The following is a 57,671-nucleotide window of genomic DNA, read 5'->3' as shown; positions in this document are numbered from 1 at the left end:
CCCGAAGCGGGCCGCGCCCACCGCGACGGCGACCTGCACATCCACGACCTCGACGTCTTCGCCGGGTACTGCGCCGGCTGGTCGCTGCGCATGGTGCTCGAACAGGGCTTCAACGGCGTCGCGGGCAAGATCTCCTCCGCCCCGCCGAAGCACTTCTCCAGCGCCCTCGGGCAGCTCGTCAACTTCCTCGGCACCCTGCAGAACGAGTGGGCGGGCGCGCAGGCGTTCAGTTCCTTCGACACCTACCTCGCCCCCTACGTGCGCCTCGACGGGCTCGACTACGAGCAGGTGCACCAGGCGATGCAGGAGTTCATCTTCAATCTCAACGTCCCCTCCCGCTGGGGAACCCAGACCCCCTTCACCAACCTCACGTTCGACTGGGTCTGCCCCGACGACCTCGCCGACCAGCACCCACTCGTCGGCGGCACCGTGCAGGCGTTCTCTTATGGCGACCTCGCGGCCGAGATGGCCCTCATCAATCGGGCCTTCATCGAGGTGATGACCTCCGGCGACGCCGACGGCCGCGCCTTCACCTTCCCCATCCCCACCTACAACATCACGCGCGACTTCGACTGGGACGGCCCTCACGTCGACGCGCTCTTCGCGATGACCGCGAAGTACGGCCTCCCCTACTTCCAGAACTTCGTGAACTCCGACCTCGACCCGCACATGATCCGCTCGATGTGCTGCCGGCTCCAGCTCGACCTCACCGAACTGCTCAAGCGCGGCAACGGCTTGTTCGGCTCCGCTGAGCAGACGGGCTCGATCGGCGTCGTGACGATCAACTGCGCCCGACTCGGCTTCGTCCACTCGAGCGACGAGGCCGCCGCCATCGCCCGCCTCGACGAACTGCTCGAGATCGCCCGCGACAGCCTCGTGGCCAAACGCGCCGTCGTCGCACAGCACCTCGAGAACGGCCTGTTCCCCTACACGAAGCGCTACCTCGGCACGTTCGACAACCACTTCTCGACGATCGGCGTCAACGGCATCAACGAGTACGTGCGCAACCTCACCCGCGACACCGACGACATCACGACGGATGCCGGTGCCGCTTTCGCGGTGCGCCTCCTCGACCACGTCCGGGGCCGCATGGTCGAGTTCCAGGAGTCGACCGGCCACATGTTCAACCTGGAAGCGACCCCCGCCGAGGGCACCACCTACCGATTCGCCAAGGAGGACATCGCCCGGTTCGGAGCCGACGGCATCCTGCACGCCGGCACGGATGCGCAGCCGTACTACACCAACTCGTCCCAGCTTCCCGTCGGCTTCACCGCAGACCCCTTCCTCGCGATGGAGATGCAGGAGCCGCTTCAGGCGAAGTACACGGGCGGCACGGTGCTGCACCTCTACCTCGGCGAAGCGATGTCGTCGGCGACGGCGTGCAAACAGTTCGTCCGCCGGGCGCTGGAACGGTTCCGCCTGCCGTACATCACCGTCACCCCGACGTTCTCGATCTGCCCCCGGCACGGCTACCGGTCGGGCGAGCACCCGCAGTGCCCCGAATGCGGAGCGGTGTGCGAAGTGTGGACGCGCGTCATGGGTTACTTCCGGCCGATCGCTTCGTTCAACATCGGCAAGAGGGGCGAAGCTGAAGAACGACGCTACTTCGTCGCCGACGCCGTCGAGGAGGACTCATGGAGCGACAGCCTGCACCTTACGACCTGAGGATCGCCGGCCTCACGCCGTTCTCGACCGTGGACTGGCCCGACATGCTCGTGGCCACCGTCTTCCTGCAGGGCTGCCCGTGGGACTGCTTCTACTGCCACAACCCCGCCCTCATCGACCCGCGCGCCGAGACGGTGCTGGAGTGGAGCGACGTCACCGACCTCCTGTGCGATCGCATGGGGCTGCTCGACGGCGTCGTCTTCAGCGGCGGCGAACCGACGATGCAGCGCGGCCTCGTACCGGCGATGCAGATCGCCCGTGCACTCGGCTTCCGTGTGGGACTCCACACCGGCGGCGCCTACCCGTCGCTCCTGGCACGGGCGCTGCCGTTCGTCGACTGGGTCGGCCTCGACATCAAAGCGGCCAAGGAGGACTACGCGGGGGTGACGGGGCGCGGGCCCAGCGGCGATCATGCGTGGCGCTCACTGGAGCTCGTGCTCGCGCACAATCTCCTGCGTGCCGGCACGCGGCATCCGCTCGACTACGAGGTGCGCACGACCGTTCACCCGGCCGCGATCGACGACGCCGGACTGACCGAGCTCGGATGCCGGTTGGCCGACGCGGGCGTCGAGTCGTGGGCGGTACAGCGGTTCCGAGACGCGGGGGTGCGCAGTCCGCTCCCCCGCGTCAGCGAGACCGCGGCGCAACTGCACCTCGACGAACTGCCGGCGGAGAGGTTCGCGTCTTTCGAGATCCGCTGAGCCGCTCCGTTTTGTCTCGTCGCTTCGCTCCTCGCTCAACGACCGAGGCCCCCTCCCGCCGCCGCCGCCGGTCGTTGAGCGAGCGCAGCGAGACGAAACGCCGCCCTCCAACGGTCGTTGAGCGAGCGCAGCGAGACGAAACGCCACCCGCCACCACCGGTCGTTGAGCGAGCGCAGCGAGACGAAACGCCCCCGGCCGCCCGGTCACGTCAGCGCTGGCGACGCTCCCGCACGCGCATGTTGGTGACGATCGGCGTACCCACGAAACCGAACAGCTCGCGCAGACGCCGCTGGATGAACCGGCGGTAGCCCGGGTCGAGGAACCCGGTCGTGAACAGCACGAACGTCGGCGGCCGCGTCGAGGCCTGCGTGCCGAACAGGATGCGCGGCTGCTTGCCACCGCGCAGCGGGTGCGGGTGCTCGGCCACGAGTTCGGCGAGGAAGGCGTTGAACTTGCCCGTCGGAATCCGCTGATCCCACGACTCGAGGGCCGTCTCGAGCGCCGGCACCAGTTTGTCGAGGTGCCGTCCCGTACGCGCCGACAGGTTGACGCGCGGAGCCCACGTGACGTGCGCGAGGTCCTGCTCGATCTCCCGCTCCAGGTAGCGACGCCGGTCGGCGTTGTCCATGTCGGGGTCGTTCAGGCGATCCCACTTGTTGAACGCCAGCACGAGCGCACGGCCCGACTCCAGCACGAGGTCGATGATGTTGAGGTCCTGCACGCTGATCGAGTCGGTCACGTCGAGGACGACGACGGCGACCTCCGCCTTCTCGAGAGCGGCCGACGTGCGCAGCGACGCGTAGAAGTCCGCGCCCTGCTGCAGGTGCACACGACGACGGATGCCGGCCGTGTCCACCAGGCGCCACAGCTTGCCGCCGAGTTCGACGATCTCGTCGACGGGGTCACGGGTGGTGCCCGCGAGGTCGTTGACGACGACGCGTTCTTCACCGGCGGCCTTGTTCAGCAGCGACGACTTCCCGACGTTCGGGCGACCCAGGATCGCGACGCGACGCGGGCCACCGAGCTCGTTCTTCGCGACGGCGGAGACCTCGGGCAGCACCTTCATGATCTCGTCGAGGAGATCGGCCACACCGCGGCCGTGGATCGCGGAGACCGGGTGCGGCTCGCCGAGGCCGAGGTTCCACAGCGCGGCGGCCTCCGGCTCCTGGCGGGCGTCGTCGATCTTGTTGGCCACGAGGAAGACGGGCTTGCCCGACTTGCGCAGCAGGCGGACGACCTGCTCGTCGGTGGAGGTGGCACCGACCATCGCGTCGACCACGAACATCACGACGTCGGACAGGTCGATGGCGACCTCGGCCTGCGCCGCGACCGACCGGTCGATGCCCTTCGCGTCGGGCTCCCACCCACCGGTGTCGACGAGGGTGAACTTGCGGTCCATCCACTCGGCCTTGTAGGTCACGCGGTCGCGCGTGACGCCGGGAGTGTCCTCCACGACCGCTTCACGACGACCGAGGATGCGGTTCACCAGCGCGGACTTGCCGACGTTCGGTCGCCCGACGATCGCGACGACGGGAAGTGCCGGAAGCACCTCCACGATCTCGCCGCCGGCGGTGAAGCCGGCCAGGAGCGCGTCGTCCTCGTCGTCGAGCTCGTACTCGGCGAGCGACGCCCGAAGCGCGGCGGCGCGCTGCTCGGCGAGTTCCTCGTCGAGGTTCGCGAGCTTCTCCTCGAGCTGGTCGGGACCGCCCTCGTACTCTTCGTCCACTGCGGCCATCAGCGCGCTCCCGTTCCCTCGCCGACGACGGCCAGCACGGCCTCGACGGTCTGTGCGAAGTCCAGCTCGGTCGAATCGACGACCGTCACCCCCGGAGCGGCCGTCAAGAAGTCGACCACCTTCGAATCGGCCGCGTCACGCTGATGCAGTGCCGCGGCGACCGCGGCGGCATCCTGCGTGGTCACCTCTGCGCTGCGCCGCGCGGCTCGCACCTCGGGCGCCGCGGTCAAGAGGATGCGCACGGGCGCATCGGGGAACACCACCGTCGTGATGTCGCGACCCTCGACGATCACGCCGGGCACGTCGGCCTCGGCGACCAGCGAGCGGAACAGGGCGTTGACCGACTCACGGACGGCGGGAACGCGCGCGACGCCGCTGACGGCTCCGGAGACCCGCGGATCACGGATCGCCTCGGTCACCAAGGCGTCGCCCACCCGCACCCAGTAGTCGTCGGGGTCGAGGGAGATGGCGAAGTCGAAGTCGGCCACCGCCGCGAGCACCGCATCGGCATCCGCCGTGTCGGCACCGCGGTTCAGGACGTGCCAGGCCAGCGCACGGTAGGCGGCGCCGGTGTCGAGGTAGCCGAAGCCGAGGCGGCGGGCGACGTCCTTCGACACGCTCGACTTGCCGCTGCCCGCCGGCCCGTCGATCGCGACGGCGCGCACTTCGGCGCCGTCGATGGTCGGGGTGTCAGTCATTCGAGAGGCTCGCAATCTTCCAGCCGCGCGCTTCCAGACCGTCGACCGCGTGGCGAAGCACCGCGGGATCGACGCTGATATCGGCGAGGCCGAACTGGGCACCCGGAGAATGCTCCAGGCGCAGGTCTTCCACGTTCACGTCGAGCTCACCGAGCTCGCCGAAGAGTCGTCCGAGCTGGCCCGGTGTGTCGTCGACCATGACGACCAGCTGCTCGAAGCGGCGGTTCTGCCCGTGCTTGCCCGGCAGACGCTCCACGCCGTCGTTGCCGCGGCGGATCGTCTCGGCGACCGCACGCCGGGCGCCCGGCTCCTCCGGAGACCGCAGGGCCGCCGCGACCGCCGACAGGTCGTCGGCGAGCGCCTCCAACACGTCGACGACGGGGGCGGCGTTCGCGCCGAGGATCTGCACCCACAGCTCCGGGCCCGACGCGGCGATGCGGGTCGTGTCGCGCACACCCTGCCCGGCGAGGCGGAGCGACCCGTCGGGAGCGTCGACGAAACGCCCGGCGAGAAGGGATGCCACGAGCTGCGGAACGTGCGAGACGAGCGCGACGGCCCGGTCGTGCTCCTCGGGGGTCATCTCGATCGGCGTGGCCCCGAGGTCGAGCGCGAGACCTTCCACGAGGGCGAGATCCGCCGCCGATGTCTCCTCGTCACGGCAGACGACCCACGGGCGACCGATGAAGATGTCGGCCCGCGCCGAGATCGCGCCGCCGCGCTCCCGTCCCGCCATCGGATGCGACCCGATGTAGTGCGTGAGGTCGACGCCGCGGGCACGCAGGGTGCGCAGCGGCTCGAGCTTGACGCTCGCCACATCGGTGACGACGGCATCGGGAAACGAGGCCAGCTCACGCTCGACCACATCGGCGGTCACGTCGGGCGGCACGGCGACGACGATGAGCGACGGGCGGTCGCCGTCGGTGGCGGGCCGCCCGGCACCGTAGTCGACCGCCAGCCGCAGCTGCGCGGGCGACGCGTCGGCGAGGACCACGTCGACGCCGAGAGACCGCAGAGCGTGACCGATGCTCGACCCGAGCAGACCGGCGCCGACGACGCGGACGGTCCCCGACGTGCGCGCCGCGCGAGCGCGCGCAGCAACGGAGGTCGAGTCGGTCACGGCAAATCCATCTCAGGTGGCGTCGGCATCGGCCGAAGGAGCGGCCTGGCGCGCGAGAGTGAGCAGCGCGCCGCGTTCCATCGTAGTCAACTCGCGAGCTCGGCCCGCTGGGAGCGTGCCCAGGTGGAGCGGGCCGAACTGTCGGCGAACGAGTTCGATCACCGGGTGACCGACGGCGGCCATCATCCGACGGACGATGCGGTTGCGGCCCGAGTGGAGCGTGAGCTCGACGAGGCTGGTGTCGCTGCTGGCATCCAGGAGCCGCGCCTTGTCGGCGGCGATCGGACCGTCTTCGAGGTCGACGCCGCGTGTGAGCGTTGCGATCGTCTGCGGCGTCACGCGCCCGTCGACCTTCGCGATGTACACCTTCGTGACACCGAACGAGGGATGCGCGAGCACGTGCGCCAGGTCGCCGTCGTTCGTCAGTACGAGGAGTCCGCTCGTCTCGGCATCCAGCCGGCCCACGTTGTACAGGCGCTCGGGCCAGTCCTTCGTGAATCGCCGCAGGTCGGGGCGGCCGTGCTCGTCGTTCATCGACGACACCACACCGGTCGGCTTGTTGAGCACGACATACCGCTTCGTCGCGTCGAGCTGGATCGCCGTACCGTCGACATCGACGAGGTCGACGGCGGGATCGATGCGGCTGCCCAGCTCCGTGACGACGGTGCCGTTCACCCGCACGCGCCCGTCGACGATGTACTGCTCGCACACGCGACGCGACGCGACGCCCGCATTGGCGAGCACCTTCTGGAGTCGGACACCGTCGGTGCGCTCGGGCAGGATGCTGCTCATCGCAGGACCTCGCTCTCAAATCCTTCGGCGCCGTCGTCGAGCAACGGCGAGATGTGCGGCAACTCGTCGAGCGAGTTGATGCCCAGGTTCACGAGCAGGGCATCGGTCGTGCCGTAGTTGATGGCCCCGGTGTCGGGGTCGGTGAACAGCTCCGTGATGAGGCCGCGGGCCACGAGGGTGCGCACGACGGAGTCGACGTTGACGGCACGGATCGACGCGACCTGGCTGCGGGTCACGGGCTGCTTGTAGGCGATGACGGCGAGGGTCTCCAACGCCGCCTGCGACAGCCGCGACGGCGCTTGCGCGTTGACGAACTCGCTCACCAGGTCGTCGTGCTCCTCGCGCACGTACAGACGCCAGCCGCCGCCGACCTCACGGAGCTCGAACCCGCGCCGCGGCCCCGCGCCCTCACCGTCGTAGTCGGCGACGAGAGTCTCGATCGCCTGCCGCACGGCCGGCACGGGGGCACCCACCGCGGCAGCGAGCGCGACCAGGCTGTGCGGCTCGTCGACGACGAGGAGGATCGCCTCCAGCCGCCGGGCCACATCCGCGGGCTCGGACGAGCGCGCGGGCGCCTCGTCGTCGGCACCGCCGGGCACGGCATCCATGACGGGTTCGGTCACATCATCGGTCATAGTCGGCTCCCAGCGAGGCGAGACTCTCTTCGGACCACCGTTCGGCGGTCCAGCGCAGCGTGAGCTCGCCCAGCGGCTCCAACTGCTCGAAAGTGAGGGCGGCGTGACGGTAGAGCTCGAGCACCGCGAGGAACCGCGCCACGACGACACCGGTCTGATCCACGCCGGCGATGAGCTCGCGGAAGTTCAACTGCCCGGCGCCGCGCAGCAGCGTCACGACGACGGCCGCCTGCTCCCGGATCGAGATGAGCGGCGCGTGCAGATGATCGAGCCCCACGTGCGGGATCTCCTTGGGCGCGAAGGCCAGCATCGCGAGGGCGGCGAAGTCCTCCTTCGACAGCGTCCACACCAGTTCCGGCACGGCGCGTCGATACTTCTCGTCGAGGCGGACGGCCCGCACATGCCGTCGGTCCTCCCGCTGCATGCAGCGCTGGAACCAGGCCGACACCTCCTTGAAGGCGCGGTACTGGAGCAGGCGGGCGAAGAGCAGGTCGCGCGCCTCGAGCAGCGCCACCGACTCCGCATCGACGAGTTCGCCCTGCGGCAGAAGCCCGGCGACCTTCATGTCCAGGAGCGTCGCGGCCACGACGAGGAACTCCGACGCCTGCTCGAGCTCCTCCTCGTCCTCCAGCCCCTTGAGGTAGGAGATGAACTCGTCGGTGACCTTGCTGAGCGACACCTCGGTGATGTCGAGCTCGTGCTGCGAGATCAGGCTGAGCAGCAGATCGAACGGACCGTCGAAGTTCGTCAGCGAGACCCGGAAGCCCTCGGCGGCGGCATCGGGATCCACAGGGGCATGGAGCGTCTCGGCGGCCTCGCCCCTCCCGTCGGACGCTGCGACGTCGTCCGTCGCGGTGACCTCGCCGCTCTCGTCAGGCGACGGCGCCACGGGCGACCAGCTCCCGCGCTAGGCGCAGGTAGGCCTGTGCCGCGGCGTGCTCGGGCGCGAACTTCGTGATCGGAACGCCCGAGACGGATGCATCGGGGAACTTGACCGTACGGCCGATGACGGTCTCGAGCACGTCGTCGCCGAACGCCTCGACGACCCGCTCGAGCACCTCGCGCGAGTGCAGCGTCCGCGGGTCGTACATCGTCGCGAGCACACCGTCGAGCGTGATCGACGGGTTCAGCCGGTCACGCACCTTGTCGATCGTCTCGATGAGGAGCGCGACACCGCGCAGCGCGAAGAACTCGCACTCCAACGGGATGAGCACGCCATGGCTCGCGGTGAGCGCGTTGACCGTCAGCAGCCCGAGGGAGGGCTGGCAGTCGACGAGGATGACGTCGTACTCCCCCGCGACCTTCCTCAGGACGCGAGCGAGGATCGTCTCGCGGGCGACCTCGTTGACGAGGTGCACCTCCGCGGCCGAAAGGTCGATGTTGGCGGGAATGACGTCAAGGCCGTCGACCGACGTCGGCACGATGACCTCGTGCGGATCGCGCTTGGTGTCCAGGAGCAGGTCGTAGATCGTCGGCACGTCGTGCGTCTGGAGCCCGAGGCCCGCCGATAGCGCGCCCTGGGGGTCGAAGTCGACGGCGAGGACACGGCGACCGTACTGGGCGAGCGAGGCCGCCAGGTTGATGGTCGTCGTCGTCTTACCGACGCCGCCCTTTTGGTTGCACAGCGAGATGATCCGCGCCGGACCGTGACCGTCGAGCGCCGGCGGAGTCGGGAAGCCGTGGTACGGACGACCGGTCGGCCCCATCGGGGTCTCGTCCGGGGAGGCCTTCTTCGTCCCCCGCGTCATCTCCGCCACCGACACTCCTGCTCTCTGTTGCGTGCCTTCGATTCTCGCACAGCAGCGGCGGCGTCAGTCGATGCCTCGCAGGGTGTCGACATCGACCAGCCCGGCCCGGAGCCGGCCCCCGGAGATGAGCGACGGGATGGCGACCGTGCGGATGTCGTCCTCGACGACCTCGCGGGTGCGGGCGAGGGCTGCGGCGGCCTCGTCCGACGCGGCGAGCGCGGCGAGCTGCGAGATCTCCGGCTGGTCGTAGCCGGCCTCTCGGAGCCAGACCTCGAGCTGCGCGCGCGCCTCAGCGGCGGTGGCGTTGTTCATCCAGAGCTGCCAGTCGAGGCCGTCGTCGTTCTGCTCCGAGAAGAGCTTCTCGAGGATGAACCAGTCGGCCGTCACGCCCTCGGGCTGACCGTCGGTCCGCGCCTCGAAGAGCCGGATCGCGGTGAGGTACGACGCGACGAGCGGCGAGTTCGCGAACCGCGGGCCGTCGTCCGAGGTGATCGGGTAGACGAGGTACGTGACATTGTGGGTGCCGTCGAACCCGGCCTCGCGCATGTTGCGGAACAGCTGTGCGCAGAACCGGCATCCTGGGTCGATGATCTCCAGCGCGACCGGGCGGCCCTCGACGTACCCGCCCACGTAGGTCGCGTCGTCGGACGCGAACTCCGCGGCATCCCATTCGCGGAGGCGGCTGGGAACGGCGCCGATCGTCTCACCCAGCGACGCGAACTCGTTGCCGAACGCGCCGATGACGTCGCCCGCACCCACGGACTCCCAGAAGCCGGGGGGTCCCGCGTCGATCGAGCACATCTCGGCGGCGAGCGAACACGACTGACCGTCCTGCTTGTCGCACGTGCCGTACACGAAGAGGTTCAGCCCGCTGCGCCCGAGGATGAACAGACTCACGACGAAGGAGAGCACCATGATCCAGGCCACGACCTCGATCGCGACGCTCGCCGGACGCACGAGTCGCGGCGCCCGCGTCGCCAGCGGCGCGAGCATCGAGCTCTTCACGTCTTCGCGGAAGGTCGTGTCGCAGGGACGGAAGGTGACCCTCCGCCACACGCAGCCCCACGCGCGCCCGAGGAGCCGACGATATTTCGCCGATACCGCCGACAGCACGAGCACGACGACGAACGCGACGACGCACAGCATCAGAGCCCTCGCATCAGACGACCCACGACCGCGAGGGTGCGGGCGATGTCTTCTTCGGTGTTGTGAGCGCCGAGGCTGAACCGGATGAGGGGGTCGAGGCCGAGACGCTCCTTGAGCCAGTGGTGGTTGCAGAAGTAGCCGCTTCGCACCATGACGCCCGCCTGGGAGAGGAACACGGCGAGCCGGTGGGCGTCCACGCGCGCCGGCACGGCCGACATGACCGGCGCCGCTCCTCCCAGGAGGCGGAGATGGGGCAGCTCGCTGAGTCCGACGTGCAGCGTTCGCGCGAGGTGCGATTCGTGCGCTTCCATCGCGTCCACGCGAGGTTCCAGCCATTCCAGCGCCGCCCCGAAGGCGATGATCTCGCCCCACGCCTGCAGCCCGGGCTCCAGCCGCGTCCTCAGCTCCGGGAGGAGCGTGTGACCCTCCTCCGATACGTCGGACACCTGCCCGCCTCCGATGAAGGAGATGTCCAGGGATGCCACGAGTTCGGCATCGGCGACGATCACCCCCAGCGAGGGCCCGTACATCTTGTGCGCCGAGAAGCACAGCGCGTCGGCCTCCAGGCCCCGCAGGCGCGTCAGAGCGTGGGGCGCCGCCTGAGCGGCGTCGATGATCACGACCCCTCCTCGGCGGTGCACGTCGGTGACGAGCTCCGGAAGTCCCGCCGTGAACGTCCCCGACACGTTGTCCATCGCGGAGACCACGACCACGGCATCCGACAGGTCGCCGTCGCCCGCGACGATGCGGCCATCCTCGCCGCGGTCGACGACGATGCGCGGCACGCCCAGCCGGCGCGCGGCGGTCATGGTCGCCACGAACACCGCGTTGTGCTCGGTGTGGGTCGTCACGATCCGCGCGAAACGCCCCGTCGGCAGTTGCTGCAGCAGCAGGTTGATCCCGTAGGTCGTGTTGAGGGTGAACGCGCAGACGTAGCGTCGCGCCGGCAAGCGCAGCGCGGCGAGCACGCGGCGGCGAGTGGATGCCACGCCGTCTTCCACGCGACGACCCCAGGCGTACTTCACGCGATCACCGCACGCGCCGTAGCCGGTGTAGTACTCGGCGAGCGCGTCGATCACGGGGCGCGGTCGCAGCGTCTGACACGCACTGTCGAGATAGATGTCGTCGGCACCCAGATAGTCGAAGTCGTCCCGCGGCGCCACGACGGCGGCCGCCCGACGACCGAAGAGCGAACGGAGCGGGGCGGTCGCGGCCATGGCCCCATTGTGCGTTCCGACAGGGATGCGTCGAGGGTCGGTTCGCCGTGAAAATCGAGGGCTACAGGCTGCCCAGCACGTCGAGTCGCAGCTGCGCCGAGACGGCGATCAGAAGGTAGTCCAGCAGCACCACCACCGGCAGCCACGACAGCAGCCAGCGGCCCGCGCGCCGCGGCGCGCTCCCCCACACCCCGGCGCGCAGGGTCCACCCCGCGACCGTCCAGAACAGGGGGATCGTGACGAGCCAGACGACCATGCACCACGGGCACAGCGATCCGTACTCGAACACGCTGCGGTAGGCGAGGAGATGCACGAACAGGAACGCCCCTGCCACGAAGACGGCGAAGGTGCGCCAGTACCAGTCCGCGAGTCCGCCTCGCGCGGCGAGCGCGCTCACGCCCGCGAACACCGGCCCCAGGAACAGCACGACGCCGATGAGCGAGTTGCTGAAGCCGAGCAGATTTCCGCCCGGCGAGAGCAGGTTGGGTCCGCAGGTGACGATGGGGCTGATGTCGCAGGAGATGATCGCATCCGCCCCTGTCAGCTGGCCGATGTACTCCAGGTACAGCAGGAACGACACGACCCACCCCGCGAGGCCCGCGGCGATCCAGAAGATCGACCGGGCACGGCCCGGGCGACGAAGGCCTTCGGTGGGGACGGTCACCGTTCCAGTGTCGGCGCCGACGGCATCCGAGGTCCGTCATGTCGGCCGTGACAAATCCGCCGCGTCAGACTTTCAGGCCGGATGCCGGTGCCGTTCAGCGCGCCCGCGGGTGTGCGGTGACGTACACGTCGCGGAGCGCGTCGACGGTCACGTGCGTGTAGATCTGCGTCGTCGCCACCGAAGCGTGTCCCAGCAACTCTTGGACGACACGCACGTCCGCGCCGCCCTGCAGGAGATGCGTCGCGAAGGAGTGTCGGAGGGTGTGCGGCGAGACGTGAGCGGTGAGCGCCGCGCGCTCGGCCGCCTGCTGGATCACGAGCCACGCGCTCTGCCGCGACAGCGGCGCGCCGCGAGCACCGAGGAAGAGCCGCGGCGTCGCCTTCCCCCGCCGCGACAGTTCGGGCCGCGCCCGGGCGAGGTAGGCGTCCACGGCCGCGCGCGCATACGATCCGACGGGCACGATCCGCTCCTTCGACCCCTTGCCGCGCACGCGCAGCACGTCGCCGTGGGCGAGGTCGTCGACGTCGAGCCGGATGATCTCCGACACCCGCGCACCCGTCGCGTACAGGAGCTCCAGCAGCGCCCTGTCCCGCAGGCGTACGACACCGGCTTCCCCCGTCTCGACGGCGACAGCCGTCGCTGACTCCGCATCGGGCGCGTCTCCGCCGGTCGTCGGCGCGGGGCCTGCGCCGTCGAGCAGCGCCTCGACCTGTTCGATGGTCAAGGCTTTCGGCAGCCGCTGCGGGGTCTTCGGCGGGCGGAGCCGACCTGTCGGGTCGTCGACCGCTACGCCCTCGCGGGCCAGGAATCGGTGGAACCCGCGCACGGAGGACTGCAGTCGCGCGAGCGACGTCGCCGCCGGGGGCGGCTGTGCGGACGCGCGATCGGCGGCGAACGCGACCACGAGCGCCGCGGTGACGCCGTCGGTGTCGTCGACGCCCTGCTCGGCGAGCCACGCCAGGTACACCGCGAGGTCGCGGCGATACGCCGAGACCGTGTGATCCGACAGCCCGCGCTCGATCGTCACGTGACGCAGATACGTCTCGACCGCACGGGAGAGCCTCATGGCCGCGTCGTCAGCCCTGCGCGGACCGCCGGGCCCGCTCCGCCGCCGCCATCACCCCGGCCGCCAGGATGCCGTTGCGCATGCGTCCGGCCAGCACCGCGTCGACGGCATCCGTGAGCGGCACCCACTCCAGTCGGATGTCGGCCTCCTCCTGCTCGCGGTCGTGCGCGTGCGGCGCCGGCGACAGACCGCGGGCGAGGAAGATGTGGACGATCTCGTCGTTGCCGCCGGGCGTCGTGAAGATGCTGAGCAGCGGTTCGACCGAGTCGGCGACCAGATCGACCTCTTCGGCGAGTTCCCTGCGCGCCGTGTCGATCGGCGGTTCCCCCGCGATGTCGAGGAGGCCGGCGGGGATCTCCCAGTCGCGATGGCGGATGGGGTGACGGTACTGCTGGATGAGCGCCACGCGTTCCTGATCGTCGATCGCGACGATGGCGACCGCACCAGGGTGCGCGACGTACTGGCGAACCATCTCGCCGTCGCCGTAGCGGACGGTGTCACTGCGGACGTCCCACACCTTCCCGCGATAGACGAGGTCGCTGACCACGACCTCCGCCTCCACCGGTTCGTCGACGAGCGACGTCACCGCCGCGGTTGCACGCGCCTCAGGCATCGGCAGCGGTCACGTAGGGCTCGTCGTCGAACAGCTCGCTCGCGCGGTGCCGCTCGAGCGCCGCCGCGATCAGGCCGCGGAACAACGGGTTCGCCTCCGTCGGCCGCGACCGCAGTTCGGGGTGCGCCTGCGTCGCGATGTAGTACGGGTGCACGTCGCGCGGCAGCTCGACGTACTCGACGAGGTTCCGATCCGGGGACAGTCCGGAGAACGAGAACCCCGCCGTCGCGATCTGCTCGCGGTACTTGTTGTTGACCTCGTAGCGGTGACGGTGCCGCTCCGATGCTCGGGTCGCGCCGTACACCTCCGCCGCGAGCGAGCCCTCGGCAAGCTCCGCCTCGTACAGCCCGAGTCGCATCGTGCCGCCCAGGTCGCCGCCGGCGATGATGTCGACCTGTTCGGCCATCGTCGCGATGACGGGGAACTCGGTGTCCGGGTCGAACTCGCTCGACGACGCGCCCGCCAGTCCAGCGACGTTGCGCGCGTACTCGATCACCATGCACTGCAGTCCCAGGCAGATCCCGAGCGTGGGGATGCCCTGTTCACGCGCGAACTTCAGCGCGCCGAGCTTGCCTTCGATGCCCCGGATGCCGAAGCCGCCGGGCACCACGATCCCGTCGAGCGGGGCGAGCGCCTTCTCCGCGCCCTCGGGGGTCTCGCACAGGTCGGACGGGATCCAGGTCACCTGGACCTTGGTCTCCTGGGCGAACCCCCCGGCCTTGAGCGCCTCGGTCACCGACAGGTACGCGTCGGGAAGGTCGATGTACTTGCCGACCAGGCCGATCGTCACTTCGTGCTTCGGGTTGTGGACGGCCTGCAGCACCTTCCCCCACCGCGTCCAGTCGACCTCGGCGGCCTTCGCCAGCCCGAGCTTGTCGACGATGTAGGCGTCGAGGCCCTGCTCGTTCAGCATCGACGGAATGTCGTAGATGCTCGGCACGTCGACCGCGTTGACGACGGCATCCTCGTCCACGTCGCACATGAGGGCGATCTTGCGCTTGTTCGACTCGGTGACGGGCCGGTCGCTGCGCAGCACGAGCGCGTCGGGCTGGATGCCGATGGAGCGGAGCGCGGCGACGGAGTGCTGCGTCGGCTTCGTCTTCTGCTCGCCGGACGCACCCATGAACGGCACGAGCGAGACGTGGACGAAGAAGACGTTCTTGCGGCCCAGCTCGTGGCGGATCTGGCGGGCGGATTCGATGAACGGCTGCGATTCGATGTCGCCGACCGTGCCGCCGATCTCGGTGATGATCACGTCGGGCTTCGGCGACTCATCGGCCTGGAGACGCATGCGGCGCTTGATCTCGTCGGTGATGTGCGGAATCACCTGCACGGTGTCGCCCAGGTACTCCCCGCGCCGCTCGCGCGCGATGACCTGCGAGTAGATCTGACCCGTCGTGACGTTGGCGGCCTGGCTGAGCTCGATGTCGAGGAAGCGCTCGTAGTGGCCGATATCGAGGTCGGTCTCGGCACCGTCGTCCGTCACGAACACCTCGCCGTGCTGGAACGGGTTCATCGTTCCCGGATCGACGTTGAGGTACGGGTCGAGCTTCTGCATGACGACGCGAAGCCCGCGCGCCGTCAGCAGATTGCCGAGGCTAGCGGCCGTCAGACCCTTGCCCAACGAGGAAACGACACCGCCCGTCACGAAGATGTGCTTGGTGGTGTCGTTCGAAATGATGCCCGCGTCTGAAGTGTCCGTCACGGGCTTTCATCCTATCAGGCTGTTGCGGCACCGAGGCTCAAGAGCTCCCGTGCGTGTTCGAGTGCGGTGTCCGAATCGGCCAGTCCCGACAGCAACCGCGCCATCTCGGCTTCGCGCTCGGCACCGTCCAGTCGGCGGACGCTGGAGGCGGTGACCGATCCGTCCCCGGACTTCACGACGCTGAGATGGTTGCCGGCGAAGGCCGCGACCTGGGCGAGGTGGGTGACGGCGATCACCTGACTCGATCGCGCGAGTTGAGCCAGGCGCCGACCCACCTCGATGGCCGCCGCGCCGCCGATCCCGGCATCCACCTCGTCGAACACAAACGTGGGAACGGGGTCGGTGCTCGCGATGACGACCTCGATCGCGAGCATCACGCGGCTGAGCTCACCACCGGACGCGCCCCGGGCGACGGGCCTCGGATCGGCGCCCGGATGCGGCGCGAGGAGGATCGTGACGTCGTCACGGCCCGACGCGCTCTCCGCCCCCGGCTCGACCGCCACCTGCACGCGGGCGTCGGGAAGGGCGAGGTGTCGGAGTTCTTCGGTGACAGCGGAGCCCAAGCGTGAAGCTGCTTCCCCGCGGGCGCGTGTGAGTCTCGCTGCGGCATCGTCCAAGGCGGATGCCGCGGCGGCGTGCTCCATCGCCAACCGTTCGACGCGGTCACCGTCGTCGTCCAGCTCGAGCAGGCGCGCCGAACCGGTCTGCTGAAGGTCGATCGCGGCGGCGAGCGACCCGTGCCTGCGAATCAGCGCACCCAGCGCTGCACGACGCTCCTCGACGGCCGCGAGCTCCTGCGGTCCCGCCTCGTCGAGGTCGGCGACGTACCCGCCGAGCTCCGCCGCGAGGTCGGCGGCACGGTAGCCCAGCTCCCCCACCTGATCGGCGAGCGCGGCAAGCCGAGGATCGCTCGACGACGACCGCTCCAGCGAGCGCCTCGCCTCGCTGAGCAGGCTCGAGGCATCCGGTCGGTCGTCGTCGTTGGCCAGGGCATCGTGCGCCGTCGCGGCAGCCCACCGCAGCTCCTCGACGTTGGCCAGTCGCTCGGCGCGACGGGCCAGGTCGAGGTCTTCGTCGGGCTGCGGTTCGAGCATCTCGATCTCGGCGAGCGCCGTGCGCAACTCTTCCGCCTCGCGGGACCGCTCGTCGCGGTGCGCCGTGAGTCGCTCGAGTTCGGCGGCGATCTCGCGCACCCGTGCGAACGCCGACCGGTACTCGTCGAGCGCGTCGGCGACGGGCGCTCCCGCGAAGCGGTCGAGGGCGTCGCGCTGCGCCGCGCCGCTGCGCAGGCGGAGCTGGTCGGACTGTCCGTGGACGACGACGAGGTCGTCGGCGAGGTCGGCCAGCACGCCCGCGGGAGCCGTGCGTCCGCCGACGGTGGCGCGGCCGCGCCCTTCCGCCGAGATCGTGCGTCCGAGGTAGAGTTCGGCGCGTCCCGCGCCGACCGGCTCGACGTCTCCCCCGGCTTCGCGCACTCGCTCCGCGACGCGCCCATCGTCGGGGACGATCCAGACCCCCTCGACGGATGCCTGCGCGGCTCCCGAGCGCACGGCGCCCGAGTCGGCACGCTGGCCGAGGAGCAGACCGAGGCCTGTGACGACCATCGTCTTGCCCGCGCCCGTCTCACCGGTGATCGCGGTGAAGCCGGGTCCGATCGGAAGCGTCGCATCGGCGATGACGCCCAGATCGCGCAGTCTCATCTGCTCGATCACTCGGCCTCCATGACCGTGCCGGCGGGACCGCGCCAGCCTGCGACGGGAAGCCGGAACTTGCGCACCAGTCGGTCGGTGAACGAGGCCGGGTGGAGACGTGCGAGACGCACCGGACGGCTCGAGCGACGCACGACGACCCGCGCACCGGGCGGCAGGTCGTGGGAGCGACGGCCGTCGCACCACAGGATGCCGGTGCCGTACGTGCGGGCGAGCACCTCGATCGCGACGGCCGCTTCGGGGCCGACGACGAGAGGTCGGGCGAAGAGGGCGTGCGCCGACAGCGGCACCACGGCGATGGCCTCCACGGTGGGCCAGATGACCGGACCTCCCGCGGAGAAGTTGTACGCGGTGGAGCCCGTAGGGGTCGCGACGACCATGCCGTCACAACCGAACGTCGACAGCGGCCTGCCGTCGACTTCGATCACGACCTCCATCATGCGCTCCCGCGATGCCTTCTCGACCGTGGCCTCGTTGAGCGCCCACGTCTCGTAGATGACCGAGCCGTCGGTGTCCTTGACCCGGACCGACAGCGCCATACGCTCTTCGACGGTGTACTCACGGTCGATCACGCGGCGGATCGCTTCGTCGAGGTCTTCGGCTTCGATCTCCGCGAGGAACCCGACATGGCCCATGTTGATCCCGAGCACCGGCGCGGTGCCCTCGCGGACGATCTCGGCCGCGCGCAGGATGGTGCCGTCGCCGCCGAGGACGATGGCGAGCTCGATCTCATCGATCGTGACATCCGTACCGAGCACGGCGAATCCGCCGACACTGCGCAGCGCGTCGATCAGCGCGTCGTCGTCGCCGGGGAGCACCGGACGGGCACCGGCCGACGACAGCGCAGATACGACGCGCGCGGCGGCGGCGATCGTGTCGGCCCGGTGCGCGTGGGCGACGACGAGGATGTCGCGAGTGGTCATCAGGCTCCCGCCAGTCGGTTCACGGTGCTCAACCATTCTGTCGGATTGCCGTGGTCCGAGCCGTCTTCTCTCCCCCGGAAGTGGGCGAGGTACTCCGCGTTGCCGTGCGTGCCGACGATCGGCGACGCGATCACGCCGAAGGTGCCGAGGCCGGCATCCCACGCGGACCAGAGCACCCCGGCGACCGCATCGGCACGCTTGCCAGGGTCGGTGACGACGCCCTCACGCACGCCCGTGCGTCCCACCTCGAACTGCGGCTTGATCAGCAGGACGACGTCGCCTCCAGGGTCGAGGACGGCGGCGACGGCGGGGAGCACGTGCGCGAGGGAGATGAAGGACAGGTCGCCCGTGACGATCTCGGGGCGCACGTCGAACCCCGCGGCCTCGGCAAGGGCGGCGGTCGTCATGTGCCGCACGTTGAAGCCCTCGACCGAGGTGACGTCGGGGTCGTCGGCAATCAGCGGCGACAGCTGGCCGTGGCCGACGTCGACCGCGACGACCGGCGCCGCCCCGCGCTCGCGGAGCACCTGGGTGAATCCGCCGGTGGAGGCACCCATGTCCAGGGCGGCTCTCCCGTCCACGCCGATCCCGAAGGCATCGAGGCCGGCGATCAGTTTGTGCGCGGCGCGACTGACGTAGTGATCGGATGCCGCGACCTCGATCCGCGCGTCATCTGCGACCTTCGCCGACGGTTTGACGACGCCCACCCCATTGACGGTCACGAGTCCCGCCTCGATGAGCTGCGTCGCGTGCGTGCGCGAACGCGCCAGTCCTCGGGCGGCGACGGTGGCGTCGAGCCGACCGCTCATGCGTGCGTGTCGCGTGGCCCGGACTCGAGGCGTCGAGCGAGCTCGTCGTGCAGCGCTGCGTAGGCGACCGCACGCTCTGCAAGCGGCTGCTCCTCGATCACCTCGAGCGTCGAGAGCAGATCTTCACGACGCGCCTCGTGGCCCTCGGCATCCATCGACATGCCTCCAGCCTACGGGGCGGCGGTTCAGGGACGGTGGAATGGATCGGCGTAGAGCCGTTCCGGCACGCGGAATCCGTAGATGGCACGTCCGGTGGACCAGATCGCCGCCGTTCCCGCGCGCACGAGGTCGACGGGACGGTCGCCCTCCGTGAGGATGTGCACGTCGGCGCCGTCGATGCGCACCGAGGCGCCGCCGACGGTGGTCACGTCGCCCTTGACCACGGTCTCCGGGTAGGGCTCGTGGAGTTCGCGGAGGTCGGACAGGATGAAGTCGGGCCGCGAGTGGGTGGGCGCAGCAAGGAGATGTTTGGGCCGATCGATTCCGGTGAGGACGAGGGCGGATGCCATCCCGGCGGCCTGGGCGCCGGCGATGTCGGTGTCGAGCCGATCGCCGATGAAGAGGGGGCGATCGGCGGCGAACCGGGCGACGGCTTCGTCGAAGATCGGACGCTCGGGCTTTCCTGCCACGACGGCCAGACGGCCGACCGCGGTGTGCACCGCCGACACCAGCGTGCCGTTGCCCGGCGCGATGCCGCGCGCCTGCGGGATCGTCCAGTCGGTGTTCGTGGCGATCCAGGGGATGCCGCCCTCGTCTTCGGGTAGCGCCAACGCGTACGCCGCTTCCGCGAGCTGCGACCAGCCGACGTCGGGCGCGAATCCCTGGACGACGGCGGCTGGGCCGTCGTCGGCGCTTCGCGTCACGCGGAAGCCGGCTTTCTCGAGTTCGTAGACGAGGCCGTCGCCGCCGACTACGAGCACGAGCACCCCTGCGGGCACGCGATCGCGCAGCAGACGCACCGCCGCTTGGGGGCTGGTGACGACGTCCTGGGGTTCGGTGCGAAGGCCCAACTCGCGCAGGTGAGCGGCCACGGTAGCGTCTCGTCGTGACGCGTTGTTCGTGATGTAGCCCAGTGGGCGCGCCTCTGCTGCCCGGTTCAGGCTCTCAACCGCGTGTGGGATCGCACCAGGACCGGCGTAAACGACACCGTCCAGGTCCGCGAGGAGCAGATCGACGCCTTCGAGCGGTGTCGGTCGTGCACGCGAGAACAGCGCCATCAGTCCTCTCGTTCCGAAGGACTGTCGATCCGGGATGCCAGTTCCGCCGCTTCGTCCACATCGGTGGTGTCGTCCACATCGCTGACGTCGTCGTCCGCGCCGTCCGCGTCGCTGAGGTCGTCGACGTGAACCGAATCGTCGCCGGACTCCTCGTCGTCCAGGTCGTCACCGTCCACGTCCAGCTCGCGGTCGTCGTCGAGCTCGATCTCCTCGATCTCGTCGACCTCGATCTCTTCTAGATCCGCGTCGCTGGCACCGAGTGCCTCGGCGGCGATCTCGGCACGCTCACGCCACTGGGCTGCTTCGTCGGCGCGGCCCAGTTCTTCCAGCACCGCCGCACGAGCGGCGAACAGCCCGGGACTCCAGGAGAACGCCCGATTCGGGTCGAGTTCTGGGATGTCGAGCTCCTGCAGCGCGCGTTCATTCTGGCCGAGGTCGAGGCGCGCGCCGGACATGGCGATCGCGAGTTCCACACGGACGTCGACAGGAAGCGACGCACGGTCGACCGCGCGACCGACCTCGAGCGCACGGTCGGAGCGTCCGACGCCGCGCTCGCTGTCGACCATGAGTGCGATCTGGTCGTCGCGCCCGGAGATGCGACGGTAGGTGCGCAGCTCGCGTAGAGCGAGCGCGAAGTCGCCCGTGGCGTACGCCGTGATCGCGACGGTCTCGCGGACGACGGCAATGCGGCCGGCGCGACGGGATGCGGCGAGAGCGTGCTCGTGCGCGAGCGTGGGATCCTCGTCGATCAGCCGAGCGGCCATGGCCAGGTGTCGAGCGACCTCTTCGGCGTTCTCCTTGCTGAGAGTCTTCAGCTCGTTGCGCGCCGGCCCGTTGAGATCGCGACCGGTGACGTCCTCCGGGATGACCGGTCCGCGCTCACGACGCCGGTCGTCATCCTGCGGCGGACGGGACGCCCGGCGGTCTCCGTCACGCTTGGCGTAAGGACGGTCGCCCTCGCGCTTGGCGTAAGGACGGTCGCCCTCGCGCTTCGCGTACGGACGATCCCCGTCACGCTTCGCATACGGACGATCCCCGTCACGCTTCGCATACGGACGATCCCCGTCACGCTTCGCATACGGACGATCCCCGTCACGCTTCGCATACGGACGATCCCCGTCACGCTTCGCGTACGGGCGGTCGCCCTCGCGCTTGGCGTACGGGCGGTCCCCGTCGCGCTTCACGTAAGGGCGGTCCCCCTCGCGTTTCGCGTACGGGCGGTCCCCATCACGCTTCGCGTAAGGGCGGTCGCCCTCGCGCTTCGCATACGGACGATCCCCGTCACGCTTCGCATACGGACGATCCCCGTCACGCTTCGCATACGGACGATCCCCGTCACGCTTCGCGTACGGACGGTCGCCCTCGCGCTTGGCGTAAGGACGGTCGCCCTCGCGCTTCGCGTACGGACGATCCCCGTCGCGCTTTGCATAACGCCGGTCGCCGTCGCGCTTCTGACCGTCACGAGGACTCGAGTCTCGCGAGCCCTGGCGGTCGGGGCGGCCACGACGTGAACCACTGTCGGCAGGGGCGTACCGCGGCTTGTCGTCTCGGCGGGGTCGCTCTTCTTCTGCCATCGCAGCAGTCCTCTCATGCGCGTTAACGAGAAATGGCCACCCAACTTTGGGTGGCCATTTCACGAAAGAAGTCCGGCGGTGTCCTACTCTCCCACAGGGTCCCCCCTGCAGTACCATCGGCGCTGTGAGGCTTAGCTTCCGGGTTCGGAATGTAACCGGGCGTTTCCCTCACGCTATGGCCGCCGAAACACTATTGATGTTTCAGTCTGCACAACGTTGATCACGAAGATCATTTCGTTATGCGGTTCTCGACCGTACATCGAGAACCACTCAGTGGACGCAAGCACCTAAAACGGTGTGTTATCAAGTCATCGGCTTATTAGTACCGGTCAGCTTCACGTGTTACCACGCTTCCACATCCGGCCTATCAACCCAGTAGTCTGGCTGGGAGCCTCTCGCCCGAAGGCATGGAAATCTCATCTTGAGGCCGGCTTCCCGCTTAGATGCTTTCAGCGGTTATCCATCCCGAACGTAGCTAACCAGCGGTGCTCTTGGCAGAACAACTGGCACACCAGAGGTTCGTCCAACCCGGTCCTCTCGTACTAGGGTCAGATCCTCTCAAATTTCCTACGCGCGCAGCGGATAGGGACCGAACTGTCTCACGACGTTCTAAACCCAGCTCGCGTACCGCTTTAATGGGCGAACAGCCCAACCCTTGGGACCTACTCCAGCCCCAGGATGCGACGAGCCGACATCGAGGTGCCAAACCATGCCGTCGATATGGACTCTTGGGCAAGATCAGCCTGTTATCCCCGAGGTACCTTTTATCCGTTGAGCGACAGCGCTTCCACAAGCCACTGCCGGATCACTAGTCCCGACTTTCGTCCCTGCTCGACCTGTCAGTCTCACAGTCAAGCTCCCTTGTGCACTTACACTCGCCACCTGATTGCCAACCAGGTTGAGGGAACCTTTGGGCGCCTCCGTTACTTTTTGGGAGGCAACCGCCCCAGTTAAACTACCCACCAGGCACTGTCCCTGAACCGGATTACGGTTCGAAGTTAGATATCCAGAGTGACCAGAGTGGTATTTCAACAATGACTCCACAAGAACTGGCGTCCCTGCTTCAAAGTCTCCCACCTATCCTACACAAGCCACACCGAACACCAATACCAAGCTGTAGTAAAGGTCACGGGGTCTTTCCGTCCTGCTGCGCGTAACGAGCATCTTTACTCGTAGTGCAATTTCGCCGAGTTCGCGGTTGAGACAGTTGGGAAGTCGTTACGCCATTCGTGCAGGTCGGAACTTACCCGACAAGGAATTTCGCTACCTTAGGATGGTTATAGTTACCACCGCCGTTTACTGGGGCTTAAATTCTCAGCTTCGCCTTGCGGCTAACCGGTCCTCTTAACCTTCCAGCACCGGGCAGGCGTCAGTCCGTATACATCGTCTTGCGACTTGGCACGGACCTGTGTTTTTAATAAACAGTCGCTACCCACTAGTCTCTGCGGCCTCCAAACGCTTTCGGAGCAAGTCCTAATACGTCGAAGGCCCCCCTTCTCCCGAAGTTACGGGGGCATTTTGCCGAGTTCCTTAACCACGATTCTCTCGATCTCCTTGGTATTCTCTACCTGACCACCTGAGTCGGTTTGGGGTACGGGCGGCTAGAACCTCGCGTCGATGCTTTTCTCGGCAGCATAGGATCACCCACTTTTTATCCGCATCGTGTCTCAGCCTATGTGAGAGACGGATTTGCCTATCTCTCGGCCTACGCACTTGCACCAGGACAACCATCGCCTGGCTTGGGCTACCTTCCTGCGTCACACCTGTTAATACGCTAACCGCACCAGCATGGGGTCGTGCGCTAGCTCCAACGTTCTCACCCCGAAGGGATCGATACAGAGGAATTCGGGCACTTAGCACCACTGGATTGATTGGGGCGGTTCTTCGCCGGTACGGGAATATCAACCCGTTGTCCATCGACTACGCCTGTCGGCCTCGCCTTAGGTCCCGACTTACCCAGGGAAGATTAGCTTGACCCTGGAACCCTTGGTCTTTCGGAGGACGTGTTTCTCACACGTCTTTCGCTACTCATGCCTGCATTCTCACTCGTGTGGCCTCCACGGCTGGTTTACACCGCCGCTTCGCTGGCCACACGACGCTCTCCTACCCATCAACACGGCTGGACCACGAAGGCCTACCAATAATGTCAATGCCACAACTTCGGTGGCGTGCTTGAGCCCCGTTACATTGTCGGCGCGGAATCACTTGACCAGTGAGCTATTACGCACTCTTTCAAGGGTGGCTGCTTCTAAGCCAACCTCCTGGTTGTCAAGGCAACTCCACATCCTTTCCCACTTAGCACGCGCTTTGGGACCTTAGTTGGTGGTCTGGGTTGTTTCCCTCTCGACTATGAAGCTTATCCCCCACAGTCTCACTGCTGCGCTCTCACTTACCGGCATTCGGAGTTTGGCTGACGTCAGTAACCTTGTAGGGCCCATCGGCCATCCAGTAGCTCTACCTCCGGCAAGAAACACGCAACGCTGCACCTAAATGCATTTCGGAGAGAACCAGCTATCACGAAGTTTGATTGGCCTTTCACCCCTATCCACAGCTCATCCCCTCAGTTTTCAACCTAAGTGGGTTCGGCCCTCCACGACGTCTTACCGTCGCTTCAGCCTGGCCATGGATAGATCACTTCGCTTCGGGTCTAGGACACGCGACTGAATCGCCCTATTCAGACTCGCTTTCGCTACGGCTACCCCTCTCGGGTTAACCTCGCCACGTATCGCTAACTCGCAGGCTCATTCTTCAAAAGGCACGCTGTCACAGCTGCTAGGGCTGCTCCAACGGTTTGTAAGCAAACGGTTTCAGGTACTATTTCACTCCCCTCCCGGGGTACTTTTCACCTTTCCCTCACGGTACTTGTCCGCTATCGGTCATCTGGGAGTATTTAGGCTTATCAGGTGGTCCTGACAGATTCACACGGGATTTCTCGGGCCCCGTGCTACTTGGGATACTCTTCGCGCCAAGGGAGGCATTTCGACTACGGGGTTGGCACCCTCTATGACCTGGCTTTCAATCCAGTTCGTCTATACCTTCTTGTAACGCCGGCTGTTCGGCAGAACAGCCTGAAAAGTCCCACAACCCCGAATACGCAACTCCTGCCGGATATCACACGTACTCGGTTTAGCCTGTTCCGGTTTCGCTCGCCACTACTAACGGAATCGCGGTTGCTTTCTCTTCCTGTGGGTACTGAGATGTTTCACTTCCCCACGTTCCCTCTACCCGCCCTATATATTCAGGCGGGAGTCACTGGGTCGGCACGCCGCCCAGCGGGGTTTCCCCATTCGGAAATCCTCGGATCAAAGTGTGCTTATCCACTCCCCGAGGCTTATCGCAGATTGCTACGTCCTTCTTCGGCTCCAGATGCCAAGGCATCCACCGTTTGCTCTTAAAGACTTGAAATCACATGAGTTTGAATCGTCAATTGAAATTGACTAATGATCTTTAAGATCATCTTCACGAGATGATGAATCATCTCGAAGATGCTCGCGTCCACTGTGTAGTTCTCAAAGTACGGGCGGTACCTTCCCCGCTTGCCGATTCGGCAGCCAGAAAAGGTCCTGAGGTTGGCTGGCTCCGAAGAGCTCATCCGGTCCCTCAGGACCCAACAGCGTGCATGTGCCGGCTGGCTTGCTCCAAACGTTTCCAGCTGCAAGCAGCGTACTGAGTTCGGAGGTCGCCCTCCGGCACCTTGTCAAATGTTCCACCCATGAGCTAACCGGCAGGACGCATTCGGTCCTGATCCGGCGCCTGGACACCCGAGGGTGCCAGATGCTCCTTAGAAAGGAGGTGATCCAGCCGCACCTTCCGGTACGGCTACCTTGTTACGACTTAGTCCTAATTACCGATCCCACCTTCGACGGCTCCCTCCACAAGGGTTGGGCCACCGGCTTCAGGTGTTACCGACTTTCATGACTTGACGGGCGGTGTGTACAAGACCCGGGAACGTATTCACCGCAGCGTTGCTGATCTGCGATTACTAGCGACTCCGACTTCATGAGGTCGAGTTGCAGACCTCAATCCGAACTGGGACCGGCTTTTTGGGATTCGCTCCACCTTACGGTATTGCAGCCCTTTGTACCGGCCATTGTAGCATGCGTGAAGCCCAAGACATAAGGGGCATGATGATTTGACGTCATCCCCACCTTCCTCCGAGTTGACCCCGGCAGTATCCCATGAGTTCCCACCATTACGTGCTGGCAACATAGAACGAGGGTTGCGCTCGTTGCGGGACTTAACCCAACATCTCACGACACGAGCTGACGACAACCATGCACCACCTGTTTACGAGTGTCCAAAGAGTTGACCATTTCTGGCCCGTTCTCGTATATGTCAAGCCTTGGTAAGGTTCTTCGCGTTGCATCGAATTAATCCGCATGCTCCGCCGCTTGTGCGGGTCCCCGTCAATTCCTTTGAGTTTTAGCCTTGCGGCCGTACTCCCCAGGCGGGGAACTTAATGCGTTAGCTGCGTCACGGAAACCGTGGAATGGTCCCCACAACTAGTTCCCAACGTTTACGGGGTGGACTACCAGGGTATCTAAGCCTGTTTGCTCCCCACCCTTTCGCTCCTCAGCGTCAGTTACGGCCCAGAGATCTGCCTTCGCCATCGGTGTTCCTCCTGATATCTGCGCATTCCACCGCTACACCAGGAATTCCAATCTCCCCTACCGCACTCTAGTCTGCCCGTACCCACTGCAGGCCCGAGGTTGAGCCTCGGGTTTTCACAGCAGACGCGACAGACCGCCTACGAGCTCTTTACGCCCAATAATTCCGGATAACGCTTGCGCCCTACGTATTACCGCGGCTGCTGGCACGTAGTTAGCCGGCGCTTTTTCTGCAGGTACCGTCACTTTCGCTTCTTCCCTGCTAAAAGAGGTTTACAACCCGAAGGCCGTCGTCCCTCACGCGGCGTTGCTGCATCAGGCTTGCGCCCATTGTGCAATATTCCCCACTGCTGCCTCCCGTAGGAGTCTGGGCCGTGTCTCAGTCCCAGTGTGGCCGGTCACCCTCTCAGGCCGGCTACCCGTCGACGCCTTGGTGAGCCGTTACCTCACCAACTAGCTGATAGGCCGCGAGCTCATCCCTGACCGAAGTTCTTTCCAGCTGCTGAAGATGCCTTCGCAGCTCGTATCCGGTATTAGACGCCGTTTCCAGCGCTTATCCCAGAGTCAGGGGCAGATTGCTCACGTGTTACTCACCCGTTCGCCACTGATCCAGCGGAGCAAGCTCCGCTTTCACCGTTCGACTTGCATGTGTTAAGCACGCCGCCAGCGTTCATCCTGAGCCAGGATCAAACTCTCCGTAAAGAAATGTTGCTGCGATCAGTCGGAAATTGACTGAAGCAGCGAGTTCGATCTGACCAAAGGGATGTCATTGCTGACTATCCGTTGCCGACACCGAAGTGCCGGACTTTGATCCAAAGGAATCTCATTCAGCCGAAGCTGAATCGAGGTTTTTTGGCATTTGACAAGTGCACGCTGTTGAGTTCTCAAGGATCGGATGCTCCTGCTGTTTGGCCTCTCAGCCTCCCCCGCAGGGCAACTTCTCTATCTTATCCGTCCCGTTCCGTCTGTCAAATCGACGCGCCGGGATCTTCAGATCCACGGAGACAGTCAATGACCGCGGTCCACGAGGTGGAAACTCCATCCTAGACCCGAAGGTCTTGTTTCCTCTACGAGGAGTTTGGGTTGGAGGTGGTTCTCCGCTTGAGGGGGCGAGGCCTTCCGGCCTTCTCGCTCTTCCCTGTGGGGCGAACAAGTAATAAGTTACGTGGGTTCTGGCACTTGGGCAAATCGGGCCCGCATCCCGGGCGTGTCGCGGGTGTGAACCCCGGAATTCCGCGGATTTCGGTCGGACCGTCTTCCGCGCCCCACGCGTCGCGGCGTAGCGTCGGGCCATGAGCGACGGCAATCCCCTGCGTGCGGCACGCTCTCCCGTCCTCGCACTCGCTGTCGCGGCCGTCTCTGCAGCGAATACGGCGGCGGCGCTCCTCGCAGGACGTCGCGCGTCCGATGTCGACCCCGATCGTGTCGCCGTCGCCTACTCGAGCGAACGCTGGTTCCGTCTGGACGCCAGGCAACCCCGGGCCTTCGCGCCGGAATCGGCTTTCTTCCCGACGCGGGACGGATGGGTGCGCACACACGCCACCTACCCGCATCACGCGCGGGCACTTCTCGCCGCTCTCAGACTCCCCTCGTCGTCGACCGCCGCCGAGGTCGCATCGGCACTCGCCGCAGTGTCCACGCTCACCGCTGTCACGTCCGTCACGGCCACCGGTGGACTCTGCGTCGCCGTGCTCCCGGCGTCCGAGGCCGAGGACGCGCACCTTCGCCAGGCACCGCTCATGCGCCTTGACCGCATCGGCCGGGCCCCCCGACGGGCGGCGCTCGTCGGCGACGCCCGCGCGCCACTGCGCGGCATCCGTGTGCTGGACCTCACCCGCGTGCTCGCGGGACCCGTCGCCACGCGCACCCTCGCCTTGCTGGGCGCAGACGTACTCCGCGTCGACAGTCCGCGGCTCCCCGAGATCGTCTGGCAGCACCTCGACACCGGCCACGGCAAGCGTTCGACGCTGCTCGACCTCGCCTCGCCGCGCGACCGCCCGGTCTTCGACGGGCTGCTCGAGACCGCGGACGTCATCGTGCTGGGGTATCGCCCCGGCGCCCTCGACACATTCGGACTCTCGCCCGACGCGCTCGCCGAGCGGCGGCCCGGCATCGTCATCGCGCGGGTGAGCGCCTGGGGCGACGGCGGCGGTCGCGGCTTCGACAGTCTCGTCCAAGCCGCGAGCGGAATCGCCCTGCACGAGTCATCGGACGGTCACACTCCTGCGGCGCTTCCGGCCCAGGCCCTCGACCACAGCGCCGGTTATCATCTCGCCGCCGCGATCCTCACCGCGATCGACAGGCAGGTCGAGGAGGGCGGCTCCTGGATGGCGACCACGAGTCTTCGGCGAATGGCAGCCGAACTGCTCGGGGGGCGCCACGGCGAGCACAGCGGCGTATCGAATCGCCCGGTCGCCGCACAGCCGCCGTTCGACGCGACGCGCCACCTTCAGCACTTCACCGTCGGCGAGCACGCGCTCACGACCACGGCACCGGCGATCTCCTACCCCGACGGCCCCACCGCCTTCGCATCTCCGCGCCCGTGGGCGGGCGACTCTCCCGCCTGGAAGGACCCCCGCCGTGTTGCCTGATCCGCGTCTGCGTCCGCGCGACCGCGCCCTCGCCGCGTGCGCACTCTTCGGTCGCCAGCGCGTGGTGACGTGGTGCGGCGAGCTGCTGTCAGGTCGAGTACGCGATGACGATCCGCGCTGGCCGGACATCACCTGGCTGGGAGGGACTGTGGGGTGGTCCGACTACTGGACGCGAGTGTGGGGCGCGCGCGGGCTGCTGCACCTCGGTCCGCCGGCAGACCACGCCATCGTGCTCGACGCGCTCGACGACCCCGCGTGGCGCGTGCGGGAGATGGCTCTCAAGGTCATCGCTGCACACGATCTCGAGGATCCGCTCGGCCGCGTCGACGCATGCACCGACGACCCGGTGGCGCGCGTGCGGGCTCAAGCGTGGCGGGTGCTGGGCCTGCCGCCGCCGCTCTGACGCCGCCGCATCACCAGGAGCGCGACGCACAGGGCGAGCGAGCCCGCCCCCCAGACGGCGCACGCGGGAGGAAGCACGCGGTAGCTCAAGTGGGCCGCCGTGAAGGTGCCCTCGATCGGCCCGAGGACCGCCAACCCGATGAGCCATGCGGCGACCAGGATCACCGGCAACGAGAGCCACCAGACGGCGCGCACGAGCGGCGGCAGCATCCGGACAGGCTCCGAAACCGGACGGCGGGGCAGCCACACGGCCGCGAACACCGTGAGCACCACGAGACCGAGCGCCGTCGATCCGTACTGAAGCCACTTGAAGCCCAGCAGCGGACCCCACGGTTCCTGGAGTGTCGGCAGCATCTGAAGGCCCCAGCGACCCTCGTGCGTGAAGGCGTCCCAGACGATGTGCGAGACGACGCCGATGAACAGCGAAAGGGCGACGAGGACCGGCAAGACCGCGCCCGAGCGCCAGACGTCGGCGCGCGAGCCACGCCGGGGGGCGCGGACGTGCCGCCAGGCGGCGGCGCCCACGGCATCCCACTCCGGGGGAAGACGCCGGGCGAGCCACGTCGGCGACAGCTCCCGCACGGCTGGACGCAGGATGCCGTACCAGAGCACCAGAAGCACAAGCGCGAGCAGCATCGAGAGCAGGACGTTCGTGTGGGTGAGCTGGTAGGTGACCGGCGTGAAGCGGACGAAGAGCGGTAGATCCGGTGTCATCGCCCCGACCGCGATCGCCGCGGGAAGCAGCGGCGTGCGGACGAACGGCAACGCGACGATGGCGTGCGACGGCGTGAAGGGCACGATCAGACGACGAAGAGGCCGGCGAGCGTCTTCTTGCCGCGCCGCAGGACCGAGACTCCCCCGGGAAGCGCCCCCGACACGGCCGCGCCCTCGTCGTCGACCTTGAGGCCGTCGAGAGTGACGCCGCCCTGGGCGATCGCGCGCCGCGCTTCGCCCAGGCTCGCGACGAGCCCCGTGTCGACGAGCGCCTGCACCACCAGCGATCCGTGCGCCACCTCGGCGTGCGGAAGCTCGCGCAGCGCGCTCCGCAAAGTCTCGGCGTCGAGCGCCGCGAGGTCACCCTGCCCGAACAGAGCCTCGGATGCCGCGATGACCGCGAGCGTCGCGTCGACGCCGTGGACGATCGTGCAAGCCTCCAGCGCCAGCCGCTTCTGGGCGGCACGACGGAAGGGCTCCGTCTCCACGAGCTGCGCGTACTCGCCGATCTGCGCGCTCGTGAGGAAGGTGAACACCTTCAACCGCTCGATCACGTCCGCATCGGCGGTCGACAGCCAGAACTGGTAGAACGCGTAGGGGCTCGTCAGCTCGGCATCGATCCAGATGGCGTTGCCCTCGCTCTTGCCGAACTTGGTGCCGTCGCTGTTCGTGATGAGCGGAGTGCCGATGGCGTGCACCGACACCCCCTCCACCCGATGGATCAGGTCGGTGCCGCTCGTGAGGTTTCCCCACTGGTCGGAGCCGCCCGTCTGCAGCACGCAGTCGTACTGCCGGTAGAGCTCGAGGAAGTCGAGACCCTGCAGGATCTGGTAGCTGAACTCGGTGTAGCTGATCCCCGCATCGGAGTTCAGCCGCGCCGCGACGGCATCCTTCTTGAGCATCGTGCCGACGCGGTAGTGCTTGCCGATCTCCCGCAGGAAGTCGATCGCGCTGAGCGGCGCGGTCCAGTCGAGATTGTTGACCATGCGCGCGGCGTTCTCACCGTCGAAGCTGAGGTAGCGCTCGACCTGCGCACGCAGGCTGGCCACCCACTCGGCGACGGTCTCGCGGGAGTTGAGCGTGCGCTCCGCGGTCGGTCGCGGATCGCCGATGAGGCCGGTGGACCCGCCCACGAGACCGAGCGGCTTATGGCCCGCCAGCTGCAGGCGACGCAGCGTCAGCAGCTGCACGAGATGACCGAGGTGGAGCGAGGATGCCGTCGGGTCGAATCCGCAGTAGTAGGTGATCGGCTCGCCGCCGAGAAGCGCACGCAGCGCCTCCTGATCGGTGGACACGTGCACCAGGCCACGCCAGACGATCTCGTCCCACACGTTGTCGAACGCGGGATCGTTCGCGGGCGCCAGCGCACTGATCTCGGGAAGCGCGCTCACGTCGGAATCAGACACGCGCTCCAGGCTATCAGCGGCGGAACGGCCGCCTGGGCGGTTTCAGCCCTGGCCGCCCCACCAGAACAGGAACGCCGCCCCGAGCGCCGTCGCCCAGCTGACGAGACTGCCGATGAGGAAGTACTCCGCGCGCGTGCCGTTCTCGGTGTCGCGAGAGATCTCCGGGAATCGAACGATCCCCTTGGCGGCCAGGACGGCCGCCAAGAGCGTGAAGGCGCCCGTGAGGGTGAGCGAGAAGACGAGGACGCGTTCGAGCGGTCCGATGAGGCGCCCGCCTTTCAGCGCCGCAGGCTCTTCGTCCGAGAGCGCGCCGTCTCGGAGGGCGGCGCGCACGACCACATTGCCGGACTCCGCCAGGAACGCCAGTGCGCCGACGACGAGGACGGCGGCGTCGAGGCTGAGGGCGCCCAGCGGCGTCTCGGTCGGCCACGCGTCGGACAACGGTCCCTGCTCCGCCCTCGCCCCCGTCGCGGCGACGGCGAGGACACACAGCGCGGCGACCAGGACCACCGGCCACAGACCCGCCCGTCCGCCTGTGCGGCGAGGCGTGCCGAGCATCCACAGCGCCGCGGCACCGACCGCGACGAACATCCACGCGACCGCGTCGGCGCCGGCGGACAGCACCAGCAGCGCCACGGCGACGCCGGCCAGCGCGAAGGGCCGCCCTCGCGACGGGGTGTACTTCCGGATGAGATCCCCGCCGCCGACGGCGAGCAGGATGACGCCCGCGCCGATCATGCGTCCTCCTCGAGCGCCGTGAGTCCCGCCAGCAATGCAGGTACCCCGGCCGACGACAGCGTCTGCGATACCGCGGGTTGGGTGATGCCTTCGTCGAGTGCGAGTTCGCGCTGCGTGCGCCCGAGGGCACGACCGTAGGCCAGTCGCCGCGTGCGTTCGCTCATCCCGCCGACGAGCTCGTCGCGTGCGCGGAGATACGCGTTCGCCAAGGGGATCCGTGCAGACATAGCGGCATCCTCCTCCAGGGCTCCGACGACGCATGTGCGCGCCCGCGGCATGCCGCGATCCTGGAGCCGGTGCGCCTGATCGACGGCGGCGCGGGCGGCCCACCAGCCGGGACCGTCGAAGATGGCATCCGTCGCCGAGCCGACCGCGTCCACGGCACCGACTCCGACCCCGAAACGCAGTTCGATTCCCTCGGGAAGTGCGAGCTGGATGAGCAGAAGCGACCGCAGGGCATCGCTCACACTGCCGTACTCCGCCTGGAATTCATCGCCCACGGTGGCCGTCAGAGGCCGACGTGCGAGCGGGTGGTCACGTTCCGCCCGGGCGACGGTGTCTTCGATGGCGCGCTGCGCGGCCGTTCGGTCGGGCAGCATGCGCGATCCGACGATGTCGGCGATGACGACCACGACGGGGGACATGAGATAACGCTATCACTTATTTGTCGCGAGAATAAGCCAATGACTTATTATTCGCGCGTATAAGGTCACAGTCCCAGCGTGCGAGCCGCCTCCTGCGCACGGGCCACGAGCTCGGCGCGCTGTTCTGCGACGCGAACCGGCGCCGTGCCGCCCGCCCCCGTGCGGCTGGCCACCGATCCCTCGATGGAGAGCACGTCCCGTACCGCGGGTGTCAGGTGGGCGGACACGGATGCCAGGAGAGCGTCATCGGCATCCTCCAGCCCGATCCCCTTCTCCTCGCACGCGCGCACGAGCGACCCGGAGACCTCGTGCGCGTCGCGGAAGGGGACCCCCTGCTTCACGAGCCACTCGGCGACATCGGTGGCGAGCGAGAATCCCTCCGGCGCAAGCGCCGCCATGCGCGCTGTGTCGAATCGCAACGTCGCGATCATTCCCGCGAACGCGGGAAGGACGACCTCGAGCGTCGCCACGGAATCGAACACCGGCTCCTTGTCCTCCTGGAGGTCGCGGTTGTACGCCAGCGGCAGAGCCTTCAGCGTCGCGAGCAGGCCGGACAGGTTGCCGATCAGGCGGCCCGCCTTCCCGCGGGCGAGTTCGGCGATGTCGGGGTTCTTCTTCTGTGGCATGATGCTCGACCCCGTCGAGTAGCCGTCGTCGAGCGACACGAAACCGAACTCACGCGTGTTCCAGATGATCACGTCCTCGGCGAACCGCGACAGGTCGACGCCGATCATCGCCGCGATGAACGCGAACTCGGCAACGACATCGCGGGCCGCAGTGCCGTCGAGCGAGTTCTCCGCCGGGCGGGCGAGGCCCAGCGCATCGGCGACCCGCTGCGGATCGAGTCCCAGCGTCGCACCGGCGAGCGCTCCCCCGCCGTACGGAGAGACCGCCGCACGAACCGACCAGTCGCGCAGACGTTCGAGGTCTCGCACCAGCGGCCATGCGTGAGCCTGGAGGTGGTGCGCGAGGAGGATGGGCTGCGCATGCTGCAAGTGGGTGCGCCCCGGCATGATCGCGGTGGCGTGCGCCTCGGCCTGCGCCACCACCGCGTCCACCACCCGCAGCAGGTCGCGGGCGATCACGCGCGCGTGGTCGAGGAGGTACAGCCGGACCAGCGTCGCGATCTGGTCGTTACGGCTGCGGCCGGCACGCAGCTTTCCGCCCAGTTCCGGACCGACCTCCGCGATGAGCGCCGCCTCCAGCGCACCGTGGACGTCTTCATCGCCCGGCAGCGCGACGAGCGTGCCGTCCTGCACGGCGCGGTCGAGGGCATCCAGGCCTGCGTGCATGCGCGACTCCTCGTCGGCCGTGAGATACCCGGCGGCGGCGAGCGCGGCGGCGTGGGCGTGGGACCCCGCCAGATCGTAGGGCGCGAGCACCCAGTCGAAGTGAGTGGACCTGCTCAGCGCTTGGAGTTCGGGAGAAGGTCCGGTCGCGAATCGGGCGCCCCAGAGCGCTCCCTCGTTCGTGCCATGCGCTGCTGTTTCGCTCACCCGCCCAGCCTAGCCGGGCCGTCATGGCCGCCCTTCGCCGTCAGGGACGGACGACCACCGCGGCGGCCCAGGCGGTGACGCGCTCGAGGGGTCCGCGCCCGAACAGGAGCGCCCACGCCGTGCAGAGGACGAGCGTGGTCCATACGAACGGACCGAGCGGATCGAGCGCGCGGAACCCGCCGAGGTCGCCGGTGTCGCCGAGCACGAGGGAAGCGATGATCGCCCACGCCACGAGTTGTCCGACGTACGCCGTCAAGGGCATCGAACCCACCGCGCGAACCGGGAAGGCGACCCAGCGCACGAACGTGCGGCACACGAGGAGCGAAGCCCCGAGGACGGCGACCGCGAACCCGCCCGAGCCGATGACCTCGGGGATGCCGGCGGAGTGCGGCGCAGCGCTCCACACCGCCTCCGCCCACCCCTCGCGCACTCCTCCCGTCGACGGACTCAACGCGGCGGCGCCATACCCGGCGACAGCGGCCCCGATCCCCCCGGCGAGGAGCACGAGCTGCGTGCGCAGTGCGGTCAGTCTGCTGCGGCCCACGGCCATCCCCGCGGCGACGAAGGAGATCCAGACGGTGAACGGGTAGTGCCAGCCCAGCACCAGTTCCACGTCGGGGCCGGCGAGCGCCACGACCTGGTCGATGCCGGGTTGAAGGAGCGGCATGATCAGGGCGGTTGCGCCTGCCAAGGCCCAGAGGGCGGGCGGGCGCCACCGTAGGAGCGGAACAGCCAGGAGGAACAGCAGCGCATACGCCGGCAGGATGACGAACACCGGCACCCCCGTGAGGATGAGAGCCGCACCGAGCACCCAGAGCACGAGCGCCCGGACGGCAAGTCTCCCCCGCACGATCCTCAGCCGGTCTCCGTCGACCGCGGACCGGCCGCCGCTGAGAAGCGCGATCGACACCCCTGCCAGGAGCGCGAACAGGATGGATGATCGGCCATCAACGATTCCGCTCCATGTGCCGGGGTCACCCCACCGCAGTTCCTCGGTCGTCGCCAGGTGGGCGGTGAGCATGCCGAGCACGGCGAGCCCGCGCGCGAGGTCGACGCCCGCCAACCGGTCGCCGGCGTCCAGCAGGGTCTTCGCCCGCGTCACGGCGACCGGGTCACTGCTGTCGGAGCAGCCACACCAGGAGCGCCTTCTGCGCGTGGAGGCGGTTCTCCGCCTCGTCCCACACGACGCTCTGAGGCCCGTCGATGACCTTCGCATCGACCTCGTAGCCGCGGTCGGCGGGGAGGCAGTGGATGAAGATCGCGTCATCCTGCGCCAGCGACATCGTCTCCTGCGTCACCTTGTACGCGCCGAGGTCGCGGAGCCGCGCGATCTTCTCCTCCTCCTTGCCCATCGACACCCAGGTGTCGGTGACGACGACGTCGGCGCCGCCGGCCGCTTCCAGCGGATCCGTGTAGAGGGTCACCGAGCCGCCGGTCTGCGCGGCGATCCTGTCGGCATCCGCGACGACGTCCTCCCGAGGTGCGTAGTCCTCCGGAGACGCCACCCGCACATGCATCCCGGCCGTGACGCCGGCCAGCACGTACGAATGCGCCATGTTGGACTTGCCGTCGCCGAAGAAGGTCAACGTGAGACCCGCGAGGTCTCCCTTGTGCTCACGGATCGTGAGGAGGTCGGCCAGCAGCTGACAGGGGTGGAAGTCATCACTGAGGGCATTGACCACCGGGACGCGCGTGCCACGGGCCATCTCCTCGAGACCGGCCTGCGCATAAGTGCGCCACACGATCGCGGCCACCTGCCGCTCGAGCACCCGAGCCGTGTCCGACGGCGTCTCCTTGCCTCCGAGCTGGCTGTTGGCGGTCGAGATGATGAGCGGCGAGCCGCCGAGGTCGGCGATCCCCACGGCGAACGACACCCGCGTCCGCGTGGACGACTTGTCGAAGATGACCGCGACCGTCTGCGGCCCCTCGAGGGGCTTGAGCTTCCAGCGATCCTTCTTAAGAGCGAGCGCGAGGTCGAGGATCTCCGCCTGCTCGGCGGGGCTCAGATCGTCGTCGCGGAGCAGATGGCGGGTCATGCGGGATCCTCCGGGGTCGTGGGGGTTTCTTCCAAGAGCAGCGAGTCCGCGACGGTGTGGAGCGCGCGTGCGAACAGGTCGAGGAACTCATCGACCTCGACATCGCCGATGTTCAGCGCCGGGGCGAGACGCACCGTGTCGTCGTTGGCGGCGTTCACGATCAGTCCGTGCTGCTGCGCGGCGGCGACGACGGCGCCGGCGACGGGATGCCGCAGGCTCACACCGATCAGCAGGCCCTGCCCGCGAGTGGACTCGATGAGCGGGGAACCGAGGTTCTCGATCGCGTGGCGAAGCTGAGCGCCGCGCTCGGTCGCGTTGGTCAGGAGGTCGGCGCGCTCGATCTCGCGCAGCACGGCGGTGGCTACGGCGGTGCCCAGCGGGTTACCGCCGAAGGTCGACCCGTGGGTGCCCGGGTAGAACAGGTCGCCGGCGTCGCCGAAGGTGATGAGCGCACCGATAGGGAACCCACCGCCGATCCCCTTCGCGACGGTGATCGCGTCGGGCACGATGCCGCTGTGCTGGAACGCGAACCAGGCGCCCGTGCGCCCGGCACCGGTCTGGATCTCGTCGATGATGAGCAGCGCACCGTGCGCGCGGGTGAGCTCGCGCGCGGCGACGAGGAACCCCTCAGGCAGTTCGACGACGCCCGCCTCACCCTTGATGGGTTCGACGAACAGCGCGGCGACGCGGTCGTCGATCGCCGCCTCCAGCGCCTCCACCGTCGAGTCGATGAACTCGACGCCCGGGATCATCGGAAGGAAGGGCTCCTGCATCGAGGGTTTCCCGGTGATGGCGAGAGTGCCCATCGTGCGCCCGTGGAACGCGTTCTTCAGAGCCAGGATGCGCGGGCGAGCGCTGCCGCCGTTGCGGTCCGCGGCACCGTGCAGGCGCGCGAGCTTGAACGCCGCCTCGTTGGCCTCGGCCCCCGAGTTGCCGAAGTACACGCGACCGGCGTCGCCCGCACCCGCGAGCTCCTTGAGCAGGGCGGCGAGCTCCAACTGCGTCGGGGTCGCGAAGAAGTTCGACACCTGCGCGAGGGTCGCAGCCTGCCGCGAGATCGCGTCGACGAAGACGGGGTGCGCGTGGCCGAGAGAGGTCACCGCGATCCCGCCGAGGAAGTCGAGATAGCGTCGCCCGTCCTGGTCCCACAGATACGCGCCCTCGCCGCGCGTGAACATCGCCAAGCGGTCGGAGGCGTTGCGCACGAGATGGCGCGAGGCATCCTCCTGCCAGCGTGCCTGCGTCGTCGTGTCGGTCACTTCGCCACCACCTCTGTTCCGATTCCCTGCTCCGTGAAGATCTCCACCAGCACCGAGTGCGGCTGCCTGCCGTCGATGATCGCCGCCGTCTCGACGCCGCCATCCACCGCGTCGAGGCACGCCTGCATCTTCGGGATCATGCCCGATTCCAGACGGGGCATCATCGCCCGCAGCTCTGCGGCAGTGAGGTGGGAGACGAGCGAGTCTCGGTCGGGCCAGTCGGCGTAGAGGCCGGCGACGTCGGTGAGCACGACGAGTTTGGTCGCTCCGAGGGCGACGGCGAGCGCCGCCGCGGCGGCGTCCGCGTTCACGTTGAGGGAGTGACCCGGGTTGTCGTGATCGGGCGCGATGGACGAAACGACCGGGATACGACCCGCGTTGAGCTGATCGATGACCGGCCGCGGATCGACGCCGACGACGTCGCCGACGTAACCCAGATCGTGCTCGACACCGTCGAGCAGCACTCCGCGACGGCGACCGCGGAACAGACCGGCATCCTCACCCGAGATACCGGTGGCCAACGGTCCGAAAGCATTGATCCGAGCGACGAGCTGGGGATTGATCTGACCGGTCAGGACCATGCGCACGACGCCGATCGCCTCGGTCGACGTCACCCGATACCCGCCCTTGAACTCGCTCGGAATCGACAGCCGGTCGAGCATCCGCGAGATCTGCGGTCCGCCGCCGTGCACGACGACGGGCTTGACCCCGACGAAGCGGAGATAGGCGATGTCCTGCGCGAACGCGTCCTGGAGCTGCTCCGAGATCATCGCGTTGCCGCCGTACTTGATGACGATGATCTGATCGCGGAAGCGCTGCAGCCACGGCAGCGACTCGATGAGGACCGCCGCCTTCTCCGCGGCCTCCTCCGGGGTGGTGTGCTGGAGATCGGTCATGAGGAGTAGGCGCTGTTCTCGTGGACGTAGTCGTGCGTGAGATCGTTGGTCAGGATCGTCGCTTCGGCCGGGCCCGACTTGAGGTCGATGAGGATGTCGGTCGCGCGCGGGGTGAGATCGACGTCCTCCCGCGGGCAGTCGGGAGCCCCGGCGCTGCACACGCGGACTCCGTTGAACCAGACATCGACGTCGTAGGGATCGAACGCCGCGTCGGTCGTGCCGATCGCCGCGAGCACGCGACCCCAGTTGGGGTCGTTGCCGAAGATGGCCGCCTTGAAGAGGTTGTTCCTCGCGACGGAGCGTCCGACCGCGACGGCGTCGTCGTCGGTCGCGGCGTGCACGACACGGATGGCGATGTCGTGACTGGCCCCCTCGGCGTCACCCTGCAACTGGGTGGCGAGGTCTTGGCACACCTGCACGAGCGCGGACTCGAAGGCATCCGCGGCGGGACGGATGCCGCTGGCACCGCTCGCCAGCAGGGTCACCTGGTCGTTCGTCGACATGCAGCCGTCCGAGTCGAGGCGATCGAAGGTCACCGCCGTCGCGCGGCGGAGTGCCGCGTCCAGGTCTGCGGAGTCGACTACTGCGTCGGTCGTCACGACGACGAGCATCGTGGCCAGGCCGGGCGCGAGCATTCCCGCACCCTTGGCCATGCCTCCGATCGTCCAGCCGTCGCGCGTGACCACGGAGCGCTTCGGGCGGGAGTCGGTGGTCATGATGGCGAGCGACGCGTCGTCTCCCCCGTCTTCCGACAACGCCTCGATGGCGGCGGTCGTTCCGGCGAGGACCTTGGCGCGGAAGACCTCGTCGCCGGTGCCGATGAGCCCTGTCGAGCAGACGAGGACATCTCCCGGGCTGACACCCAGGAGCGTCGCCGCGGTCTCGGCGGTCTGATGCGTCGTCTGGAAGCCGAAGGCACCCGTGAAGCAGTTCGCTCCCCCGGAGTTCAGCACCACGGCCTCCGCGACGCCGTCGGCGATCGCCTGCTGCGACCACAGGATCGGATTGGCCTTTGCCCGGTTGCTGGTGAAGACGGCCGCAGCCGCCTTGTGCGGACCGCGGTTGACGACGACGGCGACGTCCCTGGCTCCGGTGGACTTGAGGCCGACCGCGACGCCGGCGGCGACGAAGCCCTGTGCTGCGGTGACGCTCACGGGGCGACTCCGTTCACGGTCAGGCCCGTGGCCTCGGGGAGGCCGAGGGCGATGTTCATGGACTGCACGGCGGCTCCGGCCGTGCCCTTGACGAGGTTGTCGACGGCGGCCACGACGATCACACGGTCGGCGGACCGGTCGATGGCGAGCCCCAGGAGTGCGGTGTTGGCTCCGAGCACATCTGCGGTGCGCGGGAACTGCCCTTCAGGAAGCAGCTGCACGAACAACTCTTCGCCGTACGCCGCCTCCCACGCCTGCCGGATCTCCGCGTCGGACACGCCGGGCGCGATGCGCGCAGAGCTGGTGGCGAGAATGCCGCGGGCCATCGGGACGATGACGGGGGTGAACGACAGCCGCACGTCGGCTTCGGCGATCCCCGACCCCGCGGCGACGAGCGCCTGCCGGATCTCCGGAATGTGACGATGCGAGCCGCCGACGGCGTAGGGGTTTGCCGACCCGAGGATCTCGGATGCCAGCAGGTGGGTCTTCGCGCTCTTGCCCGCGCCCGACGGGCCGACAGCCAAGACGCTCACGATGTCGCCGGGGTCGATCACTCCGGACGCGACGCCCGGCGCGAGGCTCAGGGCGACGGTGGAGGCGTTGCAGCCGGGGGCGGCGATCCGCGTGGCGCCCGCGATCCGCTCACGCTGACGTCCGCCCGCGACCGGCAGCTCCGGAACGCCGTACGCCCACGGCTCGTGGAAAGCGCCCCCGTAGAACGCGTCCCATGCCGACGCGGACGTCAGCCGGTGGTCGGCACCCGCGTCGATCACGAGCGGCACGTCGCCGAGCGCGGCGGTGTACTGGCCGGACTGCCCGTGGGGAAGGGCGAGGAAGACGACATCGTGACCCGCGAGAGTCTCGGGGGTCGTGTCCTGCAGCGTCAGGTGCGCCAGCGAGCGCAGGTGCGGCTGATGCTCGGCGAGGGGCTGGCCCGCGTTGGAGTGGGCCGTGACGGTGCGGATCTCGACATCGGGGTGCGCGGCGAGCAGGCGAAGGATCTCGCCACCGGCGTAGCCGGATGCGCCGGAGACGGCGACCGAATAGGTCATTGTTCAACCTTATTGTCTGGGAAACGGGCCCCTCGACGGGGCGCGGCTCGGGGGACGGGACTCGGAAGACCACGGCGACACCGGGAGCTCGACCCGCGGATGCGGGGAGCACGCAGCATCGCCTAGCGTCGGCGTCCGGCCCGGCGTCGGCGCGCGTCGAGAACCGTCGAGACGGTGAACGAGGCGGCCGAGGACATGCGGCGACCATATCGCCGGTGCCGCCGGTGCGCCAAATCGACCGTCATCCGCGGTCGTCGGAGGCGAGCGCATCAAGAAGGGCGACTTCGTCCTCACGGCTGACGCCGGCGCGGCGTGGACGATCCAATCCGCGCGCCCGCTCGTCGGCGAGGACGCGCTCGACCGTTTCGGAGAGCGCCCGGGTGCGCCCGCCGGCCGCCCGGAAGGCGCGGCCGTCACGGGAGGCGAATCCGGGCATGTCGTCCGGCAGCCACAGCGGCAATGAACGCGGTCCAGCCCAGTACGCGACGTCATGTGCCACCAGCCGAGCGGCCGGCACGGGAACGACGGCGCCCGTGTGACCCGCCGCCTCCCTCGCCGCCGCCAGCACCTCGGCGAGGGGAGTCGACGCACCCACGGCATTGACGACGCCGCGCCAGCCCCGCGCGGCCGCGGAGACGACGAAGGCGGCGAGATCGTCCACGTCGATCACCTGCGCCCACAATCCCTCCGGCTCGGGGATCATGACCGGTTCGGCGGCGGCTGCCGCGAACCGGGCCGGCCAATAGCCGAAGCGGTCGGTCGGATCGCCCGGCCCGACGATCAGCCCCGGCCGCGAAATCGCGACGCGATCGCCCAGCGCACCGACCGCACCCTCGGCCGCGGCCTTCGCACGGGCGTAGTCGTCCGCCGCCCCGTCCCGCGCGGGTTCGACGATCGCGGCCGACTCGTCGGCCCCGTACTCCGCGGCAGAGGCGTACACGGACACGCTCGACACATAGCTCCAGTGCACGGCACGCGACTCCAGCGCCGACACGGCATCCTCGACATGACGCGGGTGGGAGGAGATGTCGACGACCTCATCCCACTCCTGCCGGACGACCTCTTCGTAGGCGCCGGGGGCATCCCGATCCGCCGTCACGAGGTCTGCGCCCGCCGGGGCGGCTCGGCCGCCTCGCGCCAGGCAGGTCACCCGCGCTCCCCTGTCTAGCCACGCCTGCGCGATCCGCCCGCTCACCCATCCCGTGCCGCCGAGGATCAGGACATCCGTCATGCGCTCAGCCCATCACGCGGCGACCGAAGACGCCAGCGCGTCCGCTGTGGGCGGAGCATCAAACGGGGAAGGCCTTGATGCGCGCCAGGAGTTCGGGTGCCGTGCGGTCGAACGTTCTGCCGCCGAGGAGGACGCCGCCGACGATCGAGGCCGCGCCGAGGGCGAGGCCGACGCCCAGCGCGACCCATCCGAGTGCAGCGTTGCCGCTCGCCACCGCGACCACCGCGACCACGACCGCGGGAGAGGCCAGCACGAGGGCCGCCGCCCACACCACGAAGACCAGCAGGCTGTTGAGGAAGGTCTGACCGGGGACGGAGCGGAACGGACTGTCGCCCGGCGACGGGACAGGCGTGACGATCAGGGCGGAGGAGACGGCTGTCACACCGTAACCGCACAGCAGAAGCCCGAGAGCAGCCCCGAGGAGCGCCGGAAGCCAGGTGGTCGTTCCCGCCAGCACGCTCGTGACGACGGCGAGGACGACAAGGAGCGGGATGCCGACGCAGGCGGCCCCCGCGAGTCTTCCCAGCCGGTCGTCGCGTCCTCTCACGCCGGCGGCGAGCACGGAGGCGAACGCCGTCCCGTCGTACGACACGTCGGCGTACCCCGCGATCGAGAGGACGAGGGCGGCGAGCACGGCGGACCCCGCGAAGAGCCAACTGTCGACGCCGGCCACCAGGCCGAAGACGACGGGAAACAGCGGGACGACGAGCAACTGCCGGAGGTAGCGGGGATCGCGGAGCCAGCCGGAGAGCGATCGCGCCCACGTCGCACCCGTCGCGCCGGTCGGGAACCGGCCGAACACGTGCAACGCGCCCGAGCGGACAGCCCGCACCGTGGCGCGCGCGGGCGCCGCGGTCGTCGTGTCCACGGTTCGCCACCATGCCCCCGCGAGCACTGCGAGCCCTGCAAGGGCGATCGCGAACTTGGCGACCGCCTCTCCCCCGGCACCGGCAGCCACAGCGGCGGGCACCGACCACGCCGCGCCCAGCGGTGTCCAGCCGAGGACGACAGCGGCATCCGCGAACGTGCCCGCCAGATCGCTCGTCGCCCGATCGAGCACCGACAGCAGCCCCGTCACGATCGGACCAGCGAGCACCAGCAGGATCAGCACGATCGTGCCCATGACCTCCCGGCCGCGCCGCGAGCCGCTCGACTGCGCCAGAGCCGCCATCAGCTGCGTGGCCACGATGCACGTGGCGACCCCGACGACGACCGCCGGCAGCGCCGCTGCCACGGCGGCGGGCTGCGGCATCCACAGCAGCAGCGAGGAGAGCGCGGCGAGCGAGGTCATGATGCCGGGGATGCCGGTGAGACCGGTCGCGGCGAGCGCGGCCATCAGCTCCCCTCGGCGCAGTGGGAAGGGTGCCAGTCGGGCCGCATCGACGGTCGAATCGAGGCCTGCCAGCAGAAGCGGTCCGAGGAGCCAGCCGAGCAGCAGCGCCGATCCCCCGAGGACCATCACGGTGGCCTTCACCTCGAGCGCTTGCGTCGCCGAGAGGAGCAGGAACGCGGCGACCACCGCGACGAGCAGTCCGAGCGCCCACAGAACGCCCAAGCAGAAACCCACCAGCTGCCAGGGGCGCCGGGACAGGTTGTTCCCGAGCACCCGGTACCGCAGCTTCAGGACGGTCAGGACGGGCGCAGCCACTGCGGACCCTCCGAGGTGTGCCGGCCTCCCACGAGCTCGACGAAGCGGTCCTGGAGCGACTCCCCCGCGCGAACCTCGTCGACCGTGCCCGCCGCCCGCACGCGCCCGGCAGCGATGATCGCGACGTGGTCGCACATGCGCTGAACGAGATCCATCGAGTGGCTGGACACGATCACTGTGCCTCCCGAACGGGTGTAGCCGCGCAGCACGTCTTCGATGTTGGCCGCCGACACCGGATCGACGGACTCGAACGGCTCGTCCAGCACGAGCAGCCTCGGCGCATGGACGAGCGCGCACGCCAGCGCGACCTTCTTCGTCATGCCGGCGGAGTAGTCCGCGACGATCAATCCCGCCGCCTCACCGAGGTCCATCAGGGCGAGGAGATCGGCGACGCGCGGAGCGATCTGCGGGCGCGGGATGCCGAACATCATCGCGGTGTAGGTGATGAGCTGCTCCCCCGTGAGCCGGTCGAACAGCCGAACGCCGTCGGCGAGGTTGCCGATCATGCGCTTCGCGGCGATCGGGTCGGTCCAGACGTCCACGCCGTGCACGTACGCTCCACCGGCGTCCGGCCGCAGCAGTCCCGTCGCCATCGAGAGGGTCGTGGTCTTCCCGGCACCGTTGGGGCCGACGAGACCGAAGAAGGAGCCGGTCGGCACGGTGAGGTCGATCCCGTCCACGGCGACCTTCGGACCGAACTGCTTCCGGAGCCCGGTCAGATGCAGGGCGGGAGGGTTCGACGTCGGATCGCTCACCGTCCCGAGCCTATCCCGACCGCCGTGCGGCGCGGTCGGCCCGCTACTCGCGAAGTGCGGCGCCGAACCGCTCCGCTGCCACCGCGACCCCGGCGAGCTTCGCCTCGGTGGCCTCGGCCGCCGTGAGCGTGCGATCTTCGGCGCGGAAGCGCAGGGCGAAGGTGACGCTCTTCGCACCGTCCGCGACGCCGTGACCGCGATAGTCATCGACCAGACGGACCGACTCCAGGAGCGGACCCGCCCCCTCGGTGAGCGCGCGACGCACGTCGGCCGCCGGGACGTCCGCCCCGATCACCAAGGACACGTCCTGCGTGGCGGCGGGATAGCCCGAGAGCGACTCGGCGACCACGCGGGTTCCGGCCGCCTCGAGCAGCGCATCGAGGTCGAGTTCGGCGACGATAACGCGCCCCGGCAGGTCTGCAGCGGCCGCGACCGCCGGCAGCAGTTCGCCGACGTAGCCGACCTCGGCCCCGGCCACCGAGACCGAACCCGCGCGGCCGGGATGCAGTGCCGCGCGCTGCGCCTGCGCGATGTCGACGTCGACGCCCGCCGCTGCCGCGATGGCACGGACCGCGTCGACGCCGTCGGCCAGGTCGAAGGGTTCCGCCGCGACACCGGGCTGCTTGGCGATGCGGTCGCCCGTGAGCAGCACGGCGATACGGCGAGGCTGCGGGGGCAGTGAGGCATCGAGCGCGGCGAGGGTCGCGGCATCCGGGCGCACCGCGGCGGGCGGGACCACGGTCGTCCCGTAGCGCACGCCGGGGGCGGGGAGGAAGACCGTTCCGGTCTCGAACAGCGCGAGATCGGTGAGCCCGCGCGACTGGTTGCGGTGCGCGACCTGCAGGAGGCCCGGCACGAGGGAGCGGCGCAGGAACGGCGCCTGCCCGTCGAGCGGGTTCGCCAGCTTCACGCTCGGCAGGTGCTCGCCGGATGCCGACCCGTGCAGGTCGTTCTGCTCTTCGGTGGTGAAGCCGAACGAGGGGGTCTCGACGAACCCTGCCGCCGCCAGGGCATTCGCCACGCGCCGGCGCCCCGCCTGGGCGGGGGTGAATCCGCGTCCTGAGGGCGGCACGGGCAGGACAGACGGGATGCGGTCGTAGCCCGTGATCCGGGCGACTTCCTCCGCGAGCGTCCACTTGTCCGTGAGGTCGGGGCGCCAGGACGGCGGGATGACCGACCAGTCGTCGTCATCGTCGGCGGTGACCTCGGCTCCGATGGTCTCCAGCGCAGCGATCACTTCGGCATCCGTGTAATCGACGCCGATGAGTCCGGATACGAACGGGCGCGGCAGGGTGACGGCCTCGACGAAGACCTCGGCGAACAGCGCGCCGCCGCGATCGTCGAGGGTGCCACCCGCGTACTCGACCATGAGGTCGGCGACCCGACGCGCCGCGACGAACGGCACCAGTGGATCGACACCGCGCTCGAAGCGCTTTGAGGCCTCGCTCGGCAGCTTGTGGCGACGGGCCGTGCGGGCGATCGTGACCGTGTCGAAGATCGCGGCCTCGATGAGGACGTTGCGCGTCGCGTCGGTCATCTCCGTCGTGCTGCCGCCCATCACGCCCGCCAGACCGATCGGACCGGACTCGTCGGTGATGAGGAGGTCTTCGGCGTGGAGCGATCGCTCCTTGCCGTCGAGGGTCGTCAGCTTCTCGCCGGCATGCGCCCGGCGCACCGTGATGCCACCGGAGAGCCGGTCGAGGTCGTACCCGTGGATGGGATTGCCGAGCTCGAGCATCACGTAGTTCGTGATGTCGATGAGGATGCCGAGGGGGCGGATGCCGGCGAGCGTCAGACGCGCCACCATCCACGCCGGCGTCGGCTTGGTGGGGTCGACGTCGCGGACGGCCCGCACGACGAACTCGGATGCGCCGACGCGTCCCCGCACCGGCGCGTCGTCGACGACCCGCACCTCGAAGCCCTGGGTCGGCTGCGCGAGCTCGTCGAACGGCCGGTCCGCGGGGTCGCGGAACGCCGCGCCGGTCGCGTGCGAGTACTCTCGCGCCACACCCCGCAGGCTCAGCGCATAACCGCGATCCGGTGTCACGTTGATCTCGACCGCCACGTCGTCGAGCCCGAGGAGCGCGATGGCATCCGTCCCCACGTCGGGGTCGAGGCCCAGCTCGACCAGGCGAAGGATGCCGCTGTGCTCCTCGCCCAGGCCGAGCTCCTTCGCCGAAGCGATCATGCCGTCGGACACGTGACCGTAGGTCTTGCGCGCGGCGATCGGGAACGGACCGGGCAGCACGGAACCGGGAAGGGTGACGACGACCTTGTCACCGGCGAAGAAGTTGCGGGCACCGCACACGATGCCGCGGACGCCGCCGTGCGCGTCGCCGACGTCGACCTGGCACCAGCGGATGGTCTTGCCGTTGGCCTGGGGCTCTTCGACGAACTCGACGACCTGACCGACCACGATCGGGCCGGTGAGGCCGAAGCCGTGGACGTCCTCCTCTTCGAAGCCGACCGACACCAGCGACGCCAGCACGTCGTCAGGTGTCGCATCGGCGGCGACATCGACGTACTCGCGGAGCCACGAAAGCGGGACGCGCATCAGACCACCATTCCGAACTGCTCACTGAAGCGGACATCGCCCTCGGCCATGTCGCGCATGTCCTTCACGTCCGAACGGAACATGAGGGTCCGCTCGATGCCCATGCCGAACGCGAAGCCGGAGTACTCCTCCGGGTCGATCCCGGCGGCGCGCAGCACGTTCGGGTTGACCATCCCGCAGCCGCCCCACTCGATCCAGCGCGCCCCGCCCTTGAAGGTGGGGTGCCAGAGATCGAGCTCGGCAGAGGGTTCGGTGAAGGGGAAGTAGTTGGCGCGGAGCCGGGTCTTCGCCTCGGCGCCGAAGAGCGCCCGAGCGACGTGGTCGAGCGTGCCGCGCAGGTTCGCCATCGTGATGCCCTTGTCGATGACGAGGCCCTCGAACTGGCTGAACACGGGCAGGTGCGTGGCGTCGAACTCGTCGGTGCGGTACACGCGCCCCGGCGAGACGATGTAGATCGGAAGTTCGCGGGTCAGCATCGACCGCATCTGCACCGGGCTGGTCTGCGTACGCAGGAGCAGGTGAGCCGCGACGGGGTCGACGTAGAACGTGTCCTGCATCTGGCGGGCGGGGTGGTCGGCATCGAGGTTGAGAGCGTCGAAGTTGTACCACTCGTGCTCCAGCTCCGGGCCTTCCGCAACCTCCCAGCCCATGCCGACGAAGATGTCGCCGATCTGGTCCTGCAGAAGGGTGAGGGGATGCCGTGCACCCACGCGCGCGCGCTGCGGCAGCGCGGTGATGTCGACGCGTTCCGCTTCGAGGCGCGCCGTCGTCTCCGCCTCGGCGAGCGCCTCCTCACGTGCGGCGTAGGCCTGCGTCACCCGCGCACGAGCCTGTCCGACGAGCTTGCCGAACTCGGCCTTCTTGTCGTTGGGCACGTGACGCAGCTGTGCGTTGAGACGCGCCAGGGCGGACCCCTCGGCCGTGTGAGCGTTGCGCGCGATCTTCAGATCCGCAGACGTCGCGGACGCCTCGAACGCACGCAGCGCCTCGTCGATGGCGGACTCCACCGCCTCTGGCGTGATCTCTACCGGCTGGTTCTCGGGTGCGTCAGACACGAGAGTCGAGTCTACCGGCGGGAGGACGACGCGACCGCCCGCGCTACACGGCGTTCGAGTCGTGCTTTCCGAGCCCGCGACGCGCCGCAGCGATGTCCGCGGCGCTCTGCGCGCCGATGACCTGCGTGTCGGTGACGTCGTGTGCCGCGACGTCGGCGCGCGTGATCCCGGAGTTGCGCGGAGAGCGCCCCAGTCGCTTCTGCGCCATGAACGCGAGATAGCTGAGTGCGAGGCACATCGCGATGTAGATGACGCCCGCGATCATCGCCGACGGGATGAGCGGCGAACCGAACTGGGCGTTCGAGCCGAGGAGCTTCGCGGTGTAGAGGAGCTCTGGGTAGGTGATGATGAAGCCCAGCGCCGTGTCCTTGAGGGTGACCACGAGCTGGGCGATGATGACCGGCATCATGGCGCGGATGGCTTGGGGCAGCAGGATGAGACGGAGGACCCCCGCCTTGCGGAGGCCGATCGCGTACCCGGCCTCCTTCTGGCCGCGGGGAAGCGACTCGACGCCCGCTCGGATGACCTCGGCCAGGACGGATCCGTTGTAGGCGATGAGGGCGATCACCACGGCCCAGTAGCTGCTCACCCGGATGCCGATGACGGGCAGGCCGTAGAACAGCAGCATCATGAAGACGAGGACGGGCACGGCGCGAAGGATCTCGACGACCGCGGCGAACGGCCCGCGCACCCAGGCGTGATCCGACATCCGGCCGATGGCCAGCACGAAGCCCAGGATCACCGCGCCCACTCCGGCAGCGGCGAAGGCGGAGACGGTCGCGAGGGTGGCCTGCCCGATCATCTCCCACACGCGTGTGTAGGTGAACAGGTTCCACTTCTCGGCCGACAACTGACCCGTGTCGAGCAGCCGCCAGAAGAAGAATGCAAGGACGGCGGCGACCACCACGACCGTGAGGATGCCGATGAGGCGGTTGCGGACGATCGCGCGCGGACCGGGGACGTCGTAGAGCACAGAGCTCATCGTGCGATCCTCCACTTCTTCTCGAACGCCCGCTGGGCGGCTGCCAGTACCAGCACGAGGGCCACGAAGATCGCCATCACGAGAAGGATGGTGACCATCTGGTTCTCCCCGTTCTCGCTCATGTTGGCGCGGATGCTTCCGAGGTTCATGACGGAGAACCCCGATGCGACGGTCGTGTTCTTCAGCAGGGCGATGAACACGCTCATCATCGGCGGGATGACCGAGCGCGCAGCCTGCGGGAGCACGACGTAGCCCATGACCTGACCGAATCCCATGCCGAGGGCGCGCGCGGCTTCGGCCTGCCCCACCGGCACGGTGTTGATTCCCGAGCGCAGAGTCTCGGCCACGTAGGTCGCCGTGTAGATGCCGAGCCCCAGAATCGCCAGCAGGAGGAAGCTGCCGCGTGGGACCTCGATGAGGATCGGTACGGCGAAGGCGAAGAAGAACAGCACCAGCGTGAGCGGGGTGTTGCGGATCGTGTTGACGTACACGGCTCCCACGACTCGCGCCGCCGGGATCGGCGAGACGCGCATCGCACCGACGATGAAGCCGAGCACGAGAGCGATCGCGCCGCCTGCCACGAAGAGCACGAGGGTGCCCACCACGGCCTGCTGCCACAGCTCGGGGTACTCGAAGATCTGGTCCATCACGCTCCTCCTGGCATCGGACGGGGCCCGGGGCGGCGCGCGCCGCCCCGGGCGTGACTCACTCCGCGGGATCGACGGCCGGCTGCGTGCCGTCGACGCCCGCAGCGCCGAGGTTCTTGTCGAAGATCTCCTGCCAGACGTCGCCACCGTCGGTGAACAGCGTGTTGACGTGCTCGACGAATGCCGTGTCGCCCTTGACGATGCCGACGCCGTAGCGCTCCTCGCTGAACGGCTCACCGACGACCTTCAGGTTGTCGGGGTCGTTTGCCGCGTAGCCGATGAGGATCGCCTCGTCGGTGGTGACGGCATCCGCCTGGCCGTTCTTGACCTGCTCGACGCACTCGGAGTACTTGCTCAGCTCGACCGTCTTGGACGGGGTCTCCTCCTTGATCCGCTGGATCGAGGTCGACCCCGTGACCGAGCAGACGACGGTGTCGGCGGTGAGGTCGTCGACACCCGTCAGCGCGGAGTCCGCGGCGACGAGCAGGCCCTGACCGGTGATGAAGTAGGGACCCGCGAAGCTGATCTGCTCCTTGCGCTCGTCGGTGATGGAGTAGGTGCCGACGTAGTAGTCGATCTGCCCGTTGATGATGGCCTGCTCACGGTTGGCCGAGTCGACGACCGTGTACTCGATCTTGTCCTCGTCGTAGCCGAGGGATGCCGCGATCCAGCGGGCGATGTCGACGTCGAAGCCGCTGCGCTCGCCCGTGGTCGGGTCGAGGTAGCCGAGGTTGGGCTGGTCTTCCTTGACGCCGATGTTGACGGAGCCGCGCGACGTGATCGCGTCGAACGTGGGGCTCCCCTCGAGGGTGACGTCGGTTGCGACGGTCCAGGGGTTCTCCGCCGGCTCGTCACCGCCCTGGCTGGGGTCGGCGCCGGGCGTGCCGCTGTTGCACGCGGTCAAGGCCAGCGCTGCGACGGCAATGCCGGCGAAAGCGCCGGCGACACGGGTGATACGCATGTGATTCTCCTGGTTTCGTTTCGTATCTTCTGGGGCACGCGTCGCTGCAGGACGCGTGGGTCTCAATGGGTGATGAGCTTGGAGAGGAAGTCTTTCGCGCGGTCGCTCTTCGCGTTCGTGAAGAACTCGTCGGGCGTCGCCTCTTCGACGATCTGCCCGTCGGCCATGAACACGACCCGGTCGGCGGCCTTGCGCGCGAAGCCCATCTCGTGGGTCACGACGATCATCGTCATGCCCTCCTGCGCGAGGGTGACCATGACGTCGAGCACCTCGTTGATCATCTCGGGGTCGAGCGCGCTCGTGGGTTCGTCGAAGAGCATGACCTTCGGCTTCATGGCGAGCGCGCGGGCGATGGCCACGCGCTGCTGCTGACCGCCCGACAGCTGCGCAGGGAGCTTCGCCGCCTGGTGCCCGACGCCGACGCGATCGAGCAGCTCCTTGGCGAGCTTCTCGGCCTCCGCCTTCTTCATGCCCTTCACCTTGATGGGTCCGAGCGTCACGTTCTCGAGGATCGTGAGGTGGGAGAACAGGTTGAAAGACTGGAACACCATGCCGACGTCGGCGCGGAGGGCGGCGAGACCCTTCCCCTCTTTGGGAAGCTCCTTCCCGTCGATCGTGATGCTGCCGCTCGTGATCGTCTCGAGGCGATTGATCGTGCGGCACAACGTCGACTTGCCCGATCCCGACGGACCGATGACCACGACGACTTCGCCGCGGTTGACCGTGAGGTCGACATCTTTCAGGGCGTGGAAATCTCCGTAGTGCTTCTGCACGTTCTCGATGACCACGAGGGGGTCGCCGCGGCGGACGGAGATGTTGGACGTGGCCGGTGCGGACTCGTGTGCTGCGTCGTGCTCAGAAGCCGTCATCCGGCCAGCGTAGGCGCTACCGGGGGTGCGCGCTGGGGTTTTCCACAGCACCTTTACCGATCTGAAACAAACCACTCTCGCGCCCGTAACAGGGCTGTTCGACCGTCGCGTGCGCGCCTCGTGAGCGCACGCCGGTTGCGTCGCACGGCTGCTAGCACAGCCAGGATCATCCCCTTCCCCTACTCTCCCGGGAACCTCCCCAAGGTCCCCCAGGAGAGAAAGATGATCACCGAATACAAGAACCACGTCCGGAGTCAGACTCGCTCAGCCGCAACCGTACGAGCTCGCGACCACTACATCGACAAGCTCGCCGCTGCGCTCGACGTCGCGACCGCGACGGCGCCGCAGATCGAGACATGGCTCCACTCGCACGGCTGGGCGCCGACGTCCATCAACAGCGCGCTCGCATCCGTCCGGCACTTCTACCGCTGGGCCGTCAGGTACGGCTACCTCGACACCGACCCGACGCTCTACATGCCGCGGGTGCGGGAGCCTCGGAAGATGGGCCGCATTGCCAGCGACCAGACGATCGCGCGGGCCGTCATGCGGGTCCCGGTCGACACCCGTGCCATGATCCTCCTCGGCGCCGAGTGCGGACTCCGGCGGTCTGAGATCGCGAAGGTGCACCGGAACGACATCGAGGGCGAGTGGCTCTACATCATCGGGAAGGGCGGCCACCAGCGGATCGCGGCGATGTCGCCCGAGCTGCTCGAGCTGCTCGAGCTGCTCCCCGCCCGAGGCTTCCTCTTCCCCGCGAAGGACGGTCCCGGCCACTTGAGCGGCGACGCAGTTTACCGCCGCATCCGAAGGGCCGTCGGGGTCAACACCCACTCGCTCCGGCATCGCGCCGGCACGGCAGTGTTCGAGGGCACCGGGAACAACCTGCGGGTGGCTCAGGAGTTTCTCGGGCACGCTACCTCGGCGACGACGTCGAAGTACGTTCACACCACTCGAGCGGACCTCAAGCGTGCCGCGATGGCCGCGCGACTAGCGGCCTGAGCAGGTCGGGCGTCCTCAGCGTCGCCAAGTCGCGGGGACGCCCGACCCCACCGCCTGACCTACTGCCAGTGTCCGTCGAGCGACACGTCAGCGTCCCAGAGGTACAGCTCATAGTCGGTCTGGACGACGTCGACGCCGGGATCGCGGTCGAGATACTCACCCGAGGGCACCCATGACGACACCAGGAGCAGCGTGATGTCGTCGACGTCGGGCGAGCCGTAGAGCGCGACGGCGATCGCGTTGGCCGCGTCGATCAGCTGCTCCCTACTGAGGCCCGAGCTACACACACGAGCGATGATCTCGAGCTTGCCCGGATCGTCCGTCGATCCAACGATCTGGAGGCCAGGGTTTAGCACGACGCCCGAAGCCAGATCGGCGCGCTGGGCCGCGTCTGTGAAAGCGCTCTCATCCACCATGTCCGGGTCCGGCTGGTAGTCCAGGCATCCTTGTGGGGCAACCTGTGGGTCGTTCTCGGCGGCGGGGGTGGAGGGTTCCACGGCGGGCGTCGCTGGCCGCTGAGTGACTGATGGCGAGGAGGATGGTGTACCTGGTCCAACACAGGCGGCGAGCGCGGTGGCGAGCAGAACCACGGACGTCAAGATTGCGATTCGTCTCATCACGCCCTCAGCATAGGGCTGAGCGTGTCGGCGGGCGCGGCGTACGATGAGCTCTCCGGCCGGAGAGAGGATGCTCGGGCCGATGGGGACGAATCGCCGGTACGCGGATGCCGTCGACGCGCGGATGAACGAGCGCGTGCTGCAGACGGTCTCTCGCGGCGCGAAGCTGCAGACGCTCACTCCGCTCGAGCTGCGCCTCGACGAGGTGCCGTTGACGATCGACCCGCGGCCGCACCGCAAGGTGATGGCGTGGGTGCGGTTCGGTGACACGCCTGTCCGGGTGAGCGCGATCGCCGCCCGGTGGACACCAGACGCCGTCGGCATCGTGTTCTCGATCGACGGCCACGAGCACCGCTGCTGGGTGTGGACAGGCGCGGTCGACGAGCAGACGTGAAAGAGGCCCCCACCCCCGATGGCGGGGTGAGGGCCTCTCTGCTCAACGCTTCGGGCTAGAAGCGGTTGGGGTTTGCTTAGGCCACGGCCGCCTTACGCGGACGGCCGGGGCGTGCGGCGCGTTTCTCAAGCCAACGCTCGACGGCAGCTTTCGCCATGAGCGGTCCCTGAGCGGTTTCGATCACAGGCACCGGGAAACCCGACACCTGCGCGAACTGCCGGGCGCGCTGACGGGTCACACCCGCCAGCTCAGCGATCTCCGCGTACCCGACGACCTCCGGAAAGATCGGCGTGTTGAGCTCCGCCTCGAAAGCGTCCTCCCGCTGCGCCCGCAAGGACACAACGTCGCCCGTGACCTGGTGCGATGCGAGAGCATCAACAACCAGCTCGGAGGCTTTGGTGGACGCGTCGAGAGCGGAACCCGCTTCGACCGTGAGCAGTGCGCTCCCTGTAGTGAAATCCGGTGACACGCTCATGACTGCGCCGTAGTGGCCGAGCTCGCCCGCGACGTCGAAGACGGTGTCCTCGTCGAACGCGATAGCAGCGGCGAACTCCACCGTGACGTGCCATGTGTGCATGTCGCTCTCCTCTCCTCATCCTTTCGTTGGTGTGACATCTCTACCGAGATGCGAGGGATCGGGGTTAGAGTTGGGGTAGTCGCCCTGACAAGTTGACTACCCCAACCGATCTAGCCCTGATCGTCGAAGCCGGAGCGCTTGAGCTGAGCCATCATGTTCTGCCACGAGCGGCTACCACGAGCCGTGTTGTGGATCTGAACGAGAGGCTTGCTCGGGTCCGGGGGAACCGCGAACTGACCCTTTTTGGTCGGTCGGATTTCCCAGCCCTGCGCTTCGAGCTTGGAGAACAGGATCTTGAGATCCTTGTTACTCACTGCTCGTCCTCGCATCTCTGTGGATTTGTCACGTCCGAGGGGTTCCTCGAACAGACACCAGTCTAGCAGAAACTCTTCCCACTGGGAATAGTTTTCCAACTGTCACGAGCAACACTGCTGGGTGTGGACGCGCGCCGTCGACGACGATGGCTCCGCCGCCAGATCGGGTGCATCCCGGCAAGCAGGTGCGAATGCGACGGCGCGCAAGATCGGTCCGAGTAGGGCAGGCTTCCGCAGAATCACGCGGCGTGTCGCGGCGCGCGCTTGCTCCAAGCATCGCGCAGAATATAGGCAATGCTTGCGGCAAGCAGAAGTTGAGAGGCGATGATGACTGACATGACCATAGAAACGCCCGACGAGGCACCCACGCTGTTCGATGCGAGCGAGGGCGGCAAAGCGCGGGCGCGCAAGCTCAGCCCTGAGCGACGAGCCGAGATCTCACGGCGAGCAGCCGAGTCGCGGTGGGACAAGACCATCCCCCGTGCTACCTATACCGGTGCCATCGAGATTGGCGAACGGCGTATCGAATGCGCAGTGCTCCCCGACGGCACGCGGGTCCTCTCCCAGGGGACGGTGATGGCCGCTCTCGACCGCGCAACAAAGAGTGGCGTGCGGCGCAGCGCGGACGTCGCCCGCAGAGCGCCCTTCCTCAGCGCGAACAACCTCGACCCTTTCATCCCGGCGGGTTTGAACGCTGACCTTGAGCCAATCCGCTACCGGCTCGGCGGCCAGCAGTTCATCTCGACCGGATACCGCGCGGAGACGCTCCCGAAGGTGCTCGAGGTGTACCTCTCCGCCCGTCAGGCCGGTGTGCTGCAGGAAAGTCAGCTCGGCGCAGCCCAGGCGGCTGAGGTGCTGATGCGCGCACTGGCCCAGGTCGGCATTACGGCTCTCGTGGATGAGGCGACCGGCTATCAGGAGGTCCGTGCTCGCGACGAGCTCCAGCAGCTGCTCTCGAAGTACGTCAGCGAGACCTTCCGCCGCTGGGTGTCGGTGTTCCCCAATGAGTTCTTCCGCGAGCTCTATCGGCTCTACGGCTGGGACTACAAGGAGGGCAAGACCAAGCACCCGCAGTACATCGGCAAGTTCATCAACGATCACATCTACCGGCAGCTCCCCGAAGGGGTCCACGCCGAGCTCGAGAAGGTCAATCCCCGCGGTGCGTCGGGCCACCGCCCGCGCAAGCATCACCAGCACCTGACCGTCGACACCGGTATCGAGCACCTCGACAAGCAGATCCTCACCGTCGTGACGCTCTTGCAGGTGAGCGACGACCTGGATCAGTTCCGGGCTCTGTTTGATCGCCGCTTCCCGACCCAGGCGCCGCGGCAGGTCCTCCGCGTCACCGAGACCGATGACCACGGGTTCATCACCAACTTCATCGACGACTGGCTGGACGACCAGGCCTGAAACGATGAAGAGCCCCGGATCGCCGCACCCACGAGGGTGAGCGATCCGGGGCTCTCGTCTGTGCAGGGTTCAGCTGCGGACCCACACGAGCTCGTCGCCGACGTAGACCTTCTGCGCCAGGGCGCTGCCGGCGTAGATCTCTTTCACGGCGAACCCGTCGGGGCCGAGGATCGGGCGCCACGCCTCGACACCCTTCTGGGTGACGGCGACGTTGGAGCACTGGATGAAGTCGGCGCCGCGCGCGATCGCGAGATCGTGCCCGGCCTGGGACTGCACGACGTGCGCCCAGATGTAACGCTGCTTCCCGTCGATCGCGGTCTGCGCGTTGCACATCGCGCGCAGGTCGGTCCAGTAGCTGGCCGCTGCCTCGTTCGGCTCGATGTTCAGGCCGGCGAGGTCGACGTAGGGCAGCTTCGGCGGGATCGACGTGGCGAAGTTGGTCGTCGTGTCGTACCAGTACGCCGCGGTGACGTACGGGTTGCTCGGGTTGTGGTCCTTCACCGCCTGGAACCGCGACGCGGTCGCCGCGCCGTCGATCTTCACGATGAACCTCTCCGGGCCGCCGAGGCTGTCGAGGATGTTCAGGAACGCCGTGAGGTACGACGGGGTGCCGCCGGCCTGCTTCGGGTCGACGAGGAACACGAAGTCCTCGGGCAGCGTCTCGACGAGTTGCTGCAGCGTCGCGTATGGCTGGGGGCCGCCGGTCGCGCCGGCGTTCACGTGCAACGCGAGGATCTCCGCCGCCGTGCGGGCGCTGTAGTTCTGCCCGTCGTAGGTCGTCTCCTGCGTCACCCGGTCGAAGGTCTGGTCGTGGGCGCCGATCCACTGCTCGTCGCTCGTCCGCTGGCACGAGATCTCGATGATGCTCGCGCCTGCGTTCGCGGCCATCCGCACCCCGTACTCGGTCATCTCCGGGTACCCATTCGCCGGGCTCGAGCCGCTCGTGCCGAGCCCGCCGTTGCGGTGCGACCAGACCGAATGCCTGGTCTGCAGCATCTTGCGGATGGTTCCGAAGCCCTGCCCCGTGACGGCGGGCAGCGGGTCCGGGTCGGGGGTGTCGTCGACCTGGTTGATCGCGACCGTGAACGCGATGCACGCGCCAGACGCCTGGCTGAGCGCCGTGGCGCTCGAGGACCCGTCGGCCGCCTGCGCCACGAAGTTCACGGTGGCGCCGCCCCCGGAGGGGATGCGGGCGATCGACACGACAGAGTCGGAGACGCTGACCGTGTTGGCCGTCGGCGGCGACCCGCCCGGGTTCTCGTTCGTCGCCGCCGAGTTGGACCGCGCCTGGATCAGCAGCGTGCCGTCGGGGACGACGTGCCGGGTGAGCGAGGTCGACGCGCCCTTGTTCGTCATCGCGACGCCGAACGTGTCGGTGCGGGCGGCGATCGCCGGATAGGTGTCGCTGGTCTGCGTCGCCGTGTTGTACTCCGGGCCGGCTGCCACCGCCGACGACAGGTCCCAGTGCTTGCCGGCGTCGGGAGGGTAGGAGGCGACGATGCCGGCGACGCGCGTCGTCGCCGTCGAGCTCGTCGCCTTCAGGATGAAGTCGGCGGCCGCGTTGAACGCGGCCGCGTCAGCGACCACCCCGAGATAGACGCCGCCGAGGCGGTTGCTCCCGGACCCGTAGCCGGTGTAGCGGGTCAGGTCGAGGATGTCGGACAGCGACCCGCTGCCGAGGAGCGTGGCCAGCCAGGAGGCGAGGATCACCAGGTGGCCGTCCTCCACGAGGGGCCGGTCGAGCGACTGCGGTGACGTCTGCGTGTTGACCGACCCCGTCGTGGCGACGGACTTCGAGTCGTGAAGAGTGGTCATCGGCTCCTCAACTCACGGGATGATGTACGCCGTCGTCGCCGACGGGCTCGACAGCGCGTCGTACGCGGACTGCGTCAGAATGGCCAGCGCCGCGCCGGGCGTCGCCGCGCCCG

At 68.1% G+C, this 57,671-nt stretch carries 52 protein-coding genes and 3 rRNA genes (2 of these 55 running past the window's edge); 8 read left to right on the top strand and 47 right to left on the bottom strand.

Translation table 11 applies throughout. The features are described from left to right. Positions 1-1,665 carry the 3' portion of a ribonucleoside triphosphate reductase gene (locus ACSQ18_RS05270; RefSeq protein WP_436036115.1) on the top strand. The gene continues 168 nt to the left of window position 1, outside the view, so the window shows 1,665 of its 1,833 coding nt (coding positions 169-1,833); the start codon falls outside the window, past its left edge; it ends in the stop codon at positions 1,663-1,665. Then, positions 1,635-2,366 (top strand): anaerobic ribonucleoside-triphosphate reductase activating protein, encoded by a 732-nt coding sequence (locus ACSQ18_RS05265; protein WP_436036114.1) that lies wholly within the window; start codon positions 1,635-1,637, stop codon positions 2,364-2,366. The genes ACSQ18_RS05270 and ACSQ18_RS05265 overlap by 31 nt, the downstream gene beginning before the upstream one ends. A gap of 209 nt (positions 2,367-2,575) precedes the next feature. Here ACSQ18_RS05265 and der read toward each other — a convergent pair whose 3' ends face one another. From der to ACSQ18_RS05170, 19 genes are all read right to left on the bottom strand, one after another. After that, positions 2,576-4,102, bottom strand: coding sequence for a ribosome biogenesis GTPase Der (gene der / locus ACSQ18_RS05260; protein WP_436036112.1), 1,527 nt, complete (start codon positions 4,100-4,102; stop codon positions 2,576-2,578). After that, positions 4,102-4,800, bottom strand: coding sequence for a (d)CMP kinase (gene cmk / locus ACSQ18_RS05255; protein WP_436036111.1), 699 nt, complete (start codon positions 4,798-4,800; stop codon positions 4,102-4,104). The genes der and cmk overlap by 1 nt, the downstream gene beginning before the upstream one ends. After that, positions 4,793-5,917 carry a prephenate dehydrogenase gene (locus ACSQ18_RS05250; protein ID WP_436036110.1) on the bottom strand — a complete coding sequence of 375 codons (1,125 nt, stop codon included), beginning with the start codon at positions 5,915-5,917 and terminating at the stop codon, positions 4,793-4,795. Before ACSQ18_RS05250 ends, cmk begins: the two co-directional genes overlap by 8 nt. 12 nt (positions 5,918-5,929) lie before the next feature. Next, complete coding sequence (locus ACSQ18_RS05245) at positions 5,930-6,709, bottom strand: pseudouridine synthase (protein ID WP_436036109.1); 780 nt, start codon at positions 6,707-6,709, stop codon at positions 5,930-5,932. Beyond that, complete coding sequence (scpB, locus tag ACSQ18_RS05240; RefSeq protein ID WP_436036107.1) at positions 6,706-7,344, bottom strand: SMC-Scp complex subunit ScpB; 639 nt, start codon at positions 7,342-7,344, stop codon at positions 6,706-6,708. Before scpB ends, ACSQ18_RS05245 begins: the two co-directional genes overlap by 4 nt. Next, positions 7,334-8,233: a segregation and condensation protein A gene (locus ACSQ18_RS05235; protein ID WP_436036106.1), complete on the bottom strand. Its 900-nt coding sequence runs from the start codon at positions 8,231-8,233 to the stop codon at positions 7,334-7,336. Before ACSQ18_RS05235 ends, scpB begins: the two co-directional genes overlap by 11 nt. Continuing rightward, positions 8,217-9,092: a ParA family protein gene (locus ACSQ18_RS05230; RefSeq protein WP_301040666.1), complete on the bottom strand. Its 876-nt coding sequence runs from the start codon at positions 9,090-9,092 to the stop codon at positions 8,217-8,219. The genes ACSQ18_RS05235 and ACSQ18_RS05230 overlap by 17 nt, the downstream gene beginning before the upstream one ends. Positions 9,093-9,155: 63 nt before the next feature. Continuing rightward, positions 9,156-10,238: a hypothetical protein gene (locus ACSQ18_RS05225; RefSeq protein ID WP_436036105.1), complete on the bottom strand. Its 1,083-nt coding sequence runs from the start codon at positions 10,236-10,238 to the stop codon at positions 9,156-9,158. Beyond that, positions 10,238-11,455 (bottom strand): aminotransferase class V-fold PLP-dependent enzyme, encoded by a 1,218-nt coding sequence (locus tag ACSQ18_RS05220; protein ID WP_436036104.1) that lies wholly within the window; start codon positions 11,453-11,455, stop codon positions 10,238-10,240. Before ACSQ18_RS05220 ends, ACSQ18_RS05225 begins: the two co-directional genes overlap by 1 nt. A gap of 61 nt (positions 11,456-11,516) precedes the next feature. Next, the gene (locus ACSQ18_RS05215; protein WP_436036103.1) at positions 11,517-12,119 is read right to left on the bottom strand and encodes a vitamin K epoxide reductase family protein; all 603 of its coding nucleotides are present in this window, start codon (positions 12,117-12,119) and stop codon (positions 11,517-11,519) included. A gap of 94 nt (positions 12,120-12,213) precedes the next feature. Next, on the bottom strand, positions 12,214-13,185 hold the full coding sequence (gene xerD, locus ACSQ18_RS05210; protein ID WP_436036102.1) for a site-specific tyrosine recombinase XerD: 972 nt from the start codon (positions 13,183-13,185) through the stop codon (positions 12,214-12,216). 10 nt (positions 13,186-13,195) lie between these two features. Then, a complete protein-coding gene (locus ACSQ18_RS05205) occupies positions 13,196-13,798 on the bottom strand; it encodes an NUDIX domain-containing protein (protein ID WP_436036100.1) in 603 nt (200 codons plus the stop codon). Continuing rightward, positions 13,791-15,503: a CTP synthase gene (locus ACSQ18_RS05200; RefSeq protein ID WP_436036099.1), complete on the bottom strand. Its 1,713-nt coding sequence runs from the start codon at positions 15,501-15,503 to the stop codon at positions 13,791-13,793. The genes ACSQ18_RS05205 and ACSQ18_RS05200 overlap by 8 nt, the downstream gene beginning before the upstream one ends. 14 nt (positions 15,504-15,517) lie before the next feature. Then, positions 15,518-17,215 carry a DNA repair protein RecN gene (recN, locus tag ACSQ18_RS05195; RefSeq protein ID WP_436036098.1) on the bottom strand — a complete coding sequence of 566 codons (1,698 nt, stop codon included), beginning with the start codon at positions 17,213-17,215 and terminating at the stop codon, positions 15,518-15,520. Next, on the bottom strand, positions 17,212-18,135 hold the full coding sequence (locus tag ACSQ18_RS05190; RefSeq protein ID WP_436036097.1) for an NAD kinase: 924 nt from the start codon (positions 18,133-18,135) through the stop codon (positions 17,212-17,214). Before ACSQ18_RS05190 ends, recN begins: the two co-directional genes overlap by 4 nt. Then, on the bottom strand, positions 18,135-18,944 hold the full coding sequence (locus tag ACSQ18_RS05185; protein WP_436036096.1) for a TlyA family RNA methyltransferase: 810 nt from the start codon (positions 18,942-18,944) through the stop codon (positions 18,135-18,137). The genes ACSQ18_RS05190 and ACSQ18_RS05185 overlap by 1 nt, the downstream gene beginning before the upstream one ends. Continuing rightward, positions 18,941-19,105 (bottom strand): hypothetical protein, encoded by a 165-nt coding sequence (locus ACSQ18_RS05180; RefSeq protein WP_160142600.1) that lies wholly within the window; start codon positions 19,103-19,105, stop codon positions 18,941-18,943. The genes ACSQ18_RS05185 and ACSQ18_RS05180 overlap by 4 nt, the downstream gene beginning before the upstream one ends. A 24-nt stretch (positions 19,106-19,129) precedes the next feature. Further along, positions 19,130-20,161 (bottom strand): HAD-IIA family hydrolase, encoded by a 1,032-nt coding sequence (locus ACSQ18_RS05175; RefSeq protein WP_436036095.1) that lies wholly within the window; start codon positions 20,159-20,161, stop codon positions 19,130-19,132. Continuing rightward, complete coding sequence (locus tag ACSQ18_RS05170; RefSeq protein ID WP_436036094.1) at positions 20,161-20,925, bottom strand: hypothetical protein; 765 nt, start codon at positions 20,923-20,925, stop codon at positions 20,161-20,163. The genes ACSQ18_RS05175 and ACSQ18_RS05170 overlap by 1 nt, the downstream gene beginning before the upstream one ends. Positions 20,926-20,931: 6 nt before the next feature. Between ACSQ18_RS05170 and ACSQ18_RS05165 the strand changes: the two genes are divergently transcribed. After that, positions 20,932-21,672: a hypothetical protein gene (locus tag ACSQ18_RS05165; protein WP_436036093.1), complete on the top strand. Its 741-nt coding sequence runs from the start codon at positions 20,932-20,934 to the stop codon at positions 21,670-21,672. Between the two features lie 133 nt (positions 21,673-21,805). Here the strand turns inward: ACSQ18_RS05165 and rrf are convergent. From rrf to ACSQ18_RS05150, 3 genes are all read right to left on the bottom strand, one after another. After that, positions 21,806-21,922: ribosomal RNA gene (gene rrf / locus ACSQ18_RS05160) — 5S ribosomal RNA — on the bottom strand. 112 nt (positions 21,923-22,034) lie between these two features. Then, a 23S ribosomal RNA gene (locus tag ACSQ18_RS05155) occupies positions 22,035-25,140 on the bottom strand. A 380-nt stretch (positions 25,141-25,520) separates the two neighbouring features. Then, positions 25,521-27,044, bottom strand: a 16S ribosomal RNA gene (locus ACSQ18_RS05150). Together the 16S, 23S and 5S rRNA genes form the textbook arrangement of a ribosomal RNA operon. Positions 27,045-27,634: 590 nt before the next feature. Here ACSQ18_RS05150 and ACSQ18_RS05145 point away from each other — a divergent pair. Both ACSQ18_RS05145 and ACSQ18_RS05140 read left to right on the top strand, forming a co-directional pair. Next, on the top strand, positions 27,635-28,933 hold the full coding sequence (locus ACSQ18_RS05145) for a CoA transferase (protein WP_436036092.1): 1,299 nt from the start codon (positions 27,635-27,637) through the stop codon (positions 28,931-28,933). After that, positions 28,923-29,336, top strand: a complete 414-nt coding sequence (locus tag ACSQ18_RS05140; protein ID WP_436036091.1) for a HEAT repeat domain-containing protein — start codon at positions 28,923-28,925, stop codon at positions 29,334-29,336. Before ACSQ18_RS05145 ends, ACSQ18_RS05140 begins: the two co-directional genes overlap by 11 nt. On the opposite strand, the gene ACSQ18_RS05135 is transcribed toward ACSQ18_RS05140, so the two are convergent. The 20 genes from ACSQ18_RS05135 to ACSQ18_RS05040 form a co-directional block, all read right to left on the bottom strand. Beyond that, positions 29,297-30,133 (bottom strand): DUF4184 family protein, encoded by an 837-nt coding sequence (locus ACSQ18_RS05135; RefSeq protein WP_436036090.1) that lies wholly within the window; start codon positions 30,131-30,133, stop codon positions 29,297-29,299. The genes ACSQ18_RS05140 and ACSQ18_RS05135 overlap by 40 nt on opposite strands. A 2-nt stretch (positions 30,134-30,135) precedes the next feature. Next, a complete protein-coding gene (gene tyrS / locus ACSQ18_RS05130; RefSeq protein ID WP_436036089.1) occupies positions 30,136-31,455 on the bottom strand; it encodes a tyrosine--tRNA ligase in 1,320 nt (439 codons plus the stop codon). Positions 31,456-31,497: 42 nt separating this feature from the next. Next, on the bottom strand, positions 31,498-32,193 hold the full coding sequence (locus ACSQ18_RS05125) for a hypothetical protein (RefSeq protein WP_436036088.1): 696 nt from the start codon (positions 32,191-32,193) through the stop codon (positions 31,498-31,500). Further along, entirely contained in the window at positions 32,190-32,837 is a 648-nt protein-coding gene (locus ACSQ18_RS05120; RefSeq protein WP_436036087.1) for a SatD family protein, read from the bottom strand. Before ACSQ18_RS05120 ends, ACSQ18_RS05125 begins: the two co-directional genes overlap by 4 nt. A gap of 65 nt (positions 32,838-32,902) precedes the next feature. Next, positions 32,903-34,333, bottom strand: coding sequence for an argininosuccinate lyase (gene argH, locus ACSQ18_RS05115; protein WP_436036086.1), 1,431 nt, complete (start codon positions 34,331-34,333; stop codon positions 32,903-32,905). A gap of 40 nt (positions 34,334-34,373) precedes the next feature. Next, a complete protein-coding gene (locus ACSQ18_RS05110) occupies positions 34,374-35,435 on the bottom strand; it encodes a heparan-alpha-glucosaminide N-acetyltransferase domain-containing protein (protein ID WP_436036085.1) in 1,062 nt (353 codons plus the stop codon). A gap of 10 nt (positions 35,436-35,445) precedes the next feature. After that, on the bottom strand, positions 35,446-36,369 hold the full coding sequence (gene argF, locus ACSQ18_RS05105; RefSeq protein ID WP_436036084.1) for an ornithine carbamoyltransferase: 924 nt from the start codon (positions 36,367-36,369) through the stop codon (positions 35,446-35,448). Continuing rightward, positions 36,366-37,628 (bottom strand): acetylornithine transaminase, encoded by a 1,263-nt coding sequence (locus ACSQ18_RS05100; RefSeq protein ID WP_436036083.1) that lies wholly within the window; start codon positions 37,626-37,628, stop codon positions 36,366-36,368. Before ACSQ18_RS05100 ends, argF begins: the two co-directional genes overlap by 4 nt. Continuing rightward, positions 37,625-38,524, bottom strand: a complete 900-nt coding sequence (gene argB / locus ACSQ18_RS05095) for an acetylglutamate kinase (RefSeq protein WP_436036082.1) — start codon at positions 38,522-38,524, stop codon at positions 37,625-37,627. Before argB ends, ACSQ18_RS05100 begins: the two co-directional genes overlap by 4 nt. Next, on the bottom strand, positions 38,521-39,678 hold the full coding sequence (gene argJ / locus ACSQ18_RS05090; RefSeq protein WP_436036081.1) for a bifunctional glutamate N-acetyltransferase/amino-acid acetyltransferase ArgJ: 1,158 nt from the start codon (positions 39,676-39,678) through the stop codon (positions 38,521-38,523). The genes argB and argJ overlap by 4 nt, the downstream gene beginning before the upstream one ends. Then, positions 39,675-40,730 (bottom strand): N-acetyl-gamma-glutamyl-phosphate reductase, encoded by a 1,056-nt coding sequence (gene argC / locus ACSQ18_RS05085; protein WP_436036080.1) that lies wholly within the window; start codon positions 40,728-40,730, stop codon positions 39,675-39,677. The genes argJ and argC overlap by 4 nt, the downstream gene beginning before the upstream one ends. 241 nt (positions 40,731-40,971) lie before the next feature. Beyond that, positions 40,972-41,961 (bottom strand): NAD-dependent epimerase/dehydratase family protein, encoded by a 990-nt coding sequence (locus ACSQ18_RS05080; protein WP_436036079.1) that lies wholly within the window; start codon positions 41,959-41,961, stop codon positions 40,972-40,974. Between the two features lie 58 nt (positions 41,962-42,019). Next, the gene (locus ACSQ18_RS05075) at positions 42,020-43,609 is read right to left on the bottom strand and encodes a hypothetical protein (RefSeq protein WP_436036078.1); all 1,590 of its coding nucleotides are present in this window, start codon (positions 43,607-43,609) and stop codon (positions 42,020-42,022) included. Then, positions 43,591-44,364, bottom strand: coding sequence for an ABC transporter ATP-binding protein (locus ACSQ18_RS05070; RefSeq protein WP_436036077.1), 774 nt, complete (start codon positions 44,362-44,364; stop codon positions 43,591-43,593). The genes ACSQ18_RS05075 and ACSQ18_RS05070 overlap by 19 nt, the downstream gene beginning before the upstream one ends. Before the next feature lie 43 nt (positions 44,365-44,407). Beyond that, positions 44,408-46,918 carry a phenylalanine--tRNA ligase subunit beta gene (pheT, locus tag ACSQ18_RS05065; protein WP_436036076.1) on the bottom strand — a complete coding sequence of 837 codons (2,511 nt, stop codon included), beginning with the start codon at positions 46,916-46,918 and terminating at the stop codon, positions 44,408-44,410. After that, the gene (pheS, locus tag ACSQ18_RS05060) at positions 46,918-47,973 is read right to left on the bottom strand and encodes a phenylalanine--tRNA ligase subunit alpha (protein ID WP_436036075.1); all 1,056 of its coding nucleotides are present in this window, start codon (positions 47,971-47,973) and stop codon (positions 46,918-46,920) included. The genes pheT and pheS overlap by 1 nt, the downstream gene beginning before the upstream one ends. A gap of 43 nt (positions 47,974-48,016) precedes the next feature. After that, entirely contained in the window at positions 48,017-48,955 is a 939-nt protein-coding gene (locus ACSQ18_RS05055; RefSeq protein WP_436036074.1) for an amino acid ABC transporter permease, read from the bottom strand. Then, on the bottom strand, positions 48,952-49,602 hold the full coding sequence (locus ACSQ18_RS05050; RefSeq protein ID WP_144807543.1) for an amino acid ABC transporter permease: 651 nt from the start codon (positions 49,600-49,602) through the stop codon (positions 48,952-48,954). The genes ACSQ18_RS05055 and ACSQ18_RS05050 overlap by 4 nt, the downstream gene beginning before the upstream one ends. Before the next feature lie 58 nt (positions 49,603-49,660). Continuing rightward, positions 49,661-50,563 carry a glutamate ABC transporter substrate-binding protein gene (locus ACSQ18_RS05045; RefSeq protein WP_436036073.1) on the bottom strand — a complete coding sequence of 301 codons (903 nt, stop codon included), beginning with the start codon at positions 50,561-50,563 and terminating at the stop codon, positions 49,661-49,663. Between the two features lie 62 nt (positions 50,564-50,625). Further along, the gene (locus ACSQ18_RS05040) at positions 50,626-51,432 is read right to left on the bottom strand and encodes an amino acid ABC transporter ATP-binding protein (protein WP_301039699.1); all 807 of its coding nucleotides are present in this window, start codon (positions 51,430-51,432) and stop codon (positions 50,626-50,628) included. A gap of 222 nt (positions 51,433-51,654) precedes the next feature. Here ACSQ18_RS05040 and ACSQ18_RS05035 point away from each other — a divergent pair, with 222 nt between their 5' ends. Beyond that, positions 51,655-52,431 (top strand): tyrosine-type recombinase/integrase, encoded by a 777-nt coding sequence (locus ACSQ18_RS05035; protein WP_436036072.1) that lies wholly within the window; start codon positions 51,655-51,657, stop codon positions 52,429-52,431. Positions 52,432-52,490: 59 nt separating this feature from the next. Here the strand turns inward: ACSQ18_RS05035 and ACSQ18_RS05030 are convergent, their stop codons facing one another. Further along, positions 52,491-52,847, bottom strand: a complete 357-nt coding sequence (locus tag ACSQ18_RS05030) for a hypothetical protein (protein WP_436036071.1) — start codon at positions 52,845-52,847, stop codon at positions 52,491-52,493. Between the two features lie 283 nt (positions 52,848-53,130). On the opposite strand from ACSQ18_RS05030, the gene ACSQ18_RS05025 reads away from it, so the two are divergent. Beyond that, positions 53,131-53,442 carry a hypothetical protein gene (locus ACSQ18_RS05025; protein WP_436036070.1) on the top strand — a complete coding sequence of 104 codons (312 nt, stop codon included), beginning with the start codon at positions 53,131-53,133 and terminating at the stop codon, positions 53,440-53,442. 76 nt (positions 53,443-53,518) lie between these two features. Here ACSQ18_RS05025 and ACSQ18_RS05020 read toward each other — a convergent pair whose 3' ends face one another. Then, on the bottom strand, positions 53,519-53,998 hold the full coding sequence (locus tag ACSQ18_RS05020; RefSeq protein WP_436036069.1) for a hypothetical protein: 480 nt from the start codon (positions 53,996-53,998) through the stop codon (positions 53,519-53,521). Positions 53,999-54,129: 131 nt separating this feature from the next. Continuing rightward, positions 54,130-54,333, bottom strand: a complete 204-nt coding sequence (locus ACSQ18_RS05015) for a hypothetical protein (RefSeq protein WP_436036068.1) — start codon at positions 54,331-54,333, stop codon at positions 54,130-54,132. A gap of 336 nt (positions 54,334-54,669) precedes the next feature. Here ACSQ18_RS05015 and ACSQ18_RS05010 point away from each other — a divergent pair, with 336 nt between their 5' ends. Beyond that, positions 54,670-55,743 carry a P63C domain-containing protein gene (locus ACSQ18_RS05010; protein WP_436036067.1) on the top strand — a complete coding sequence of 358 codons (1,074 nt, stop codon included), beginning with the start codon at positions 54,670-54,672 and terminating at the stop codon, positions 55,741-55,743. 69 nt (positions 55,744-55,812) lie between these two features. On the opposite strand, the gene ACSQ18_RS05005 is transcribed toward ACSQ18_RS05010, so the two are convergent. Then, the gene (locus ACSQ18_RS05005) at positions 55,813-57,558 is read right to left on the bottom strand and encodes a glycerophosphodiester phosphodiesterase (protein WP_436036066.1); all 1,746 of its coding nucleotides are present in this window, start codon (positions 57,556-57,558) and stop codon (positions 55,813-55,815) included. Positions 57,559-57,570: 12 nt separating this feature from the next. Further along, a protein-coding gene (locus ACSQ18_RS05000; RefSeq protein WP_436036065.1) for a phage upper tail fiber protein crosses the window boundary here: on the bottom strand, positions 57,571-57,671 show its final stretch. The gene runs 1,045 nt beyond the window's last position; the window shows 101 of its 1,146 coding nt (coding positions 1,046-1,146); its start codon lies beyond the right edge, outside the window; it ends in the stop codon at positions 57,571-57,573.

This window comes from Microbacterium sp. LjRoot45 (genome assembly GCF_964253325.1).
Taxonomy (GTDB): Bacteria; Actinomycetota; Actinomycetes; order Actinomycetales; family Microbacteriaceae; genus Microbacterium.
Note: the sequence above shows the minus strand (reverse complement) of the source record. Positions and strands in the feature narration are given on the sequence as shown.

Bases quoted from the DNA above. Each gene is read 5' to 3' on its own strand.
- argC (WP_436036080.1), bottom strand. From the start codon at position 40,730: ATGACCTATTCGGTCGCCGTCTCCGGCGCATCCGGCTACGCCGGTGGC.
- scpB (WP_436036107.1), bottom strand. From the start codon at position 7,344: ATGACCGATGATGTGACCGAACCCGTCATGGATGCCGTGCCCGGCGGT.
- ACSQ18_RS05040 (WP_301039699.1), bottom strand. From the start codon at position 51,432: ATGACGGCTTCTGAGCACGACGCAGCACACGAGTCCGCACCGGCCACG.
- ACSQ18_RS05245 (WP_436036109.1), bottom strand. From the start codon at position 6,709: ATGAGCAGCATCCTGCCCGAGCGCACCGACGGTGTCCGACTCCAGAAG.
- ACSQ18_RS05230 (WP_301040666.1), bottom strand. From the start codon at position 9,092: ATGACGCGGGGGACGAAGAAGGCCTCCCCGGACGAGACCCCGATGGGG.
- ACSQ18_RS05125 (WP_436036088.1), bottom strand. From the start codon at position 32,193: ATGATCGGCGCGGGCGTCATCCTGCTCGCCGTCGGCGGCGGGGATCTC.
- cmk (WP_436036111.1), bottom strand. From the start codon at position 4,800: ATGACTGACACCCCGACCATCGACGGCGCCGAAGTGCGCGCCGTCGCG.
- ACSQ18_RS05025 (WP_436036070.1), top strand. From the start codon at position 53,131: ATGGGGACGAATCGCCGGTACGCGGATGCCGTCGACGCGCGGATGAAC.
- argF (WP_436036084.1), bottom strand. From the start codon at position 36,369: ATGACCCGCCATCTGCTCCGCGACGACGATCTGAGCCCCGCCGAGCAG.
- xerD (WP_436036102.1), bottom strand. From the start codon at position 13,185: ATGAGGCTCTCCCGTGCGGTCGAGACGTATCTGCGTCACGTGACGATC.
- pheT (WP_436036076.1), bottom strand. From the start codon at position 46,918: ATGCGCGTCCCGCTTTCGTGGCTCCGCGAGTACGTCGATGTCGCCGCC.
- der (WP_436036112.1), bottom strand. From the start codon at position 4,102: ATGGCCGCAGTGGACGAAGAGTACGAGGGCGGTCCCGACCAGCTCGAG.
- ACSQ18_RS05225 (WP_436036105.1), bottom strand. From the start codon at position 10,238: ATGCTGTGCGTCGTCGCGTTCGTCGTCGTGCTCGTGCTGTCGGCGGTA.
- ACSQ18_RS05005 (WP_436036066.1), bottom strand. From the start codon at position 57,558: ATGACCACTCTTCACGACTCGAAGTCCGTCGCCACGACGGGGTCGGTC.
- ACSQ18_RS05055 (WP_436036074.1), bottom strand. From the start codon at position 48,955: ATGAGCTCTGTGCTCTACGACGTCCCCGGTCCGCGCGCGATCGTCCGC.
- ACSQ18_RS05145 (WP_436036092.1), top strand. From the start codon at position 27,635: ATGAGCGACGGCAATCCCCTGCGTGCGGCACGCTCTCCCGTCCTCGCA.
- ACSQ18_RS05120 (WP_436036087.1), bottom strand. From the start codon at position 32,837: ATGTCCCCCGTCGTGGTCGTCATCGCCGACATCGTCGGATCGCGCATG.
- ACSQ18_RS05050 (WP_144807543.1), bottom strand. From the start codon at position 49,602: ATGGACCAGATCTTCGAGTACCCCGAGCTGTGGCAGCAGGCCGTGGTG.
- argB (WP_436036082.1), bottom strand. From the start codon at position 38,524: ATGACCGATCTCCAGCACACCACCCCGGAGGAGGCCGCGGAGAAGGCG.
- ACSQ18_RS05220 (WP_436036104.1), bottom strand. From the start codon at position 11,455: ATGGCCGCGACCGCCCCGCTCCGTTCGCTCTTCGGTCGTCGGGCGGCC.
- ACSQ18_RS05185 (WP_436036096.1), bottom strand. From the start codon at position 18,944: ATGAGCGGTCGGCTCGACGCCACCGTCGCCGCCCGAGGACTGGCGCGT.
- ACSQ18_RS05265 (WP_436036114.1), top strand. From the start codon at position 1,635: ATGGAGCGACAGCCTGCACCTTACGACCTGAGGATCGCCGGCCTCACG.
- ACSQ18_RS05190 (WP_436036097.1), bottom strand. From the start codon at position 18,135: ATGACCACTCGCGACATCCTCGTCGTCGCCCACGCGCACCGGGCCGAC.
- ACSQ18_RS05175 (WP_436036095.1), bottom strand. From the start codon at position 20,161: ATGGCGCTGTTCTCGCGTGCACGACCGACACCGCTCGAAGGCGTCGAT.
- ACSQ18_RS05080 (WP_436036079.1), bottom strand. From the start codon at position 41,961: ATGACGGATGTCCTGATCCTCGGCGGCACGGGATGGGTGAGCGGGCGG.
- ACSQ18_RS05035 (WP_436036072.1), top strand. From the start codon at position 51,655: ATGATCACCGAATACAAGAACCACGTCCGGAGTCAGACTCGCTCAGCC.
- ACSQ18_RS05045 (WP_436036073.1), bottom strand. From the start codon at position 50,563: ATGCGTATCACCCGTGTCGCCGGCGCTTTCGCCGGCATTGCCGTCGCA.
- ACSQ18_RS05010 (WP_436036067.1), top strand. From the start codon at position 54,670: ATGACCATAGAAACGCCCGACGAGGCACCCACGCTGTTCGATGCGAGC.
- ACSQ18_RS05180 (WP_160142600.1), bottom strand. From the start codon at position 19,105: ATGTCGATGGATGCCGAGGGCCACGAGGCGCGTCGTGAAGATCTGCTC.
- ACSQ18_RS05170 (WP_436036094.1), bottom strand. From the start codon at position 20,925: ATGGCCGCTCGGCTGATCGACGAGGATCCCACGCTCGCGCACGAGCAC.
- ACSQ18_RS05205 (WP_436036100.1), bottom strand. From the start codon at position 13,798: ATGCCTGAGGCGCGTGCAACCGCGGCGGTGACGTCGCTCGTCGACGAA.
- ACSQ18_RS05030 (WP_436036071.1), bottom strand. From the start codon at position 52,847: ATGGTGGATGAGAGCGCTTTCACAGACGCGGCCCAGCGCGCCGATCTG.